This is a genomic window from Streptomyces cyaneofuscatus (genome assembly GCF_000718135.1).
Lineage (GTDB): Bacteria > Actinomycetota > Actinomycetes > Streptomycetales > Streptomycetaceae > Streptomyces > Streptomyces cyaneofuscatus.
Map to the genome: position 1 here is coordinate 227,653 of NZ_JOEM01000006.1, position 44,435 is coordinate 272,087.

The window sequence follows — 44,435 nt, forward strand, 5'->3', positions numbered from 1 at the left end:
GGGTCGAGCAGGTGCGGGCGCCCGTACGGTTCCTGGAGGCCGTGCGCACCCTGGAGGCCGAGGGCGTGCGCACCGTCGTCGAGCTGGGCCCCGACGGGGTGTGCTCGGCGATGGTGGCCGAGAGCGTGCTCGACCGGGACACCGTGCACGCCGAGCCCGCCCTGCGCGCGGGCCGCCCGGAGGACCGTACGGCGGGCGCGGCGCTCGCCCAGGCCTTCGTCCGGGGGGCGGAGGTGGACTGGAACGCGGTGTTCGCGGGCACCGGGGCGCACCGGGTGGAGCTGCCGACGTACGCCTTCCAGCGCGAGCGCTACTGGGTGACGGACCTGCCGGCTCCGGCCGCCGGCTCCTCCCCGGCGGCGGGCGCCACCACGGCCGCTCCGGCGGCCGTGACCGCCCGGCCGACGGGTCCCACGGCCGGCGACCGCTCGGCGGCCGACCTGGTGACGGCGCACGTCGCGGCCGTCCTCGGATACGGCCCCGACCGGTCCGTGGAGTCGGACCTCCCCTTCCGCGACCTCGGCTTCAGCTCCCTGATGACCGTGGAGCTGCGCACCGGCCTCGCCGAGGCCACCGGGCTGCGGCTGCCGTCCGGGCTGCTCTTCGACCACCCGACGCCGGCGGCGCTGGCGGAGTTCATCGGTGCCGAACTCCAGGGCTCCGGCGGCGCCCAGGAGGAGGAACCGCTCCTGGCCACCGGCTCCGACGAGCCGATCGCCATCGTCGGCATGGCCTGCCGCTACCCCGGCGGCGTCGCCTCGCCGGAGGACCTGTGGCGGCTCGTAAACGAGCACGGTGACGCGATCACCTCCTTCCCGACCGACCGGGGCTGGGACGAGGACCTCTACGACCCCGACCACGAGCGCTCCGGCAAGTCCTATCTGGGCGAGGGCGGCTTCCTGCACGACGCGGGCCGCTTCGAGCCCGGCTTCTTCGGTATATCGCCGCGTGAGGCGCAGGCCATGGACCCCCAGCAACGGCTGCTGCTGGAGACCGCGTGGGAGTCCCTGGAACACGCCGGGCTGGTGCCGCGCACGCTGCGCGGGACCCGTACGGGTGTCTTCGTCGGCGCGACGACCGGCGACTACGGGCCCCGGATGCAGGACGCCCCGGAGAGCGCCGAGGGACACCTGCTCACCGGGACCACCCCCAGCGTGATGTCCGGCCGCATCGCCTACCAGTTCGGCTTCACCGGCCCCGCGGTCACCGTGGACACGGCCTGCTCCTCCTCCCTGGTCGCCGTGCACATGGCGGTGCAGTCGCTGCGGCGCGGCGAGTCCGGCCTCGCGCTGGCGGGCGGGGCCACCGTCATGTCCTCCCCCGGGATGTTCGTGGAGTTCTCCCGGCAGCAGGGGCTGTCGCCCGACGGGCGGTGCAAGTCCTTCGCCGCCGGGGCGGACGGCACCGTCTGGTCGGAGGGCGTCGGCCTGCTGGTCCTGGAGCGGCTCTCCGAGGCCCGCCGCAACGGGCACCGGGTCCTGGGCCTGGTCCGCGGGTCCGCCGTCAACCAGGACGGCGCCTCCAACGGGCTCAGCGCCCCCAACGGCCTCTCCCAGCAGCGGGTGATCCGGCAGGCGGTGGCCGACGCCGGTCTGACCGTCGCCGACGTGGACGTGGTGGAGGCGCACGGCACCGGTACGTCGCTGGGCGACCCGATCGAGGCCGAGGCGATCCTCGCCACGTACGGGAGCGACCGGGAGGGCCGGGAACCGGTGCTGCTCGGCTCGCTGAAGTCGAACATCGGGCACGCCCAGGCCGCGGCCGGGGTCGGCGGGCTCATCAAGATGGTCGAGGCCATGCGGCACGGCGTCGTCCCGGCCACCCTTCACGTGGACGAGCCGACCCCGCACGTGGACTGGTCCTCCGGCACCGTCGCGCTGGTGCGCGAGCACCGGCCGTGGCCCCGGACCGGTGCGCCCCGGCGGGCCGGTATCTCCTCCTTCGGCATCAGCGGGACCAACGCGCACGTCGTCGTCGAGCAGCCGGACCGGGCGGACGCACCGCCGCCCGTGAAGACGCGCCCCGTGGAGACGGCCGCTACCGACACGTCCGCCGCCGTCGACGCGGCGCGCGCGCCCTGGCTGCTCTCCGCCCCCGACGCCGACGGCCTGAAGGCCCAGGCCGCGCGGCTGCGTGAGTTCGTGACGGCCCGTCCGGAGCTGCGCCCCGAGGACGTGGGGCTCTCCCTCGCCGCCACCCGTACCCTCTTCGCCCACCGGGCGGTGGTCCTCGGCACGGCCGGTGACACCGGCTCCGGTTCCGGTTCCGGCTCCGGTTCCGGCTCCGGTTCCGGTTCCGGCTCCGGTTCCGGTTCCGGTTCCGGTTCCGAGGGCCGTCTCGCCGCGCTCGACGCGCTCGCCGAGGGCGCCGCCTCGCCGCAGGTGGTGCGCGGCTCGGCCGCCGAGCCCGGCCGTACCGCCTTCCTCTTCACCGGCCAGGGCGCCCAGCGGGCCGGGATGGGACGGGAACTCCACGCGGAGTTCCCGGTGTTCGCCGATGCCTTCGACGCCGTGTGCGCGGCGGTCGACCCGCACCTGGACCGGTCCCTGCGCGAGCTGGTCTTCGCCGGCGAGGACGACCCGGACGCGGCGCTGCTGCACCGGACGCGCTACACCCAGCCGGCCCTGTTCGCCGTGGAGGTGGCGCTGTTCCGGCTGGTCGAGCACCAAGGCCTGGCACCGGACCTGCTGGCCGGCCACTCCATCGGTGAGCTGGCCGCCGCCCATGTGGCCGGGGTGCTCTCCCTCGACGACGCCGCCGCGCTGGTGGCGGCCCGGGGGCGGCTCATGGAGGAGGCGCGCTCGGACGGGGCCATGCTCGCGATCCAGGCCGGGCCCGACGAGGTGGTCGCCACGTTCGGCGCCGACGCCGACGCGGTCTCCCTGGCGGCGGTCAACGGGCCCCGGTCCGTGGTCGTCGCAGGGGACGAGGCCGTGGTGGAGCGGATCGAGACGGAGTGGCGCGAGCGCGGTCACCGCGTCCGCAGGCTCCGGGTGAGCCACGCGTTCCACTCGCCGCACATGGACGGCATCCTGGAGGAGTTCCGTACGGTCGCGCGGTCCCTGACCTTCCACGCGCCCGCCATCCCCGTGGTGTCCACGGTGACCGGAGCGCCCGCCGATCCGGAGCTGCTGCGCTCGCCCGACTACTGGGTGGACCAGATCCGTGCCACGGTGCGGTTCCACGACACCGTACGGTCGCTGTACGACGAGGGGGCGACCCTCTTCGTGGAGCTCGGGCCGGACGCCGTCCTCACCGCCATGGCGCGGGAGTCGCTCACCGACGCGGGCGCCGAGGCCGCCACCACCTGTGTCGCCCTGGCCCGCGCCGGCCGGCCGGAGGCCGACACGTACACCGCCGCCCTCGCCACGGTCCAGGCCGCCGGGGCCGCCTTCGACCTGGCCGCCCGCTACCCCGGCGCCGAGCGCATCGGCCTGCCGACGTACGCCTTCCGCGGGGCGCACTACTGGCTGGCCCCGGGCGCCCGCACCGATGTCCCCGGGCTGGGCCTCGACGCCTCCGGGCACCCGCTGCTCGGCGCCTCGGTCGAGGTGGCGGGCGGCGACGGGGAGACCGTCCTGACGGGCCTGCTCTCCCTGCGCGCCCACCCCTGGCTGGCCGACCACGTCGTGGCGGGCAGCACGCTTCTGCCCGCCACCGCCTTCCTGGAGCTGGCCTTCGCCGCCGGGGAGCCGACGGGGGCCGACACCGTCGACGACCTGACCCTGGAGGCGCCGCTGGCGCTGACCGGGCGGGACTCCGTACGCGTCCAGATCAAGGTCGCCGCCCCGGACGCGGACGGCGCACGCCCGTTCACGATCCACTCCCGCCCGGTGAGCGCCAGCGGTCAGCCGTGGACGCGGCACGCGACCGGGTTCCTCTCCGCCGCGCAGGCCCCGTCACCGGACGCCGATCAGGGCACCTGGCCGCCCGCCGGGGCGGTCGCACTGCCGGCCGAGGACGTGTACCGGGAGCTGGACGGCCTCGGATACGCCTACGGCCCGTCCTTCCAGGGCGTGCGGGCGCTGTGGCGCCTCGGGGACGAGTTGCTCGCCGAGATCGCGCTGCCCGAGGGCCAGCAGGAGCACGCCGGCCGGTACGGCGTGCACCCTGCGCTGTTCGACGCCGCGCTGCACCCGCTGCTGCCGGGTGCGGCGGAGGGCGGGAGCGCGGCGGAGATCCGGCTGCCGTTCGCCTGGGACGGGGTCCGGCTGCACGCCGCCGGGGCCGCCTCCGCCCGGGTACGGATCACCCCGGCCGGCCCGGACACCGTCTCGCTGGCCGTCACCGACCGGGCCGGGGAACCCGTGGTGACCGTCGCCTCGCTCACCCTGCGCCCGGTGGCGCGGGCGGCGTTCGCCGAGGCCGCCGTGGTCCGCGAGCCCCTCTACGTACTCGACTGGCCGGTGGTCGCGGCGGGCGAGGTCCCCGAGTGGACCCGTACGGAGCTGACCGGGCCAGCCGGGCTGACCGGGCTCTCCGCGCAGGACCCGGCGGCCGTCGAACCGGCCGACCTCGTCGTCCTGACCCTCACCGAGATCCCGGACGCCACCCTGACCGAGACCCCGGGCGCCGTCCCCGGCACCGCCCGGACCACGACCGCGGAGGTGGCGGCCTTCCTGCGGGAGTGGCTGGAAGCGGAGCGGTTCGAGCGGTCCCGGCTGGTCCTGGTGACCACCGGTGCCGTGGCGGCCGCCCCCGGCGAGGACGTGACCGACCTGGTCCACGCCCCGCTGTGGGGGCTCGTGCGCTCGGCCCAGACCGAACACCCGGGCCGGATCGTCCTGGTCGACCTCGACGGGCACGGTGACGCGGACGCCCTGGTGGCCGGGGCCGTGGCCACCGGGGAACCGCAGATCGCCGTCCGCGACGGGGAGTTCCGCGCCCCGAGGCTGGCCCGGGCCGCCGCCCGGACCGCACCGCCGGTCCGCTTCGCGGCCGAGGGTACGGTCCTGATCTCCGGCGGCACCGGCGGACTCGGCGCGGTCCTGGCCCGGCACCTGGTCACCGAGCACGGCGTACGACGTCTGCTCCTGCTCAGCCGCCGAGGCCCCGACAGCCCCGGCGCCGACACCCTCCGCACCGAACTCACCGAACTCGGCGCCCACGTCGACCTCGTGGCCGCCGACGCCGCCGACCGCGAGGCCCTCGCCCGGGCCCTCGCCACCATCCCGGAGGAACACCCGCTCACCGCCGTCGTCCACACGGCGGGCGTCATCGACGACGCGACGATCGCCTCCCTCACCCCGGAACAGCTCGACAGCGTGCTCCGGCCCAAGATCGACGGCGCCTGGAACCTCCACGAACTCACCCAAGACCACGACCTCACCGCCTTCGTCCTCTACTCCTCGATCGCCGGAACCCTCGGCACCCCAGGACAGGCCAACTACGCCGCCGCCAACACCTTCCTCGACGCCCTCGCCCACCACCGCCACGCCCACGGCCTCCCCGCCGACTCCCTCGCCTGGGGACTGTGGGACGCCTCCACGGGCATGGGCGCCACCCTCTCCGGGGCGGACGTGGCCCGCTGGACCCGTACCGGTGTGCTCCCGCTCTCCGAGGAGCAGGGCCTGCGCATGTTCGATACGGCGCTGGGCACGGACGCCCCCCTCACCGTCGCCGCCGCGCTGGACCCGGCGCGGATCGCGGGCTCCGGCCTGCCGCCTGCCGTGTGGCGCGGCCTGGTCCGCACCCGCCGCACCGCCCGTACGGCAGCGGCGGCGGACGCCTCGGGGTGGGCGGCCCGCACGGCCGCCCTGCCCGAGGACGAGCGCGGCCCCGCCGTGCTCCAGCTCGTCCGCGACTGCGTCGCCGCGGCGCTGGGCCACACCTCCGGTGAACAGGTCGACGTCACCAAGGCGTTCAAGGAGCAGGGCTTCGACTCCCTCACCGCCGTCGAGCTGCGCAACCAGCTCGGCACCGCCACCGGACTGCGGCTGCCCTCCACCGTGGTCTTCGACCACCCCAACCCCACCGCGCTGACCGCCTACATCCTGGGCCTGGTCCCGGGGCAGGACCAGGCGGGCGCGGCCCCGGGCAAGGCCGCGAAGGCCCGCCGGGGCAAGCGCTCCGGCACGGCCGACGAGCCGCTGGCCATCGTGGGCATGGCCTGCCGCTACCCGGGCGGCGTCCGGTCGCCGGAGGACCTGTGGAACCTGGTCACCTCGGGCACCGACGCGATCAGCGGCTTCCCGACCAACCGGGGCTGGGACCTGGAGCGGCTCTACGACCAGGACCCGGAGCACACCGGCACCTCGTACGTCCGCGAGGGCGGGTTCCTGCACGACGCCGACCTCTTCGACCGTGACTTCTTCGGCATATCGCCGCGCGAGGCCACCGCCATGGACCCCCAGCAGCGGCTGCTGCTGGAGACCGCCTGGGAGACCTTCGAGAGCGCGGCGATCGACGCGACCGCGCTGCGCGGTACCAACACCAGCGTCTTCGTCGGTTCCATGTACGACGACTACGCCTCCCGACTGGCCTCCGTGCCCGCCGAGTTCGAGGGCTTCCTGCTCGTCGGCAACACCTCCAGCGTCATCTCGGGCCGGCTGGCGTACACCTTCGGGCTCGAAGGCCCGGCGGTCACCGTCGACACCGCCTGCTCCTCCTCCCTGGTCGCCCTCCACCTCGCGGCCCAGGCCCTTCGCTCGGGCGAGACCGATCTGGCGCTGGCCGGCGGGGTCACCGTGATGGCGGGCCCGGGCTCGTTCGTCGAGTTCAGCCGCCAGCGCGCTCTGTCGACCGACGGCCGCTGCCGGTCCTTCGCCGCCGACGCCTCCGGCACCGCATGGAGCGAGGGGGTCGGGCTGCTGCTGGTGGAACGGCTCTCCGACGCCCGCCGCAACGGCCACCAGGTCCTCGCGGTGCTGCGCGGCTCGGCCGTCAACCAGGACGGGGCGAGCAACGGCCTCACCGCCCCCAACGGCCCCGCCCAGGAACGCGTCATCCGCCAGGCCCTCGTCGACGCGGGACTCACCCCCGCCGACGTCGACGCCGTCGAGGCCCACGGCACCGGCACCACCCTCGGCGACCCCATCGAGGCGCAGGCGTTGCTGGCCACGTACGGCGCCGAGCGGGAGCCCGGAAACCCTCTGCTGCTCGGTTCGTTGAAGTCCAACATCGGCCACGCCCAGGCGGCGGCCGGTGTCGGCGGGATCATCAAGATGGTCCACGCCCTGAACCACGCCCACCTGCCCCCGACCCTCCACGCCGAGAACCCCACCTCGCACATCGACTGGGACACCGGCACCCTCGAACTCCTCACCCAGGGCCGCGAGTGGCCCGCGACCGACCGCCCCCGCCGGGCCGCCGTCTCCTCCTTCGGGATCAGCGGCACCAACGCCCACGTCATCCTCGAACAGGCACCCGCCGTCGAGGAGACGGCCGGGAAGGACGCCGACGGGCCCCGCCTGGAGACCGAGGCCGGTACGACGGTTCCGTGGCTGCTCTCGGCGAAGTCCCCGGACGCGCTGCGCGCCCAGGCGGACCGGCTGCGGCAGTTCGTGACCGCGAACCCCGAACTCCCCACGTCCGACCTCGGCTTCTCCCTCGCCACCGGCCGGATCCGGCACGAGCACCGGGCCGCCGTCGTCGGAGCGGACCGCGAGGAGCTGCTGCGCGGCCTGGCCGCGCTGGCGGCGGGCGAGGACGCCACAGGCGTCGTACGCGACGAGGGCGGGCGGCGCGGCAGGACCGCCTTCCTCTTCACCGGGCAGGGCAGCCAACGATCCGGTATGGGGAGCGAGTTGTACGCCGCGTTCCCGGTCTTCGCGGCCGCCTTCGACGAGGTGGACGCGCACTTCGAACTGCCCTTGAAGGACGTGGTGTTCGGTGGCGGGGACGAGCTGAACCGGACCGCGCTCGCCCAACCCGCCCTTTTCGCCCTGGAAGTGGCCCTGTTCCGGCTCGTGGAGTCCTGGGGCATCACCCCCGACCTGCTGATGGGCCACTCCATCGGTGAGTTCGCCGCCGCCCATGTCGCGGGCGTGCTGTCGCTCGCCGACGCCTGCGCCCTGGTGGCCGCCCGAGGCCGGCTGATGGACGCGCTGCCGGCGGGCGGGGCGATGCTGGCGGTGGAGGCCGCCGAGGACGAGACCGACCTGCCGGACGGGGTGAGCCTGGCCGCCGTCAACGGCCCCCGGTCGGTGGTGGTCTCCGGCGACGAGGAGGCCGTGGCCGCGCTGGAGGCGCGGTGGCGCTCCGAGGGCCGCAAGGTCAAGCGGCTCACCGTCTCGCACGCCTTCCACTCCCACCTCATGGACGGGATGCTCGACGCGTTCGCGCGGGTGGCGGAAGGGGTGACCTTCCACCCGCCGAAGGTGCCCATCGTCTCCACCGTCACCGGTTCCCTGATCGGCGACGCGGACCTGTGCACGCCCGACTACTGGGTGGCGCAGATCCGGCAGGCCGTCCGTTTCGCCGACGGCGTCCGGGCGCTGGAGGCCGAAGGGGTCACCGAGTACCTGGAGTTGGGCCCCGACGGTGTCCTCTCCGCGCTGGTGGAGCGGTGCCTGACGGCTCCGGCCGGTTCGGTGGCCGCGCTGCTGCGGTCCGGTCGGCCCGAGCCCCGGACCGTCGTATCGGCCCTGGCCCTGTCCGCGCTGCGGGGGGCCCGCACCGACTGGAGCGCCGTCCTCCCCGGCGCCCGCCGCACGCCGCTGCCCTCGTACGCCTTCCAGCGGCAGCGGTACTGGCTCACGGCCGGGGACACGAAAGGCGAGGCCGCGGACTTCGGCCTCGACTCCGCCGGGCACCCGCTGCTCGGCGCGGCGGTCGAGGTGGCGGGCGGCGAGCTCGTCGTCCTCACCGGCCGGGTCTCGCTGCGCACCCACCCGTACCTCGCCGACCACGCCGTCATGGACCGGGTCCTGCTGCCCGGAACGGCCTTCGTGGACCTGGCGCTGACGGCCGCCCGGCGGGTCGGCCTCGCCCTGCTGGACGAACTCACCCTCACCGCCCCTCTGGTGCTCGGTACGGACGACGAGGCGCAGCTCCAGCTCACCGTCGGCGCCCCCGACGACAGCGGCCGCCGCCCGGTCTCCGTCCACTCCCGGCGGACCGGCACCGGCTCCGGCTCCGGCACCGGGGGCGACGAGCCCTGGACCCAGCACGCCGAGGGCGTGCTCGCTCCGGGCGGGCCCGCCTCCCCGGCCGACGGGGACACCCGCGCGCCGGCCGGTGTGCTGGAGATCGACCTCACCGGCGTCTACGACCGGCTCGCCGGGCAGGACTACCGGTACGGCCCCGCCTTCCAGAACCTCCGGCGGCTCTCCCGCCTCGGGGACGACCTGTACGCCGAGGTCGCGTCGGCCGGTGAACACCCGGCGGGCGGGGCGGGCTTCACGCTCCACCCGGCGCTCCTGGACGCGGTTCTGCACGCGCTGCTCCCCGGCGTCGCGGGCGTGGCGGACCGGCCCATGGTGCCCTTCTCCTGGTCCGGGGTCAGCGTGCCGGCGGCTCCCGTCGACGCGCTCCGGGCCCGGCTGACCCTGCGCAAGTCCGACGACACGGCCGTCGCGGTCGGCCTCACCCTGACCGACGGGGCGGGGCTGCCCGTGGCCACGGTCGACGAGCTGCTCCTGCGTCCGCTGTCGCCCGATGACCTGCCGGTGGCGGGCGACCGGGCCGCCGAGGGACTGTTCGGGCTGAGCTGGGAACCCGTACCGCTCGACCGGACGGCGGCGGATGAGGACCGGGTGGTGCTCGGCGGGACGCTCGACCTGCCCGGAGCCCGTACGCACGCCGATCTGCCCGCTCTGCGCCGGGCGGTGGACGACGGGGAGGCCGCGCCCTCGGCCGTACTGCTGCCGCTGGAGGCGCCCGCCGGGACCGGTGATCTCGCGGAACGGGCTCGGGCCGCGCTGGCCGGGGTCCTCGCCACCGTGCGGGAGTGGCTGGCAGACGAACGGTTCGCCGACACCCGGCTGGCCGTGGTGACCCGGGGCGCCGTCGCCCCGGACGGCGAGGACGCCACCGACCTGGTGCTGGCCGGTGTCTGGGGCCTGCTCCGGTCGGCCCAGGCCGAGCAGCCGGGGCGGATCGTGCTGGTCGACACCGACGGGAACCCGCTCAGCCGGGACGCCCTCGCGGCGGCCCTGCGCACCGACGAGACCCAACTGATGCTGCGGGCCGGCGAGGCGTTCGTCCCGCGCCTCACCCCCGCCGAACCCCCCGCCCGGGGCGTGGCCGGACCCGACTGGGGACGCGGTACGGTCCTGATCACCGGCGGCACCGGAGCGCTCGGGGCGATCCTGGCCCGGCACCTGGTGACCGAGCACGGCGTACGACGTCTGCTTCTGCTCAGCCGCCGGGGACCCGACAGCCCCGGCGCCGACACCCTGCGCACCGAACTCACCGAACTCGGCGCCCACGTCGACCTCGTGGCTGCCGACGCCGCCGACCGCGAGGCGCTGAGCCGGGCCCTCGCCACCATCCCGGAGGAGCACCCGCTCAGCGCCGTCGTCCACACGGCCGGTACGACGGATGACGCCACCGTCATGTCGCTCACCCCGGAACAGCTGGCCGGTGTGCTCCGGCCCAAGATCGACGGCGCCTGGAACCTCCACGAACTCACCCAAGACCACGACCTCACCGCCTTCGTCCTCTACTCCTCGATCGCCGGCACCCTCGGCACCCCAGGCCAGGCCAACTACGCCGCCGCCAACACCTTCCTCGACGCCCTCGCCCACCACCGCCACGCCCACGGCCTCCCCGCCCACTCCCTCGCCTGGGGACTGTGGTCCGACACCAGCGCCCTGAGCTCCCACCTGTCGGACGCCGATGTGCAGCGCCTCGCCCGGCTCGGGCTGAAGCCGCTGAGCGCGGCGGAGGGCACCGCGCTGCTGGACGCGGCGCTGCGCCTGGACCGGCCCGTCCACGCCCTCACCCGGATCGACCGGGCGGCGCTGCGCACCGCGCAGCAGCTCCCCGCCGTCCTGCGGCGCCTCGCCCCGGCAGCCGCCGCGCCGGTCCGGAGCCAGGCACCGCTCACCGAGCGGCTGGCCCAACTGCCGCCCGCCGAACAGGAAGCGCTCGTCGCCGACCTGGTGCGGGCCAAGACGGCGGCCGTGCTGGGCCATGCCGACCAGTCGGCGGTCGCCGCCACCCGCGCCTTCAACGAGCTGGGGTTCGACTCGCTCACCGCGATCGAGCTGCGCAACCAACTCGGCACAGCCACCGGGCTGCGGCTCCCCTCCACCGTGGTCTTCGACCACCCCAACCCCACCGCCCTGGCCGCCTACATCCTGGCGGAGCTCGCCCCGGCGGCCGGCCCCGCGACCCCGTCGGCGGCCACGGCGGTCCTCGCCGATCTCGACCGGCTGCTCGGCGCCCTGCCGGGCGCGCTGTCCGACGCCGACGCCCAGGGCCGCATCGCCACCCGGCTCAGGGAACTTCTCGACCTGGCGGACCCGGTGGCCGGCACCGACGAGGACCTGGACGGCGCGACCGACCAGGAACTCTTCGACCTCATCGACGAACTCGACTGAGAAATCGACGAACTCGACCGAGAAGAGGTGGGCCGGGGCCCACTCGCCCGGCCCACCTCGCCGCCGCACGCACCGTCCCCTTCCGCACACGAACCTGGAGCTGAGAGACGTGACCGCCGCCGAGAACCAACTCCGCGACTACCTCAAGCGCGCCACGGCCGACGCGCGCGCCTCACGCAAGCGACTGCGGGAGGTCGAGGAGAGACAGCAGGAGCCGATCGCGATCGTCGGCATGGCCTGCCGCTACCCCGGCGGCGTGCGCAGTCCCGAGGACCTGTGGCGGATCGTCGCCGACGGCGTCGACGCGGTCTCCTCCTTCCCCGAGCACCGCGGCTGGGCGGAGGACCTCTACGACCCCGACCCCGAGGCGGTGGGGCGCTCGTACACCCGCCAGGGCGGATTCCTGCACGACGCCGACCTGTTCGACCCCGAGTTCTTCGGGATGTCGCCCCGGGAGGCGCTGGCCACCGACCCGCAGCAACGGCTGCTGCTGGAGACCGCGTGGGAGGCCTTCGAGCGGGCCCGGATCGTCCCGGACGCGGTACGGGGCAGCCGGACGGGCGTGTTCGTGGGGGCGATGTACAACGACTACGGCTCCCGGCCGCATCTGCCGCCGCAGGAGTTCGAGGGCTACCTGTACAGCGGCAGCGCGGGCAGTGTCGCCTCGGGCCGGCTGGCGTACACCTTCGGGCTCGAAGGCCCGGCGGTCACCGTCGACACCGCCTGCTCCTCCTCCCTGGTCGCCCTCCACCTCGCCGCCCAGGCTTTGCGGCGCGGCGAGTGCGACCTGGCCCTGGCCGGCGGGGTGACGGTGCTGGCCACGCCGATGCCGTTCGTCGAGTTCTCCCGGCTGCGCGGCCTGTCGCCCGACGGCCGCTGCAAGTCCTTCGCCGAGGAGGCCGACGGCACCGGCTGGGCCGAGGGTGTGGGGCTGCTGCTGGTGGCCCGGCTCTCCGACGCGCTGCGCGACGGCCGGCAGATCCTCGCCGTGGTCAAGGGTTCGGCCATCAACCAGGACGGGGCGAGCAACGGCCTCACCGCGCCCAACGGCCCCGCCCAGGAACGGGTGATCCGCCAGGCCCTCGCCGACGCCGGAATCACCCCCGCCGACGTCGACGCCGTCGAGGCCCACGGCACCGGCACCACCCTCGGCGACCCCATCGAAGCCCGCGCCCTCCTCGCGACGTACGGCAAGGAGCGGCCCGAAGGACAGCCGCTGCTGCTCGGGTCGCTGAAGTCCAACATCGGCCACGCCCAGGCGGCGGCCGGTGTCGGCGGGATCATCAAGATGGTCCACGCCCTCCGCCACGCCCATCTCCCCCGTACGCTCCACGCCGAGAACCCCACCTCGCACATCGACTGGGACACCGGCACCCTCGAACTCCTCACCGAGCCCCGCGACTGGCCCGAGAACGACCGCCCCCGCCGTGCCGCCGTGTCCTCGTTCGGGTTCAGCGGCACCAACGCCCACGTCATCCTCGAACAGGCCCCCGCTGTCGAGGAGGAGGCCGTGAGCGCCCCGGACGGGCCGCCGCTCCCCGTGCCGCTGGTGCTCTCCGGCCGGGACGGACAGGCGCTCGCCGACCAGGCCCGGCTGCTGCTCGACCGGCTGGCGGAGGGCACCGACCCGGTGGCCGACATCGCGTACTCCCTGGTCACCACGCGGTCGACGCTGGACCACCGGGCCGTGGTGACGGGCACCGAGCCGGCCGAGCTGAAGGAGGCCCTGACCGCCCTCGCGGAGGGGGGTACGGCCCCGAACCTGGTCCGCGGCGTCCGGCGCACGGAGTCCCGCAGCGCCTTCGTCTTCCCGGGCCAGGGCTCCCAGTGGGAGGGCATGGCCGCCGAACTGCTGGACAACTCAACGGTGTTCGCCGCCAAGCTGGCCGAGTGCGCCGACGCCCTGGCGCCCTTCACCGACTGGGACCTCGTCGAGACCCTGCGGACGGGCGCCCCGCTGGAGCGGGTGGAGGTCGTCCAGCCCGCGCTCTGGGCGGTCATGGTGTCGCTGGCCGAGGTGTGGCGCGCCCACGGGGTGCGGCCCGCCGCCGTCATCGGGCACTCCCAGGGCGAGATCGCCGCCGCCTGCGTGGCCGGGGCGCTCTCCCTGGCGGACGGCGCCCGGATCGTGGCGCTGAGGAGCCGGGCCATCGCGGAGGACCTCTCGGGGCGCGGCGGCGGCATGATGTCGGTGGCCCTGGCGGAGGAGCAGGTGCGCGACCTCATCGCCGGGTACGGCTCCCGGGTGTCGGTGGCCGCCGTCAACGGGGCCGCCTCCGTGGTGCTCTCGGGCGACGGCGACGCGCTGGACGAGGTGCGGGAGACGGTCCGGGCCTCCGGCGGCCGGGCGAAGCGGCTCCCGGTGGACTACGCCTCGCACGGCGCCCATGTCGAGGTGCTCCGCGAGCGGCTGCTCACCGACCTGGCCGGGATCGAGGCCCGGCCCGCCGAGGTGCCGTTCTACTCCACCGTCACCGGCGGCCTGTTCGACACGACGGGGCTCGACGCCACGTACTGGTACACCAACCTGCGCCAGAGCGTGCTGTTCGAGCCGACCACCCGCACCCTGCTCGGTGACGGCCACGGGGTGTTCGTGGAGTGCAGCCCGCACCCCGTGCTGCTGCACAGCATCGAGGAGACCGCCGACGCCTCCGGGGTCACGGTCACCGGCCTCGGCTCGCTGCGCCGCGACGACGGCGGGCCCGGGCGCGTCCTGACCTCCCTGGGCGAGGCGTTCGTCGCGGGCGTCCCGGTCGACTGGACGCCCCGGTTCGCCGGACAGGGCGTACGCCAGGCCGAGCTGCCCACGTACGCCTTCCAGCGGGAGCGGTACTGGCTGGAGCCGTCGGCGAGCGCTCTCCGCGCCGCCGGCACCGGCTCCACCGGCCCGCACCATCCGCTGCTCGGCACCGCGCTGGCCGTGGCGGGCAGCGACGAGTTCCTGTTCGCCACCGCGATATCCCTGGGAACCCACCCCTGGCTGGCCGGGCACACCCTCGCGGGCAGCGCGGTCCTCTCGGCGCCCGCGCTGGTCGAGACCGTGCTCGCGGCGGGCTCCGTGGCCGACGCCCCGTTCCTGCGGGAGCTGACCATACGGGCCCACCTCGCCGTCCCGGAGACCGGCGAGCTGCCCCTCCAGGTGCGGGTCGGCGCCCCGGACGGCGAGGGCCACCGGCCGGTGACCGTGCACGCCCGGGCCGAGGCCGACTCCGCCGCGTGGACGGAGCTGGCCACCGGGACCCTGAGCGGCGCGGAGGACCCGGCGGCCGCCCCGGAGCCGGAGCCCGCCGCAGAGTCCGCCGAGGCCGTGGACGTAACGCTTCTTGAGGAGTACGCGCCGGAGGCCGGCGCCTTCGGCCTGCACCCGGAGCTGCTCCGGGCCGCCCTGGCCGCCGCCCCGGACTCCGCCGCCCCGGACTCCGTGGCCGGAGCGACGCTCGTGGAGGCCGAGTGGCGTGGGGTACGCCTGTACGCGCCCGGCGCCACGGCGGTGCGGGCCCGCTTCGGGGCGGCGGCCGACGGAACCCTCGCCCTGCTGCTGACCGACCAGGACGGGCGGCCCGTCGCCGCCGTGGAATCGGTGCTGCGGCGGGCCCCGCGTCCCGCCGAACTCGTGGGCGGCCCCGGCCCGTTGCGCGCCCTCCACCACGTCACCTGGACGCCGTCCGGGCTGCGCGCTCCCGCCCGACCGGTGGCCTGGGCAGTGCTGGGAACGGGTGGAGACGCGGCGCAGGACGTGGCGCGGTACGAGGATCTGGCCGCCGTCGGGCGGGCCGTCGGTGACGGGACGTCCGTACCGCTCCTGCTCACCCGTCTGCACCCCGCCGAGGAGACCGACACCCTTGCCGCCCTCCACCAGGAGACCGCAGCGGCCCTGTCGCTGCTCCAGGGCTGGCTGGCCGACGAACGCCTCGCGGACACCCGGCTGGTCATCGTCACCCAGCATGCGGCGCGCGCGGCCGAAGGGGACCGGATCCGGCCCGCCGCGGCGGCTGTCCGGGGACTGGTCCACTCGGCGCAGTCGGAGAACCCGGGCCGGATCGTGCTCGTGGACGCCGACACCGAGGAGGTCGCCCCGGAGCTGCTGTCGGCCCTCCTCGCCTCCGACGAACCGCAGGCCGCCGTCCGGGACGGCCGGCTCCTGCTGCCCCGGCTGGCCCGCGTGCCCGCCCCCTCCGGAGACACCGAGGCGGCCCCGTCCTGGCGGCCGGACGGCACCGTCCTGATCACCGGCGGCACCGGCGCCCTCGGTTCGGCGGTCGCCCGCCACCTCGTCACCGAACACGGGGTCGGCCACCTCCTGCTGGCCGGGCGACGCGGTGAGGAGGCCCCCGGGGCCGACGGACTCCGGGCCGAACTGACCGCGCTCGGTGCCTCGGTGCGGGTCGCCGCCTGCGATGTCTCCGACCGGGACGCCCTCGCGGCGCTGCTCGCCGAGGTCCCCGCCGAGCACCCGCTGACCGGTGTGGTGCACACGGCGGGGGTCCTGGACAACGACCTGCTGCCCGCCCTGACCGCTGACGGGCTGGACACGGTCCTGCGGCCCAAGGCGGATGCGGCCTGGCATCTGCACGAGCTGACCCAGGACGCGAATCTCTCGGCCTTCGCGCTGTTCTCCTCGGTCGTCGGCGTGTTCGGCGGCCCCGGACAGGCCAACTACGCAGCGGCCGGGGCGTTCCTGGACGGCCTCGCCCACCACCGCCGAGCGCTCGGCCTGCCCGCCACCTCGCTGGCGTGGGGCCTGTGGGAGGTGGCGGGCGGGATCAACGCCGGCCTGACCTCGGCGGACCGTACCCGTTTCGTCCGTGAGGGGTTCCTCCCGGTCGGTACGGAGGAGGCGCTGGCTCTCCTCGACGCGGCCCTGCCGCTGGAGACGCCCGCCGTGACCGCGACCCCGTTCGACCTGGCGGCGGTGCGGGCCGGTACGCGCGTCCCGCCGCTGCTGCGGGCCCTCGTACCGGCGTCGGGCCGCCGCGCGGCGAGCGCCGACGGCGCCTCCTTCGCCCAGCGGCTCGCGGAGCTGTCCGACACCGACCGGCGCACGTACATCCTCGACCTGGTGCGCGGCGAGGTGGCCGGGGTCCTCGGCTTCCGCGACGCGGACGCGGTCGACGCGGGCCGGGCCTTCCAGGAGCTCGGCTTCGACTCGCTCACCGCGGTCGAGCTGCGCAACCGGCTGGGCGCAGCGGCGGGCGTCCGGCTGCCGGCGACGGTGGTCTTCGACCATCCGACGCCGACGGCGCTCGCCGGGTTCCTGCTGGCGAAGGCCGCGCCCGACAGCGCCACCGAACGGCGTGCGCCCGCCCTGGCCGAGCTGGACCGGCTGGAGGAGATCCTCGCGACCGTGGCGGACGACGAGGGGCGCGCCACGGTCACGGTCCGCCTCCAGACGATCCTGGCGCGCTGGATGGAGGCGTGGGGGACGCCCGCCGGGTCCGAGCCGGTGGCCTCCCTGGAGGAGGCGTCGACCGACGAGCTCCTCGACTTCATCGACAACGAGCTCGGCCGGGCCGGCGGCTGACCCCCGCCGCGTCCCATGATCCCGCGCAGCCGAGGCCTGTGAAGTTCCGCCCTGCCGTCACCGCCCGCCCCGATCTCACGAGGAGATGTGAGCCGTCCCATGCCCGATGAGAAGAAGCTCGCCGAATACCTGAAGTGGGTCACCGCCGACCTGCAGAAGGCCCGCCACCGCATCACGGAGCTGGAGTCCGGGCGGAGCGAGCCCATCGCCATCGTGGGCATGGCGTGCCGCTACCCCGGCGGTGTCGCCTCGGCCGACGACCTGTGGCAGCTGGTCCGGGACGGCCGTGACGGCATCTCGGAGTTCCCCACCGACCGGGGGTGGGACCTGGACGGCCTGTACGACGCCGACCCGGACACGCCCGGCACCTCGTACACCCGGGAAGGCGGCTTCCTGGACGGGGCGGCCGACTTCGACGCCGGCTTCTTCGGCATCTCGCCGCGTGAGGCGGTCGCGATGGACCCGCAGCAGCGGGTGCTGCTGGAGACGGCCTGGGAGACCTTCGAGCAGGCCGGGATCGACCCGACCTCGCTGGAGACCTCCAAGGTCGGGGTGTTCGTGGGCTCGGTGGACCAGACGTACCTCGGTCTGGAGGGGCCCTCGGACCTGGAGGGCTACCTGATGACGGGCAAGCTCAGCAGCGTCGTGTCGGGGCGGGTCTCCTACTCGCTCGGCTTCGAGGGTCCGGCCGTGACCGTGGACACCGCCTGCTCCTCGTCGCTGGTGGCGCTGCACCTCGCCGCCCAGTCGGTGCGCAGCGGTGAGTCGTCGCTGGCCCTGGCCGGCGGGGTGACGATCAGCGGGACGCCGGGCGGGTTCGTCGACTTCTCCCGGCAGCGCGGCCTCGCGGAGGACGGCCGGTGCAAGTCCTTCGCGGGAGCGGCCGACGGGACGAGCTGGTCGGAGGGGGTGGGGCTGCTCCTGGTGGAGCGGCTGTCCGACGCGGTGCGGCGCGGCCACCGGGTGCTGGCGGTCCTCCGGTCGACGGCGGTCAACCAGGACGGCGCGTCCAACGGGCTGACCGCGCCCAGCGGTCCGTCCCAGGAGCGGGTGATCCGGCAGGCGCTCGCGGAGGCCCGGCTGGACTCCTCCGACGTGGACGCGGTCGAGGCGCACGGCACCGGTACCCGGCTCGGCGACCCCATCGAGGCGCAGGCGCTGCTGGCGACCTACGGGGCGGCGCGCCCGGCGGAGCCGCTCTGGCTGGGCTCCCTGAAGTCGAACATCGGGCACTCCGTCGCGGCGGCCGGGGTGGGCGGTGTGATCAAGATGGTGCAGGCCATCCGGCACGGCGTCCTGCCCCGCACGCTCCACGTCGACGAGCCCACCCCGCTGGTCGACTGGTCGGCGGGGGCGGTGGAGCTGCTCACCGAGGAACGCGCCTGGCCGGAGACCGGCAGGCCCCGACGGGCCGCCGTATCCGCGTTCGGCGTGAGCGGCACCAACGCGCACGTGATCCTGGAGCAGGCACCACGGCAGGAGGAGCCGGCCACCGAGGGCACCCCGGGCGGGGACCAACTCCCCGTCGCTGCTTGGGCGTTGTCGGCGAAGGCGGCGGACGGGCTGCGGGCCCAGGCCCGCCGGCTGCTCTCCCACGTCGAGCGGCACCCCGGCCTCTCCGTACCGGACGTCGCCCATTCCCTGGTCACCGCCCGGGCCGCGCTGGAGCACCGGGCCGTGGTGGTGGGCACGGACCGCGACGAGCTGCTGGAGGGGCTGCGCTCGTTCGCCCTGGACGAGGCGGGCTCCACCTCGCCGTCGGATGTGGCGCGGCCGGGGAGGCTGGGCTTCCTCTTCACCGGCCAGGGCAGCCAGCGGCCGGCCATGGGGCTGGAACTGCGGGCGGCCTACCCGGTGTTCGCCGAGGCGTTCGACGCGGTGTGCGCCGAGGCCGACCCGTATCTGGACCGCCCGCTGCGCGAGGTCATCGAGACCGGCGACCGGCTGGACGAGACCGGGTACGCGCAGCCGGCCCTGTTCGCGTTCGAGGTCGCGCTGGCCCGGCTGGCCGAGTCGTGGGGGGTGCGGCCCGACTTCGTCGCCGGGCATTCGGTGGGGGAGCTGGCCGCCGCCCATATCGCGGGCGTCCTGAGCCTCGCCGACGCGACCGCCGTGGTCACCGCCCGGGGCCGGCTGATGCAGGCGCTGCCGGCCGGCGGGGCGATGGTGGCGCTCCAGGCGACGGTCGAGGAGGTGGAGCCGCTGCTCGCCGCCCGTGCGGGGCGGGTGGGCATCGCGGCGGTCAACGGGCCCACCTCCACGGTGGTTTCGGGCGACGAGGACGTGGTCGCCGACATCGCCGCGACCGTACGGGCCTGGGGGCGGGCCACCAAGCGGCTGACGGTCAGCCACGCGTTCCACTCGCCGCGGATGGAGCCGATGCTGGAGGAGTTCGGCACGGTGGTGCGCGGGGTGACCTTCGGCGCCCCGGCCGTTCCGCTGGTCTCCTCGGTGACCGGCCGCATCGCCACCGAGGAGGAGCTGCGCTCCCCCGACTACTGGATCGACCAGGTCCGCCGGCCGGTGATGTTCCTGGAGGTGGTGCGGACTCTGGCGGCACAGCAGGTGAACACGCTGCTGGAGGTGGGCCCGTCCGGGGTCCTGTCGGCGATGGTCGACGACTGCCTGCCCGGCGGTGCGGCGGTCCTGCCGGTGGCCGCCGTACGGTCCGGCCGGCCCGAGCCGCACGCCGTGGTCCACGCGCTGGGCCGGCTGTGGAGCGCGGGGGTGCCGGTGGAGTGGACGGCGCTCTTCGCCCCGGCAACCCCGCACCGGGTGGAACTGCCGACCTACGCGTTCCAGCGGGAGCGGTACTGGGTGGAGGCGTCGGCCCCCGCCGAAGGCCCCCGCTCCGGCGGGCCGGTGGCGGACCATCCGCTGCTGGACGGGGTGGTGGAGGTGGCCGGCCGGGACGAGCTGGTGTTCACCGGCCGGCTGTCGGCGCGGGCCGAGCCCTGGTTCGAGGGGCACCGGCTGTTCGGCTCCCCGGTGGTGCCCTCGTCGGCGCTGCTGGACATGGTGGTGCGGGCGGGCGACGAGGTGGGCTGCCCGGTCGTCGACGAGCTGGTGGTGGACCGGCCGGTGGTCCTTCCCGAGCGCAACCCGCTGCGGGTGCAGATCACGGTGGGCCAGCCGGACGGGGCCGGTGCGCGGCCCTTCACCGTCCACACGGCGGGTGAAGGGGTGCGTCCCGCGTGGACGGCCTGCGCCTCGGGGGTGCTCGGCACGGGCGGCCGCGCCCTGCCCTTCACCATCGGCACGTGGTCGCCTGCCGACGCCGAACCACTCCCCGTACCGGAGAAGGCCCCGGAGGGCGACGGCGTCGGTTCACCGTCCGGGCCCGGGGCCGCCGGCCTGGTCGCGCTCTGGCGCCGGGAAGGCGAGCTGTTCGCCGAGGCCCGGCTGGAGCCGGGCGCCTCCGCCGACGGCTTCGGGCTGCACCCCGCGCTGCTTGACGCGGCGCTACGGGCCGCCGGGCTCGCCTCCGGGCAGCCGGTCGCCGTGGCCGAGTGGCGGGGCGTACGGCTGCACGCGGTGGGCGCCACCTCGGTCCGGGTTCGGATCACGCCGGGCGACGACGGCGCGGTGGCGCTGCTCGTCGCGGACGGGTCGGGCCGGCCCGTCGCCTCCGCCGATGCGGTCCGCGTCCGCCCGGTCACCGAGGACGCGGTCGCCACCGCGCGGACGCGTCCTCAGGACTCCCTGTTCGAGCTCGGCTGGAAGCCGCTCGCGCTGTCCCCGCTCGGCGGCGACGCCGCCTGGGCGGTGCTTGACACCGGCAGCGGCGACCTCGGGCTCTCCCGTGGCCAGCGGTTCGACGACGTGGACGCGGCCCTGGACTCGCCGGGCGCGTTCGGGGCGCTGCTCGCCCCGTTCGTGTTCCCGCAGGACGGTGACGTACCGGCAGGGGTACGGGAGGCCACCGGGCGGGCGCTGGCGCTCGCGCAGCGGTGGCCGACCGACGACCGGGCCGCCGACACCCCGCTGGTGGTGGTGACCCGGGGCGCGGTGTCCGCGGGCGGGTCGGGCGTGAGCGATCTCGTCGCGGCGCCCCTGTGGGGTCTGCTGCGGTCGGCGCAGTCGGAGATGCCGGGCCGGATCGTCCTGGTCGACCTCGACGACGACCCGGCCTCGGTGGCGGCGCTGGCGGCGGTGATCGCCTCCGGGGAGCCGCAGGTCGCGGTCCGGGGCGGGGCGGCGTCCGTCCCGCGCCTGGAGCGGACCACTCCGGCGCGGGGAGGGTACCCGGAGGCGGGACCGTGGAACTCCGGCGGTACGGTCCTGATCACCGGCGGCACCGGCGCCCTCGGGGCCCTGTTCGCCCGCCACCTCACCCGGGTGCACGGCGTCTCCCACCTGCTGCTCGTCAGCCGCAGCGGCCCGGCGGCCCCGGGCGCGGGCGCGCTCGCCGACGACCTGGCCCGGCTCGGCGCGAAGGTGACCATCACCGCCTGCGACACCGCCGACCGGGAGGCGCTCGCCGCCCTGCTGGCCGCCATCCCCGCCGAGCACCCGCTGACCGGGGTGGTGCACACCGCCGGTGTGCTCGACGACGCCCTGATCCCGGCGCTCTCCTCCGAGCAGCTGGCGGGCGTCCTGCGGCCCAAGGTGGACGCGGCGTGGCACCTGCACGAGCTGACGGCCGGTCATGACCTGTCGGCGTTCGTCCTGTTCTCCTCCATCGCCGGGGTCGTGGGCGGCCCCGGCCAGTCCTCGTACGCGGCGGCCAACGTCTTCCTGGACGCCCTGGCCGCGCACCGCGCCGAGCAGGGTTTGGCCGCGACCTCGCTCGCCTGGGGGCTGTGGGACTCCGCGCAGGGCATGGGCGGGCACCTGAGCGCCGCCGACCTCAAGCGGATCGCCCGCACCGGTCTGCTGCCGGTCACCGAGGAGGACGGCCCGCGCCTGCTGGACACCGCCCTCGGCCTGCGCCGCCCGGCGCTGGTGGCCTCGCCCCTGGACGTGGCCGCCCTGCGCGCCCGCCCCGGCGAGACCCCGGCCGTCTTCGGCGCGCTGGCCCCGGCCGCCTCCCGCGCCTCCGTACGGGAGGACGGCGACGGGCCCGGGTCGCTGGTGGAGCGTCTCGGCCTCCTGCCGGAGGGGCGGCGGCAGGAGGCCGTGGCCTCGTTCGTCCGCACCCAGGTCGCCCTGGTGCTGGGCCACGCCGACCCGGAGACCGTCGATGTGGACCGGCTCTTCTCCGAGCTCGGCTTCGACTCCCTCGTCTCGGTGGAGCTGCGCAACCGTCTCAACGCCGCGACAGGACTGCGCCTCTCGCCGTCGGTGGTCTTCGAGCACGCCACGCCCGCGCTGCTGACCAAGCACCTGCACTCCGAGCTGTTCGCCGGGGAGCGGGAAGATGCCTCCCAGGGCCGTACGACGGTGGACTTCGCGGCCGAGGTGCACCTGCCGGAGGACGTGCGGCCGGCCGACGAGGTGGTCCGGGTGGCGGCCGACCCGCGCGAGGTGCTGCTGACCGGGGCCACCGGGTTCCTGGGCGCGTTCCTGCTGCGCGATCTGATGCGGTCGACCACGGCACAGGTGCACTGCCTGGTACGCGGGGAGGACAGGGCCGACGCCGAGCGCCGGCTGCGCGACAGCCTCGCCTGGTACCGGGTGGCGGACGAGATCGACGAGGACCGGATCTCGGTCGTCGTGGGTGACCTCACCGCACCGGGCCTGGGGCTGGCCGAGGACGTCTTCGACGACCTGGCCCGCCGGGTCGACGTCGTCCACCACGCCGGGGCGACGGTGAGCTGGCTGCGGCCGTACACCGAGCTGCGGCAGGCCAACGTGGCAGGGCTGCGGGAGGTGTTGCGGCTGGCCGCCCGGCACCGGACCGTACCGGTGCACTACGTCTCGACGACCGGGGTGTTCCCCGCACCGGAGCCCGGCACCCGGCCGGTGCCCGCCAAGCCCGGCGACCCGACCGGCCCCGCCTCCTCCCTGTGGAACGGCTACCTCCAGAGCAAGTGGGTGGCCGAGCAGGTCATCGAGGTGGCCCGGGACCGGGGGATGCCGGTGTCGGTGTACCGGGTGGACGTGGTCTGCGGCGACCGGCACACCGGCGCCTGCCAGACCCGTGACTTCGTCTGGCTGAGCCTGAAGGGGCTGCTCCAGGCGGGCGCGGTGCCCGACCGGCTGGCCGGGTCGTTCCACATGGTGCCGGTGGACTACGTCAGCGGGACGATCACGACCCTCGCCGCCGACCCGGCCGCCGCCGACGGGACGTACCACCTCTACAACGAACAGACCCAGCCCTTCGCCGAGTTCGTCGGCCACCTGAGGGCGGCCGGGTACGAGCTGCCCGAGGTGAGCTGGGACGCGTGGCGGGAGCTGGTGCGGTCCGACCCCGGGAACGCGCTCACCCCGCTGCTGCACGCCTTCGACGGCGCGATGGCCGGCGACGGGAGCGAGACGTACCCGCCGATGGACGTCTCCGCGACGGAGGCCGCCCTCGCGGGCAGCGGAGTCTCCTGCCCGCCGGTCGACCGCGAACTGTTCGCGAAGTACGTCGACTTCTTCGTGGACGCCGGCTACTTCCCGGCGTCCGGTGCCTGAGCCGTACGCGGCCGAATCCGTCGGCCCGACCTACCCGAGGAGCAGTGACCACCGTGGGCATAGCTGACCACAACCGCGCCGTCGTGCTGGGGGCGAGCATGGCCGGTCTGCTGGCCGCCCGTGTCCTGGCCGACTCCTACACCGAAGTGCTGGTGGTGGAGCGCGACGGCCTGGAGGACCTGACCGGCCCGGACGGATCGGCGGAGACGAGGCGGGGCGTACCGCAGGGCCGCCATGTGCACGCCCTGCTGGCCCGGGGCCGGCACATCCTGGAGGAGCTGTTCCCCGGCTTCACCGATGAGCTGGTCACCGCGGGCGCCATCACCGGCGACGTCACCGGCAACGTCCGGTGGATCATGGACGGCCACCGGATGCCGAAGCCGCATTCGGACATGCTGCTGCTGTCGATGAGCCGCCCCTTCCTGGAGCAGCGCGTCCGGGCCCGGGTGCGGAGCCTGCCGAACGTGCGCTTCCTGGAGCGGCACGACGTCACCGGCCTGCTGACGGCCGAGAGCGGGAAGGGGGACGGCAAGGGGGACGGCAAGGCCGTCGTCGGGGTGAGCGTCACCGAGGACGGCACGGACCGCACCCTCTCCGCCGATCTGGTGGTCGACGCCGGCGGCCGGCGCTCGCGCACCCCGGCCTGGCTCAAGGAGCTGGGCTACGCCGAGGTGCCCGAGGACCAAATGCCCATCTCCGTCGGCTACGCGACGCAGTACTACCGGCTGCCGGACGACGTGATGCCGGACGAGATCTCCATCGACGTGGTGGCCTCCCCTCAGCTGCCGCGCGGCGCGATCTGCGCGAAGATCGACGGGGGCCGTACGGTCGTGACGGCCTACGGCTACCTGGGGGACTACCCGCCCAGCACCTCCGCCGGGTTCCTGGACTTCCTCAAGTCTCTGTCGGGGACGGACATCTACGACGCGGTCCGCGACCACCGGCCGCTGGGCGATCCCGTCGCCTACCGCTTCCCGGCCAACCTGCGCCGGCGGTACGAGCGGCTGCCCGCGCTGCCGGACGGGCTGCTCGTCCTCGGCGACGCGGTGTGCAGCTTCAACCCGGTCTACGGGCAGGGGATGACCGTCGCCGCGCTCGGGGCGACCGTACTGCGCCAACACGTGACGGGCAATCAGGCACCCGACCCGAGCGCGTACTTCGCCGATCTCGCCGCCCGCGCGGTGGACGACGTCTGGGAGATGACGACCGGCGCCGACCTCGCTTTCCCCGGAGTCGAGGGCGAACGTACGGAGGAGTGGCAGGCTGAGCAGGGTTACGTGGCCGATCTCCTCACGGCGGCGACGCGGGACCACTCGCTCCTGACGGCGTACGCACGGGTCGTGTTCCTCGTCGACCCGCCCTCCGCGCTCGCGGCCCCGGAGATCCAGGAAGCCGTACGCGCCGCCCTGGCGTCGCAGACCGACCGATGACCGCACCACTTCACGTCGCACCACTTCACGTTAAGGACAGCTGAGATGAGCGAAGCACCCGTTCTCGTACTGGGCGGCACCGGCAAGACGGGCCGCCGAGTGGCCCGCCAACTCACCGAGAAGGGAGGGACGGTGAAGGTCGCCTCCCGCTCCGGCGGCCAGCGCTTCGACTGGCACGACCGGTCCACCTGGGCGGACGCCGTCGCGGGCGTCGAGGCGGTCTACGTGGTGGACGAGCAGGGCGCCAACGCGGCGGCGCTGCTGGCCGACTTCGTCGCCCTGGCGGTGGGCGCGGGGGTCACGCGCCTGGTCATGCTCTCCGCCCGGACCCTGGAGGAGTCCCCGCAGGAGGACGAGGTGTTTACCGCCGAGCGCGTGGTGCGCGAGTCCGGCGTGGCCTGGACCATCCTGCGTCCGACGTGGTTCGCGCAGAACTTCAGCGAGGACGGCCTCTTCCGCGACGAGGTCGCGCGCGGCGAGCTGCTGCTGCCGGACTGGAAGGGGCTTGAGCCCTTCGTGGACGCCGAGGACATCGCGGCCGTCGCGGTGGCGGCCCTGACCGAGGAGGGCCACGACGGGGAAATCTACGCGCTCTCCGGCCCCCGGCTGATGACCTTCGAGGAGTGCGCCGAGGAGATCTCGAAAGCGGCCGGACGCGAGATCCGCCGGGTGGCGGTGACCCGCGAGGAGTACGCGCTCCACCTCGTCGAGCGCGGCTACCCGCGGGGCTTCGCGGACTTCCTCAACACGCTCCTCGACGTCGTCCGGGACGGCGGGGCGGCCCACCTCTCCGACGGGGTGCAGCGGGCGCTCGGCCGCGAGCCGCGCGACTTCTCCCAGTACGCCGCCGAGACCGAGTGGACCCCGGCGGCGGGCGCCACCAGCTGACCGTCCGCAACCGGCCGGGCCGCCGGCCACCGTGCGGTCTCCGCGCGGTAACCGGCGGCTCTCCGCCGCAGGTCACCGGGGCCGCCGAGCGCGGAGATCCGGCGGTTGCCGGGCCGTGTCGGGCAGCCCGTAGCGTCAATCCGGCCGCCGCGTTCTGCGGGCTGCGGCACACGGCGAAGTCCATCCGAACGAATCCGAACGAAGAGAAACGGAGCGGTTCACCATGGCCAGCGCATCCCAGAACACCAGCTTCCTGACCGACGACATCGAGCAGCACCAGGAGTTGTTCGGCCAGGCCTTCAACGCCGGTGACGCGGACGCCATCAACTCCATGTACGCCGATGACGCGGTCGGCGTGTGGGAGCCGGGCTTCCCGCTGACCGGGCAGGCCCGCCGCGACTACGTCACCGACTTCATGTCCCGGAAGCCCTCCGTCGAGGCGACGGTGCTCCAGACCCTGGTGACCGGTGACACCGCCATGCTGATCGTCCAGTGGTCCATGGAGACCACCACCAAGGAGGGCGAGCCCGAGCACCTGGAGGGCACCGCCGTGGACGTGCTCCAGCGGGACGAGAACGGCCACTGGCGCTACGTGGTGGACAACCCGTACGGCGCCAGCGGCCCGCACACCGCCGAAGAGGCGGCCGCGCAGGCCTGACCCGGCCCCGGGCGCCCGGATCCCGCCCCGGCCTCAGGCGCCGCGGCGGGCCGGGGGGATCGCCCCGAAGGACTGCCGGTAGTCGGTGGGGGTGACCCCGACGTGGAGGGTGAAGTGCCGCCGCATGTTGGCCGCGGTGCCGAGGCCGCTGTGCTCGCTGATCCGCTCGATCGGCAGGTCGGTGGTCTCCAGCAGGGCCTGGGCCCGGGAGAGGCGCTGGTTGAGGAGCCACTTCAACGGCGTCATCCCGGTGGCGGCCTGGAGCCGGCGGAAGAACGTCCGGGTGCTCATCCCGGCCCGCTGCGCCATGCCGTCCACGGTGAGGGCCTGGTCGAGGTGGTGCGCGGCCCAGTCCATCACCGGGCCGAGGCTGTCGTCCTCGGTGGCGGGCACGGACAGGTCCACGAACTGCGCCTGGCCGCCCGGCCGGTGACCGGACACCACCAGCCGTCGGGCCAGCTGGTTGGCCACATGGGCGCCCAGGTCGCGGCGGACGAGGTGCAGGCACAGGTCGAGTCCGGCGCTCATGCCGGCGCTGGTCAGCACCTGGCCCTCGTCGACGTAGAGCACCGAGCCGTCGACCTCGGCCTTGGGGTAACGCTTGGCCAGGTCAGCGGTGTTGGTCCAGTGCGCGGTGGCCCGGCGGCCGTCGAGGAGTCCTGCCTCGGCGAGCGCGAAGGCCCCGGTGCACAGGGAGACCACCCGCGCCCCGCGGGCGGCCGCCGTACGGAGGGCTTCGATGAACGCGGCCGGGAGCGGCTCGCCGTGGGAGACCACGGCGTCGGGGACCGAGGGCACGATCACCGTGTCGGCGGCGACGAGTTCGTCCAGGCCGTAGGGGGTGCGTACGGAGAATCCCTTCGCATCGGCGCCGGGGTTCTCGTTCACCGCGCATAACCGCAGGTCGTACCAGGGGTCGTGGAGATCCAGATGTCCATCGCCGAACACCGCGTAGGCGATGGCCGTCTCATAGACCTCGCATGCCTGCATATTCGTGTCGTTGATCAAGGCCAGCGCAACAGAGCCAGGATTCATGCCGCGAGTGTACGGCAGGAATTTTGCGACATCAGTCAGTTCTGCCACTGTCCGCCTCGCCGAGGCAATGCGATGGTGCAGGAGCAACAGGTCGGACATCGTCGCGATGCAGACCAGGAAATTGACGGGAGCACACAATGTCGAACACCAATGCAGCCCAATCACCGGTGTCGGTCATCGGACTGGGCCTGATGGGCCAGGCATTGGCCGCCGCATTCATCAAGGGGGGTCACCCCACCACGGTGTGGAACCGCACGGCCTCCAAGGCCGATGAGCTCGTCGCCTCCGGCGCCACGCTCGCCGACTCGGTCGAGAGCGCCGTCAAGGCGAGCCCGCTGGTGATCGTCTGCGTCTCGGACTACGCCGCCGTGCACGAGCTGCTCGACCCGCTGGAGGAGTCCCTGAAGGGCCGGGTCCTGGTGAACCTCACCACGGGCACCTCCTCGCAGGCCCGTGAGACGGCCGAGTGGGCGGCGCGACGTGACGGCCTGTACCTCGACGGCGCGATCATGGCCATCCCGCCGGACATCGCCACCGACGCGGCCGTCCTCCTCTACAGCGGCCCGAAGGCGCTCTACGAGCAGCACGAGGAGACGCTGAAGAAGCTGGGCCCGGTGGGCACCATCTACCTCGACGAGGACCACGGCCTGTCGGCGCTGTACGACCTGTCGCTGCTCGGCATCATGTGGGGCATCCTCAACGGCTTCCTGCACGGCGCCGCCCTGCTCGGCACCGCCAAGGTGAAGGCCACCACCTTCGCCCCGCTGGCCAACACGATGATCAACGTGGTCACCGAGTACGTGACCGCCTACGCGCCCCAGATCGACGACGGCTCCTACCCGGCCGGCGACGCCACCGTGACCGTCCACCAGGAGGCCATGGAGCACCTCGCCGAGGAGAGCGAGACCCTCGGCGTCAACGCCGAGCTGCCCCGCTTCTTCAAGGCGCTGGCCGACCGCGCGGCGGCCGAGGGTCACGCCGGCAGCAGCTACGCCGCACTGATCGAGCAGTTCCGCAAGCCCTCCGCCTGAGCCTTCTGGCGAGATCTCATTCCGGGGCACGGCCGATTCTCGGCCGTGCCCCGTTCTGCGTTCCCGCGAAAAACGACAGGGCCAGCAGTGACAGCAGTGACAGGAACAGGAGCGGCGGGAACAGGAATCTCACATTTCCCTCCCCACGGGGCTTCGTCCGGTCACCGTTCCGGTGACCAAACCTGGACCACGGGAATTACCCACATGTGACTGAAAATCGATGCCCCTCGGCTACGTTGAGCCCGCGCTTTCCGGACACGGCATTGCCTTGCGCGAGCCCGGCGAAACACCGAGGAGAAACGTGAGAACACCCACGGACCGCGGTCCGATATCCACCACCGTCAACGCGGCCGAAACCGGTCGTGGCACCACGCGCCCGACCCGGCGCACCCTGCTGAAGGTGGCCGGAGCCGCCACACTCGCCTCCGCGGCGAGCGTCTCCGTGGCACATGCGACGCCGAGCGCCATCCGGCGCGATTTCGACGTCATCATCGTGGGAGCCGGCCTGGCCGGCGTCACCGCCGCCCGTGAACTACGGAAGAAGGGCAAGCGCGTCCTCCTGCTGGAGGCGCGCGACCGCATCGGCGGCCGGACCTGGACCGACACCTGGCGCGGCAGCCAGATCGAGCGCGGCGGCACCTGGGTCGACCAGCTCCAGCCGCACATCTGGCGGGAACTGGTCCGCTACCGAATACCGATCGTCGCCGACTCCGGCGTGGAGCGGGCCATCCTCCCCACCCTCACCGGCTTCCAGGAGTACGACCCGGTCGAGGCGTACACCCGCCAGAACGAGCTGTTCACCCCCTTCTTCGACGGGTCCCGGGACCACTTCCCCCGCCCGTACGAGCCCTTCGCCCGCGAGGACCTGGTGAAGCCGCTCGACCGCTTCTCCCTGCGGGACCGGCTCGACCAGCTCGACTACGCGCCGGAGGACGAGATCCGGCTCACCAGCACCACCTCGCTCTACGGCGGCTCCTCCACCCGCGGGGCGTTCACCCACCTCACCCAGTGGTGGGCCCTCTCCGGCTGGAACTTCGACGGCTTCCACGGGGTGAACACCTACCGCCCGAAGGACGGCACGATCGCCCTGCTCAAGGCCATCCTCAAGGACGCGGCGCCCACGCTGCGCCTCAACTCCCCCGTCAAGTCGGTCGTCCAGAGCAACGGCCGCGTCCAGGTCACCACCCGCGCCGGCGAGCAGTTCACCGCTCCCGAGGTCATCATGGCCGTCCCGGTCAACGTGTGGAAGACGATCCAGTTCAGCCCCCCGCTGCCGAAGGCCCACAAGGCGGCCTCCACGGCGGGCATCGGCGTCCCGCACGAGAAGAAGCTCTGGCTGGAGCTGAAGCGCCCCGCGGACACCTTCGTCGCGGAGGCACCGGAGGGCTACCCGATCTGCATCATGGGCCGCCTCAACGAGGGCGACCACGCGGTCGCGTTCAGCGTGAAGGACACCTTCGACGTCAACCAGCGCCGGCAGGTCGAGAACGCCGTCCGCGAGATCATCCCCGACGCCCAGCTGCTCAACTACACCGCGACCGACTGGCACGCCGACGAGTTCGCCCTCGGCGTCGGCGCGTTCCGCCAGCCCTTCCAGCTGACCCGGCTCCACCGCCAGATCCAGCAGCCGCACGGCAAGGTGAAGTTCGCCGGCGCCGACATCGCCGACGGCTGGAGCGGCTACATGGACGGCGCGATCGAGTCCGGCCTGCGCATCGCCGGCTCCCCCACCCTGACCGGACCGCTGCCCGCAGCGGTCCGCAACTCCCTCGGCGCACCCCCGGTCGACCGCCGGGCCTACCGCCCTCTCCGGGGGCTCTGACCCGGCCCCGGGGCCGTCCGCGAGGGCGGCCCCGGGTGCCAGGGGGTGTCCGACCGTCCCTCGCGGCCCCGTCCGCCCATTCCGTACGACGAAGGTGAAGACGCAGGATCATGACCATCATCTCGGACGCCACAGCGCAGGACCCGACCGAGGAGCTGTTCTCCTGGTTCCGCACGAAGCTCGACACCACCCCGGTCTACCGGGACGAGGAGAAGGGCTGGCAGGTCTTCGGTTACGACGACATCGCCCGGATCCTGGCGGACACCACCACCTTCTCCTCCGACACCGCCCGCGCCTTCAACCCCCCGCAGCCCGACCTCGACTTCTTCGACATGGGCAACCTGGTCACCACCGACCCGCCCCGCCACCGCCAGCTGCGCTCGCTGATCAACTCGGGGTTCACGCCCCGCGCCGTGGCCGGGCTGACCCCGATGATCGAGCGGATCACCCACACGCTGCTCGACGCCGTCGACGGCAAGGACCGGTTCGACCTGATCGACTCGGTCGCGTACGCGCTGCCGATCACCGTCATCTGCGAGCTGCTCGGGCTGCCGATGGAGGACGAGCCGCTCTTCCGCGTCTGGGGCGAGGCGCTCGGCACGGTGGACGCCGCCACCGTGCCGCCGGACCAGCTGCGAGACGAAGTCGCCCCCGCCGTACGGGACATGAACGCCTACCTGATGGACCAGGTACGGCGCCGGCGCAAGCAGCCCACCGACGACGTGATCAGCAAGCTCGCCAACGCGGAGGTCGACGGCAAGCAGCTGGAGGACGGCGAGATCGTCGGCATCACCGGCCTGACCATGTTCGCCGGCCACGCCACCACCATGGCCCTGATCGCCAACGCGGTGCTGCTCTTCGACCGCCACCCGGAGTCGGGCGCGGCCGTGCGCGCCGACCGCTCCCTGCTGCGCAACGCCGCCGAGGAGGTGCTGCGCCTGCGCCCGCCGTTCCCCCGGCTGGCCCGGGTCGTCACGGCCGACACCGAGATCGGCGGCCACGCGATCGCCGCCGGTGAGCTGGTGACGCCGTGGATCGGCGCGGGGAACCGGGACGCCTCCCGCTTCCCCGACCCCGACCGGTTCGACATCCACCGGCACACCGGCAGCAGCCTGGTCTTCGGCCAGGGCATCCACTTCTGCCTCGGTGCCCCGCTGGCCCGCCTGGAGGGGCGGATCGCGCTGGACATCCTGATGGACCGCTACGCGGACATCGCGGTGGACGCCAGTGAACCGGTGGAGTTCGAGAACCCGTGGCAGCTGATCACCCCGAAGCGGCTACCCGTACGCGTGTCCTGACAGCCGGGGGGTGCACTCCGGGGCGGCGGCCGGCAGGCCGCCGCCGCCGGAGCACCGCTCGTACCGCAGGGACGCCGACCCGGACGCCAGGATCCGGCGTAACTGGTGGCGCCGGGCGTCCGGCTCCCGGCCCCCGCTCTCCAGCAGGGCCTCCAGGAGCCCGCCGACGGAGTTCTTCGCCCCGCCCTCGGTCGTGGACATCAGGAACTCCAGCAGCCGGTCGATGGCGGCGTCGGAGATCGGCTCCAGGGTGATGGTGAGCCGGTTCAGACTGCCCTCCCCCCACTCCGGCCGTCTCTTGAGCAGCTCCGGCCCGGCGGTGACGATCACGAAGATCGGCAGCCCGGCCTGGGAGGCCGTCAGGTTCTCGACGAAGTCCACCAGCGCCTGATCGGCCCAGTGCAGGTCCTCGAAGACCAGCACGAGCGGTGTGCCCGCCGCCACCGACCCCAGGAACTCCCTTGAGGCGGTGAGCATTTCGTCCGGCGGAGCCTGGGACGCGGCCGGGTCGACGAGCGGGGCCAGGCAGGACAGCATCCAGCGGCAGTCCTCCTCTGACGCCTTCAACCGCCTTACGGTGGCGGCTAGTTTGGCCGTCATCGTCTCGACCCTGTCCCCCTGGAGGATGCCGCAGCAGGCCAGCAGGAGGTCGTGCAGGGCCTCCAGGGGATGCGCGCCGCCGCCGGGCCGGACCCGCCCCACCACCAGCCGTACCGCGTCCGCGTTGGCCGCGACCCGCCGCTCGAACTCCATGACGAACCGCGTCTTGCCGACGCCCGGCTCGCCCAGCACGGTCACCAGGTGCGGCGTCGCCTGGTGGCGGCTGCGCTGGAGCAGCCCGCGCAGCACATCGAGGTCGTACTCGCGGTCGATCACCGGTACGGCGTGCAGGGCCGTGTACTCCTGGCGGAACCCGCCGACCGTCCACCCGGAGGACGGGGAGCCGTGCTGGTAGGTGACGGCGAACCCGGTCGACCGGCGCGTGTTGTCGCAGACCCGGATTTCACCGGCCCGGGTGTCGGAGAGCAGGGTGTGGCACTCGTCCAGCAACGCCCCGTTGACCGTGGGCGGTACGCCGCTGCGGTCCGGCTGGTAGCGCACGAGCGCCTCGCCCGTGGCCACCGCGACCTGCACCGACACCCCTCGGGTGCAGCCGCCGTCCGGCTCCCCGGGGTCGGCGATCCGGGTGAGCTGGTCCCGGATGGTCAGCGCCGCGGCCACCGCCCGCTCGGCGTCGTCGTCGGCGGCCTCGGGGACACCGAACAGCACCAGGGAGATCGGCCCGATGGACGCCGCGACCGTACCGCCGAGGCATTCGACCTCGCCCCGGATGGTCGCGGCCACCTGCTCCACCGCCTCGTCCATCCGCTGGGGATCGACGCCCGCCGCGTCGGGCATCAGCTGGACCCGGGCGATCAGGACGCTGACCTCCTTGCGCTCGGCGACCATGGTCCGCGGCACCGGCCGGGCGGCCGCCTCGTCCGCCACCCGCTCGGGCCGCGTCTCCGGCCGCACGCGGCGCTCCGCCTCCGGCGGCGGACCGGCGGGAATCTCGGCGGGCGGCGGCGGCGCGACGGGCCGGGCCGAATCCGCAGCCGCAGCCGCAGCCGCCCGCGCGGGTTCCCGGGGGGCGCCTGTCATCCGTACCTCTATCTGCTCCCGTATGCCGACGGGTATCAGCGCCGGATCGTGCGTCAGGACCGCCTGCTGCAAAGCCTGGAGGGCGTGCCCGGGTTCGAGGCCGAGCCGGTCGGCCATCGCGGCGCGCGCACCGGAGTAGACGTCGAGCGCGTCCGTCTGCCGCCCGGACCGGTAGAGCGCGAGCATGAGCTGGCCCAGCAGCCGCTCCCGCAGCACCTCGGTGGCGACGGTCTTCTCCAGCTCGGCCAGGACCCGGTGGTGGTGGCCGCACGCCAGCTCCGCCTCGAAGAAGTCCTCCAGGGCGTCGAGCCGCGCGTTCTGCACGGAGGCCAGCTCGGGCCAGTCGATACCGGTCTCGACCAGGTCGGCCAGGACCGGCCCCCGCCACAGGGCCAGCGCCTCACGCAGCAGGACGGCGGCGGCCCGGGGCGCCCCCGCCGCCAGCTCCGCGTGACCGCACTGCGCCAGCCGCCGGAAGTGGTAGAGGTCGATCTGCTCGGGCTCGGCACAGAGCATGTAGCCGGGCGCCTGGCTCTGGAGCCGCACCCCCGTGAACTCCCCATCGCCCAGCGGCAGGGCTCTGCGCAGCCGCCAGACGGAATTCTGGAGGATCTTGCGCGCCGACTGCGGCGCCCGGCCTGCCGGCCACAGCGCGTCGATCAGCTGACTGCTGGCCACCACCCTGTTGGCGTGCATCATCAGGAACCCCAGGGTGGCGCGCTGCCGCGTCCCTCCCAGTCCCACGGGCACGCCCCCTCCATCCACTTCCAGCGGGCCCAGCATCCGGAACAGCATGTATATCCCCCGTAATTCGACATTCGACGTCGGTCTGCGGATCGTCGGGAACCGCAGAATTCGACCAGCGGGCTCGCCGAGAACAAGCCCGTATTACGAACACAAGACGTTCACTCGGCGGATTCGTGACATCCGGGTGGTGTTTGTATTCCGTTACCCCCGGATACAGCGACGGTGAACTCCGGGCGCGGTGCTCAGCCGCTGGTGGCCGTGACGCTGCCGCGGATCAGGTCGGCGAGTTCCTCGACCCGGCTGCCCAGGTAGAAGTGGCCGCCTTCGAACACCCGCAGGCGGAAGTCGCCCGAGGTGTGGCCCTGCCACGCCTCGACCTCCCGGACGGGTGCCTCCGGGTCGGCGTCGGCCGCGAGGGCCAGCACCGGACAGGACAGCGGCCTTCCCGGCGTGCCCCGGTAGGAGGCCAGGGCCCCGTAGTCGCCGCGCAGCGCGGGCAGGACCAGCTCCCGCAGCTCGGGGTCGTCGAGGAAGACGGCATCGGTTCCGCCGAGCGCCCGCACCCTCCTGAGGAGGGCCGTGTCGTCCCCCACCCAGCCCCAGCCCGGTTCGGGCGCGCTCGGGGCCCGCCGGGCGGAGACGATGAGCAGGTCGGGGCCGCCGCCCGGGGTACGGGAGAGCCGGGCGGCCACCTCGTACGCCAGGGACGCGCCCATGCTGTGCCCGAGCAGCACCCGGGGCCGGCCGCCGGAGCCGCCCAGCACCCCGGCGATCAGGTCGGCCAGCCGGTGCAGGTCCGCCACGGCGGGCTCCCGGTAGCGGTCCTGCCGGCCCGGGTACTGGACGGCCAGGACGTCCGCGTCCTGGGCGAGCTCCACGGCCAGCCCCCGCCAGTACGAGGCGGCGCCCCCGGCGTGCGGAAAACAGATCAGTTCGAACGGCGCACCGGCGCGCGCGGCCTCCCTTGTATCGGTGCCGAATTTCCGGAACCAGAGATTCCGTTCGCTACTTGCCACTTTCGGACCGCCCTGACGAATCGTCATGCTTCGATGCCCCGCATGCAGACTTGGAAAGCAACCGTGCACCTCTCGCATCACTGTCGAGTGGGCGCGCGGATCCACGCAACCAGGAAAGGGTTCAGGCTCAGCCAATGGCCGGTATTGACCAGCATCACGGCCAAAAACGCATGCTTGCCATCGCATTGTTAACCAGTATGTTTCAGCCGCCGTGCACGTGCGGCCGGACATCGGTCACCTCGGCCGACCGGGAGCGACAGCGGTGAACAGCGGCCCGTCGCGGGGCGTCCGTCGGCCGATGAAGAATTCCGGCCAACTCCTGTCGGCCGCGGGGACAACGCCTGCCGCCGAGCGGTGAACACGCCGATGTCCGATACGTGTCACGAGCCACGCCTTCTCGGCCAGGCGCCGGGCCCGTCCACGGCCGCACCGCACGACGCAGCCGGCCCCACGGCTGCACTCACCGTGGGACCGGCTGCGAAAGCGAACGGACGTCTTGGTTCCGGGCGGCTACTTCACCGGACGCAGCCCCAGCGGTCCCGCGATCTCCTGGAGCATCACGCGCCCCGCCTCCTCGGCGAGGTCGTCCTCACCCGGGTCCTGGTCGGTGTCCAGCCCGTCCAGTTCCTCCAGGGGCTGGCCGAGGCGGATGTGGGCGACGAGGGACTGGAGGGCGCGCAGGGTGGCGGAGGCGGTGGAGCCCCAGTTGGAGAAGTACGAGAACTGCCACCACCACAGCGCCTCGGCCGTGCGCTCCGCCTCGTAGTGCGCGAGCCCGTGGCCGAGGTCGGTGACCAGGTCGGCGAGGTCGTCGGAGATGCGGTGCGGGACCGGGGCCTTGCGGGGCTCGTACGGGTCGAAGACCTCGGAGTAGACGTCGATCGGCTCCAGGAGGGCCGCGAACCGCTCCCGCAGGCCGTCCGCGTCCGGCTCGGGCCCGAGGTCCGGCTCGTACCGCTCGTCGGGGAGGACGTCCTCGTACGCGCCGAGGCGGCCGCCCGCGAGCAGGAGCTGCGAGACCTGGAGGAGCAGGACCGGGACGGCCTCTTCCGGCTCGTCGACCTTGGAGACCTCGGTGACCGCGACGATGAACGTCTTGATCTGGTCCGCGATCTGGACGGCGAAGTCGCCCGGGTCCTGCGTGACGGAGTTCAGCGTGGCGTCAGACATCGAGGGGACCTCCCGTGGGCACGGTCACAGACGGTGAAGCAGACGGCGGTACGGGGGAGGGCCGGGGGCTCGTGGCCGTGGTGTCAGACATCCAGCAGCCGCCTCCCCTCGAACGCGCGGCCCAGCGTGACCTCGTCGGCGTACTCCAGGTCGCCGCCGACCGGCAGGCCGCTGGCCAGCCGGGTCACCCTGAGGCCCATCGGCTTGACCATCCGCGCCAGGTACGTCGCGGTGGCCTCGCCCTCCAGGTTGGGATCGGTCGCGAGGATCAGCTCCGTGATGGAGCCGTCCGCGAGCCGGGCGAGCAGCTCACGGATGCGCAGATCGTCCGGGCCGACGCCCTCGATGGGGCTGATCGCCCCGCCCAGGACGTGGTACCGGCCCCGGAACTCGCGCGTCCGCTCGATCGCCACGACATCCTTGGGCTCCTCGACCACGCAGATGACGCTCCGGTCGCGGCGCGGATCGCGGCAGATCCCGCACTCCTCCTGCTGGGCGACATTGCCGCACACGGCGCAGAACCGGACCTTGTCCTTGACCTCCAGGAGGGCATGGGCGAGACGGCGCACGTCGGTGGGCTCGGCCTGCAGGATGTGGAAGGCGATCCGCTGCGCGCTCTTGGGACCGACGCCGGGCAGCCTGCCCAGTTCGTCGATGAGGTCCTGAACAACGCCTTCGTACAACGGAACGCCTTTCTTCGCTTCCTGCTCCGTACCGTAGTGGGTACGGGTCGGTACCAGTAGGCCCCCGGGACCAGGAGGCCCCCCGGGCCCGATCGGACGGGCCCGATCGGACGGGCAGGATCAGAACGGCAGGCCCGGGATCGAGCCGCCGCCGCCCAAGCCCTGCGCCAGCGGGCCGAGCTTCTGCTGCTGGAGCGCCTGCGCGTTCTCGTTGGCCGCCTGGACGGCCGCCACCACGAGGTCGGCGAGCGTCTCGGTGTCCTCCGGGTCCACGGCCTTCGGGTCGATCACCAGGGCCCGCAGCTCGCCGGAGCCGGTGACGGTGGCCTTCACGAGGCCTCCGCCCGCCTGTCCGTCGACCTCGGCCCTCGCCAGCTCCTCCTGGGCCGCGGCGAGGTCCTGCTGCATCTTCTGGGCCTGCTGGAGCAACTGCTGCATATCGGGCTGGCCACCACCGGGAATCACGGTCACTCCTGGCATTTCGACGACAAATGTTTCGGTAAGCCGAGCCTACGTGCTCCCCGGTCACCGCGCTTCACCCGCCGGGGACCAACTCTTTCGGGTGAGATTCGTCAACCGCCGTGAAGGCTCCTATACCTGACCAGCGGCCCTGCGCAGGCGGGAATCCCGCGATTTCGACTCCGCAGCCCACCATTCGGCGGTAGGAAGGGCATGCACATCGGTACGCCTGCGCGCATGTGCGGTGACGCAGAGTTACCCACGTCATCCGCGAGGAAGCCCCGAGCGTCCGTTCCGTCCGTCAGAGTGCGAAGGAGTGCCCCGGTGAGTCAGCCGGAGATGCAGCCCGAGGGGCCGCCCCGCAAGGAGTCCGACGCGGGTTCCGGTGAGATCGGAGTGGAGGCTTCCGCTTCTGGCACCCGCGCCGGCGGAGCCGGGGGGAGCGGCGGAGGCCGTGGGATGGGCGGCGGCGGAGGCGGCGGTGGAGCCGGTGGCACCGGCGCGCGGGACGGGTCGGGCGGCGGCGGGGCCGGGAGCGGCGGCGGAGCCCGTGCCGGTGGGTCCTGGGGCGGCGGCTCCGGGGCCGGCGGGCGCGATCTGACCGGGCGGCCCTTCCCCCTCGGGGACTGGGGCGAGCCCGCCGAGCGGCTCGACGAGCTCTACCGCTGGGTCGAGTCGGGCGCCCTCGCGACGGCGGAGTGGTATCTCACCGACCGCGTGTGGAAGCGCCGGACGGCCAGGGCCCTGCGGCTGGGCACCGCCTTCGGGGTCGTCGCGGGGGCCGCGCTGCCGCTGCTGGACCTGACGGGGACGCTGAGCGGGTCGGCCGGCTGGGGGTACCTCTCGCTGCTGCTGGGCGCCGCCTGCATGGGCTGCGACCGGTATTTCGGGCTCACCTCCGGCTGGATAAGGAACCTCGCCACCGCGCAGGCCGTGCAGCGGCGGCTCCAGGTGCTCCAGTTCGACTGGGCGTCGGAGTGCGTACGGGAGACGCTCGGCCCGTCCGAGGGGACGGCCAGCGAGGCGGCGGAGCGGTGCCTGGGGGTGCTGCGGCGGTTCTCCGAGGACGTCACGGAGCTGGTGCGGTCGGAGACGGCGGACTGGATGGTGGAGTTCCGGGCGGGGCCCGCGCCCATGGGGACGCAGGCGCTCGTGTCGGGCAGTGCGGGCGGCCGGGCCGAGCCCGGCGGGCTGCCGGGACGGTTCTCCATGCCGTCCGTCGCCGCCCGCCCGAACATGCCCCGGCAACGGCCACCGGAGGCGCCGCGCTAGCACGCCAGGCGGCTCAGCTGAAGATGATCATCGAGCCCTGCGCCAGCGACCGGGTGGCCGCCGCGTGCAGCCCCAGCCAGACGTGGCGCTCCCGGGCGAAGGGACTGTCGTCGTACGGGACGGGGGTCGCCGGTTCCTCCAGGGCCGTGGGGCCCGGCGGCGGCTGCGGGGCGGCCGGGGGGTTGGCCGGGTCGATGCCGATGGCCGGGGCCACGTACTCCAGCTCCCGCAGCAGGCCGTGCGCGGAGCCGAGCGGGCCGCCGCCCTCCAGCAGCGCGTCGTTGGAGAGCGGGTGCGGGAAGTCGACCGGGACGTACGCCCCGGCGTGGTCGTAGTGCCAGACCAGGTGCGACTGCTGGGCGGTCTGCTCGAACATCTCCAGCAGTTGCTCGTAGTCGCCGCCGAGCCCCTCGACCGGGGTGACGGCCAGACCGCTCAGCTGGAGCAGATAGGCGCGGCGCAGGAAGTGCAGGGCGTCGTAGTCGAAGCCCGCGACCGGGGCCACGTCCCCGTTGAGGCCCGGCATGTAGGCGAAGACGGGGACGGGCGGCAGCCCCGCGTCGTTCAGCGCCCGGTCGTAGACGGCGATCTCTTCGGCGAACGGATTGTCGGGGCTGTGGCACAGCACATCGACGAGGGGGACGAGCCACAGGTCACAGGCCACGAAGTCTCGCTCTCCATAGGGTTCGGCGATCGTCGGACCAGCGTAATGCGAGGTGAACCCCACGCACAGTGCCCCGGCACCCGCCAAGGGCCCTACTGCTCCGGGCGCTCCCGGCTCTCCTGCGCCTCGCGGGCCTCCCGGGCCTCCAAGTGGTCGGCCCAGGCCAGCGCGTGGGCGTAGTACCCCTGCATCACCGCCAGCACCTCGCCGCGGTCGCCGCCTGCGATGGCCTCGACCAGCTCCTCGTGCCCGAACCACAGCACATGCTCGTCCGCGTGCTCGCCGCGCAGCCGGTGGACGGCGAACACCCAGGCCTGGACGCGGAGTTTGGCGAGGAAGGCGGTGATGTACGGGTTGAGGACGAAGGCCCCGAGCTCCCGCCAGAAGCGGAGGTCGTACCCGATCAGTACGTCGAGATCGCCGCCCTTCGCCGCGCGGACGGCCTCCGCGGCCCGGCGCCGGATCGGGGCGAGCGCCTCGGGCCGGACGGCCACCTGGTCGGCGGGGCGGCGGAAGATGCCCTCGACGACGAGGGAGCGGGCCTCCACCATCGCCCGGTAGTCCGCAATCGTGAACTCGTGGACCTGGAAGCCGCGGTGCTGGTCGGAGCAGAGCAGCCCTTGCGCGGAGAGGTCGAAGAGCGCCTCGCGCACGGGGGTCGCGGAGACGCCGTACTGTTCCGCGATCTGCTTGACGGTGAACTCCCGGCCCGGGCGCAGTCGCCCGGCCAGCACTTCGTCGCGCAGCGCGTCGGCGATCTGCTGGCGAAGCGTACTGCGGGTCACACCTCCGCTCGGCCCCATGGGCGACCCTTCCCGTTCGTCAGCCGTGGTTCGTCAGCCGCGTTCAGCCGCGTTTCAGCCGTCTTTCGGCTCGGGACACCTTAAGCCAGCCGCCCGCCGTGCCCGATTTCGGGCAGGACGGGCGGCGATGAGGTGCTTGAGCGTGCTCGGACGCTTACACCGTGTGCTCGTCGGCCACCGCGAGCGCGATGTCCAGCGCCGCGAGCCCCTCCTTGGCCTCGGCCTCGGTGACGTTGCACGCGGGGACGGCGTGGGTCCGGTTCATGTTGATGAACGGCCACAGCCCTTGCTTCTTGGCCGCAGCCCCGAAGGCCGCCATCGGCGCGGCGGCCTCACCCGACGCGTTGTACGGGACGAGCGGCTCGCGGGTCTCCCGGTCGCGTACGAGCTCCAGCGCCCAGAACGCGCCGAGGCCGCGCACCTCGCCGACCGAGGGGTGGCGCTCGGCGAGCTCGCGCAGGCCGGGGCCGAGGACGGTCTCCCCGATCCGGGCGGCGTTCCCGACGACCTTCTCGTCCTCCATCACCCCGATGGTGGCGACGGCGGCCGCACAGGCCAGCGGGTGGCCGGAGTAGGTGAGGCCGCCGGGGTAGGGGCGGGTCTCGAAGGTGGCGGCGATCTCGGCGCTGATGGCGACGCCGCCGAGCGGTACGTAACCGGAGTTGACGCCCTTGGCGAAGGTCAGCAGGTCCGGCACGACGTCGAAGTGGTCGGCGGCGAACCAGGCGCCGGTGCGGCCGAAGCCCGCCATGACCTCGTCGAGCACGAACACGATCCCGTACCGGTCACAGATCTCGCGAACGCCCGCCAGGTATCCCGGCGGCGGGGTCATGATGCCGGCCGTGCCCGGAATCGTCTCCAGGATGATCGCGGCGATGGTGGACGGCCCCTCGAAGGCGAGCGTGTCCTGAAGGTGCTGGAGCGCCCGGGCGCACTCCTCGGCCTCGGTCTCGGCGTAGAACGGCGAGCGGTAGAGGAAGGGCGCCCAGAACCGTACGACCCCCGCGGAGCCGTTGTCGGAGGGCCAGCGGCGCGGGTCACCGGTGAGGTTGATCGCGGTGGAGGTGGCGCCGTGGTACGAGCGGTAGGCGGAGAGCACCTTCGTACGGCCGGTGTGCAGCCGGGCCATCCGGATGGCGTTCTCGACGGCCTCGGCCCCGCCGTTGGTGAAGAAGATCTTGTCCAGGTCGCCCGGGGTGCGCTCGGCGATGAGGCGTGCGGCCTCGGAGCGCGCCTCGATCGCGAACGCGGGCGCGAACGTGGCGAGCTTGCCCGCCTGCTCCTGGATGGCCGCGATCACGGTGGGGTGCTGGTAGCCGATGTTGGTGTAGACGAGCCCGCTGGTGAAGTCGAGGTAGCGGTTGCCGTCGTAGTCCCAGAAGTAGGACCCCTCGGCGCCGGCGACGGCGAGCGGGTCGATGAGGCCCTGGGCGGACCAGGAGTGGAACACGTGCGCGCGGTCCGCGGCCTTCACGGCCGCACCGGCCGCGGGGTCGGCGTACGGGGCATGAGGGGCATGAGGGGTCATGCGGGGAGCGTAGGTGCTGGCGGGGGCCGGTCTCCATGGCCATGTTGTACGGCGTGGGGCGCGGGGTTCGGCAGGGTGTCGGGTCAGGGACGCACTCCCCATTGACAGCAAGCTGTCATGATGACAGAATCCTGTCATCTACTTCAGGAGGCTGCCATGACCGGCACCAGCACCGGCCCTGTGGTTCATCTCGCCGTGTACGACACCCTCGCCGACTGGGAGACCGGGTACACGACCGCCTTCCTCGCGCAGAACGGCTACACCGTGCGGACGGTGGGGCCGGAGCGGGAGCCCGTCACCACCATGGGCGGGCTGCGCATCCAGCCCGATCTGGCCCTGGCCGAGCTGCGCCCCGAGGACAGCGCGCTGCTCGTCCTCCCCGGGGCCGGGCTCTGGGACGCGGGCGACGACCTGGCCCCGTTCGCCCGTACGGCACGCGCCTTCCTCGACGCGGAGGTGCCGGTCGCGGCGATCTGCGGGGCGACGGCCGGGCTGGCCCGCGAGGGGCTCCTCGACGACCGGGCGCACACGAGCGCGGTCTCGTTCTACCTGGCGGCGACGGGGTACGGCGGTGGCGCGCGGTACGTGGACGCCGACGCGGTGACGGACCGCGGGCTGATCACGGCCGGGCCCACGGAGCCGGTGGCGCTGGCACGGGAGGTGTTCGGGCTGCTGGGGGTGTACGGGGAGGAGAAGCTCGGGGCCTGGTACCGGCTGTTCCACGACTCGGACGCGAGCGCGTACGAGGTGCTGGAGGGTGCGTGAGCGCGCGGGGCGCGTCCCGTCCGAGCAGGAGCTGTTGAGCCGGGCGGCGCTGACGGTGTTCCGGCTGAACGGCCAGTTCCTGGGCGTGGCCAAGGAGTTGGCCAAGCCGGGCGGGCTGACGGCGGCGTGGTGGCAGGTGCTGGGGGCGGTGCTGAGGGAGCCGTTGCCGGTGGCGGGGATCGCGCGGACGATGGGGATCACCCGGCAGAGCGTGCAGCGGATCGCGGACCTGCTGGTGGGGCGGGGCCTCGCGGAGTACGTGGAGAACCCGGCCCACCGCCGAGCGAAGCTGCTCCGCCCGACGGCTGCGGGCCGGGAGGCGGTCTCACGGATCACCCCGTCCCACGCGGATTTCGCCGCCCGCCTGGCGGCAGAGCTGGGGGCGGAGGGGTTCGCGGAGGCGGTGGGGGTGCTGGAACGCCTGGCGGGGGCGATGGATTCAGTAACGGGTGCCCATTCCAGCCCGTCCGGCGTTTGAGGACGGAACCCTTGGGCCGGGGAGCCCGCCACTCCAGCCCGTCGGGTACCCCTCCCAGCCCGTCCGGCGTTTGAGGACGGAACCCTTGGGCCGGGGAGCCCGCGCTCAACGCATCCGCTCCCCGGAGCACCGCCCATGCCCGCGCACCGACCCCCCGCTCCCCGGTTCCGTCCTCAAACGCCGGACAGGCTGAGGGCGCACGCCGGACGGGCCGGGGGTGCGCGCCGGACGGGCTGAAGGAGGCTCACCGCACCAGGCTTGGTGTGGCGCGGGCGGAACCAAGGGCGCGGCAGGCGTGTCGTAGACGGCGGGGACAGCGGCGGCGGCGCCCCCACCCCACCGGGGCTATCCTCGTGCGGGCCGCACGGGAGGAACCGCACATGGACAAGCTCGGCCCCGACGACCCGCACCGCATAGGCGCGTACCGCATCCTCGCCCGCCTGGGAGAAGGCGGCATGGGCCAGGTCTTCCTCGCCCGCTCCGACAGAGGCCGCACCGTAGCCCTCAAGCTCGTCCGCCGCGAACTCGCCGAACAGCCCGAGTTCCGCGCCCGCTTCCGCCAGGAAGTCCGCGCCGCACACCAGGTCGACGGCGCCTGGACCGCCCCGGTCCTGGACTCCGACACCGAGGCCCCGGTCCCCTGGGTCGCCACCGGCTACGTCGCCGGCCCCTCCCTCCACCGCATCGTCTCCGGCCGCCCCGGCGCCCCCCTCACCGACGCGGGCGCGTACGGCCCCCTGCCGACCCGCTCCGTCCAGCTCCTCGGCTCCGGCCTCGCCCACGCCCTCCAGCACATCCACCGCGCCGGGCTCATCCACCGCGACCTGAAGCCCTCCAACGTGCTGCTCACCATCGACGGCCCCCGGGTCATCGACTTCGGCATCGCCCGCGCCCTGGAGTCCCTGGCCGACGGCGATCTGACCCGCACGGGCGCGATGATCGGCTCGCCGGGGTTCATGGCCCCGGAGCAGGTGCGCGGCGAGCGCGTGACGACGGCGTGCGATGTGTTCTGCCTGGGCTCCGTGCTCGCGTACGCGGCGACCGGCCGGCTCCCCTTCGGCGCGGCCGAGAGCGGCGGGGTGCACGCCCTGATGTTCCGGATCGCCCAGGAGGACCCGGACCTGGCCGGCGTCCCGGCGGAGCTGGCCGGGGTCGTCCGGGACTGCCTGGCCAAGGACCCGGCCGCCCGGCCCTCCACCGACGAGATCCTGGCCCGGCTGGGCGAGGCGGAGGCGGACGAGCCCTGGCTCCCCGCCACCCTCATCGCCCAACTGGGCCGCCACGCGGTGGGGTTGCTCGACGCGGAGGACCCGGAGGACCCGGAGGCCCCGGCGGACCCACAGGGCCCCCACACACCCCCCGCAGCCGTCCACGCGCTGCCCACGCAGGCGGCGACACCCCAGCCGACCCCGACGCCACCCCCGTACACCCACCAGCCCCAGCCGTACGGCCACCCCCACCCCCAGAGCTACCACCCCC

20 protein-coding genes and 2 pseudogenes (1 of these 22 running past the window's edge) are annotated in these 44,435 nt (G+C 73.8%); 13 read left to right on the forward strand and 9 right to left on the reverse strand.

Features of this window, described 5'->3' with window-relative positions; translation table 11 throughout:
• The 6 genes and pseudogenes from IF17_RS0112385 to IF17_RS0112410 all read left to right on the forward strand — a co-directional run.
• Positions 1 to 11,486, forward strand: partial view of a type I polyketide synthase gene (locus IF17_RS0112385; protein WP_051883969.1) — the 3' portion only. 2,371 nt of this gene lie to the left of the window's left edge; the window shows 11,486 of its 13,857 coding nt (coding positions 2,372–13,857); its start codon lies off the left edge, out of view; it ends in the stop codon at positions 11,484 to 11,486.
• 157 nt (positions 11,487 to 11,643) lie between these two features.
• Positions 11,644 to 17,007: pseudogene (locus IF17_RS0112390) on the forward strand (type I polyketide synthase); the annotation flags it as partial.
• A gap of 123 nt (positions 17,008 to 17,130) precedes the next feature.
• A pseudogene (locus IF17_RS0112395) lies at positions 17,131 to 23,568 on the forward strand (thioester reductase domain-containing protein); the annotation flags it as partial.
• 53 nt (positions 23,569 to 23,621) lie between these two features.
• Positions 23,622 to 24,998 carry an FAD-dependent oxidoreductase gene (locus tag IF17_RS0112400; RefSeq protein ID WP_030565118.1) on the forward strand — a complete coding sequence of 459 codons (1,377 nt, stop codon included), beginning with the start codon at positions 23,622 to 23,624 and terminating at the stop codon, positions 24,996 to 24,998.
• Positions 24,999 to 25,043: 45 nt separating this feature from the next.
• Complete coding sequence (locus tag IF17_RS0112405) at positions 25,044 to 25,886, forward strand: NmrA family NAD(P)-binding protein (RefSeq protein ID WP_030565120.1); 843 nt, start codon at positions 25,044 to 25,046, stop codon at positions 25,884 to 25,886.
• A gap of 223 nt (positions 25,887 to 26,109) precedes the next feature.
• Positions 26,110 to 26,544 (forward strand): YybH family protein, encoded by a 435-nt coding sequence (locus tag IF17_RS0112410; RefSeq protein WP_030565122.1) that lies wholly within the window; start codon positions 26,110 to 26,112, stop codon positions 26,542 to 26,544.
• Between the two features lie 33 nt (positions 26,545 to 26,577).
• Here IF17_RS0112410 and IF17_RS0112415 read toward each other — a convergent pair whose 3' ends face one another.
• Positions 26,578 to 27,579, reverse strand: coding sequence for a helix-turn-helix domain-containing protein (locus IF17_RS0112415; protein WP_030565124.1), 1,002 nt, complete (start codon positions 27,577 to 27,579; stop codon positions 26,578 to 26,580).
• 137 nt (positions 27,580 to 27,716) lie between these two features.
• On the opposite strand from IF17_RS0112415, the gene IF17_RS0112420 reads away from it, so the two are divergent.
• The 3 genes from IF17_RS0112420 to IF17_RS0112430 all read left to right on the forward strand — a co-directional run bounded on the left by IF17_RS0112420 (position 27,717) and on the right by IF17_RS0112430 (position 31,730).
• Positions 27,717 to 28,610 carry an NAD(P)-dependent oxidoreductase gene (locus tag IF17_RS0112420; protein ID WP_030565126.1) on the forward strand — a complete coding sequence of 298 codons (894 nt, stop codon included), beginning with the start codon at positions 27,717 to 27,719 and terminating at the stop codon, positions 28,608 to 28,610.
• Positions 28,611 to 28,911: 301 nt separating this feature from the next.
• Entirely contained in the window at positions 28,912 to 30,432 is a 1,521-nt protein-coding gene (locus IF17_RS01000000136325) for a flavin monoamine oxidase family protein (RefSeq protein ID WP_030565128.1), read from the forward strand.
• A gap of 110 nt (positions 30,433 to 30,542) precedes the next feature.
• Entirely contained in the window at positions 30,543 to 31,730 is a 1,188-nt protein-coding gene (locus IF17_RS0112430) for a cytochrome P450 (protein WP_030565130.1), read from the forward strand.
• On the opposite strand, the gene IF17_RS0112435 is transcribed toward IF17_RS0112430, so the two are convergent.
• The 5 genes from IF17_RS0112435 to IF17_RS0112455 form a co-directional block, all read right to left on the reverse strand.
• Positions 31,710 to 34,121: an ATP-binding protein gene (locus IF17_RS0112435; RefSeq protein ID WP_244890460.1), complete on the reverse strand. Its 2,412-nt coding sequence runs from the start codon at positions 34,119 to 34,121 to the stop codon at positions 31,710 to 31,712. The two genes, IF17_RS0112430 and IF17_RS0112435, sit on opposite strands and share 21 nt — an antisense overlap.
• 239 nt (positions 34,122 to 34,360) lie before the next feature.
• A complete protein-coding gene (locus IF17_RS0112440) occupies positions 34,361 to 35,134 on the reverse strand; it encodes a thioesterase II family protein (protein WP_030565134.1) in 774 nt (257 codons plus the stop codon).
• A gap of 510 nt (positions 35,135 to 35,644) precedes the next feature.
• Complete coding sequence (locus IF17_RS0112445) at positions 35,645 to 36,304, reverse strand: DUF5063 domain-containing protein (RefSeq protein WP_030565136.1); 660 nt, start codon at positions 36,302 to 36,304, stop codon at positions 35,645 to 35,647.
• Positions 36,305 to 36,387: 83 nt separating this feature from the next.
• Entirely contained in the window at positions 36,388 to 36,987 is a 600-nt protein-coding gene (gene recR, locus IF17_RS0112450) for a recombination mediator RecR (protein WP_030565138.1), read from the reverse strand.
• Positions 36,988 to 37,107: 120 nt separating this feature from the next.
• On the reverse strand, positions 37,108 to 37,452 hold the full coding sequence (locus tag IF17_RS0112455) for a YbaB/EbfC family nucleoid-associated protein (protein ID WP_026241856.1): 345 nt from the start codon (positions 37,450 to 37,452) through the stop codon (positions 37,108 to 37,110).
• Between the two features lie 318 nt (positions 37,453 to 37,770).
• Here IF17_RS0112455 and IF17_RS0112460 point away from each other — a divergent pair, with 318 nt between their 5' ends.
• A complete protein-coding gene (locus IF17_RS0112460) occupies positions 37,771 to 38,718 on the forward strand; it encodes an SLATT domain-containing protein (protein ID WP_106980169.1) in 948 nt (315 codons plus the stop codon).
• A 13-nt stretch (positions 38,719 to 38,731) separates the two neighbouring features.
• Here the strand turns inward: IF17_RS0112460 and IF17_RS0112465 are convergent, their stop codons facing one another.
• The 3 genes from IF17_RS0112465 to IF17_RS0112475 form a co-directional block, all read right to left on the reverse strand.
• A complete protein-coding gene (locus IF17_RS0112465) occupies positions 38,732 to 39,382 on the reverse strand; it encodes a hypothetical protein (RefSeq protein ID WP_030565142.1) in 651 nt (216 codons plus the stop codon).
• 92 nt (positions 39,383 to 39,474) lie between these two features.
• Positions 39,475 to 40,185 carry a GntR family transcriptional regulator gene (locus IF17_RS0112470; RefSeq protein WP_030565144.1) on the reverse strand — a complete coding sequence of 237 codons (711 nt, stop codon included), beginning with the start codon at positions 40,183 to 40,185 and terminating at the stop codon, positions 39,475 to 39,477.
• A gap of 154 nt (positions 40,186 to 40,339) precedes the next feature.
• The gene (locus IF17_RS0112475; protein WP_030565146.1) at positions 40,340 to 41,713 is read right to left on the reverse strand and encodes an aspartate aminotransferase family protein; all 1,374 of its coding nucleotides are present in this window, start codon (positions 41,711 to 41,713) and stop codon (positions 40,340 to 40,342) included.
• 156 nt (positions 41,714 to 41,869) lie between these two features.
• Between IF17_RS0112475 and IF17_RS0112480 the strand changes: the two genes are divergently transcribed.
• From IF17_RS0112480 to IF17_RS0112490, 3 genes are all read left to right on the forward strand, one after another.
• Positions 41,870 to 42,478: a DJ-1/PfpI family protein gene (locus IF17_RS0112480; RefSeq protein ID WP_030565148.1), complete on the forward strand. Its 609-nt coding sequence runs from the start codon at positions 41,870 to 41,872 to the stop codon at positions 42,476 to 42,478.
• On the forward strand, positions 42,471 to 42,956 hold the full coding sequence (locus IF17_RS0112485; protein ID WP_030565150.1) for a MarR family winged helix-turn-helix transcriptional regulator: 486 nt from the start codon (positions 42,471 to 42,473) through the stop codon (positions 42,954 to 42,956). The genes IF17_RS0112480 and IF17_RS0112485 overlap by 8 nt, the downstream gene beginning before the upstream one ends.
• 380 nt (positions 42,957 to 43,336) lie before the next feature.
• A partial coding sequence (locus IF17_RS0112490) for a serine/threonine-protein kinase (RefSeq protein ID WP_030565152.1) occupies positions 43,337 to 44,435 on the forward strand: 1,099 nt, incomplete at its 3' end.

Excerpts from the sequence above, each read along its gene's own strand:
- IF17_RS0112420 (WP_030565126.1), top strand. The coding sequence starts at position 27,717 with ATGTCGAACACCAATGCAGCCCAATCACCGGTGTCGGTCATCGGACTG.
- IF17_RS0112430 (WP_030565130.1), top strand. The coding sequence starts at position 30,543 with ATGACCATCATCTCGGACGCCACAGCGCAGGACCCGACCGAGGAGCTG.
- IF17_RS0112475 (WP_030565146.1), bottom strand. The coding sequence starts at position 41,713 with ATGACCCCTCATGCCCCTCATGCCCCGTACGCCGACCCCGCGGCCGGT.
- IF17_RS0112480 (WP_030565148.1), top strand. The coding sequence starts at position 41,870 with ATGACCGGCACCAGCACCGGCCCTGTGGTTCATCTCGCCGTGTACGAC.
- IF17_RS0112470 (WP_030565144.1), bottom strand. The coding sequence starts at position 40,185 with ATGGGGCCGAGCGGAGGTGTGACCCGCAGTACGCTTCGCCAGCAGATC.
- IF17_RS0112405 (WP_030565120.1), top strand. The coding sequence starts at position 25,044 with ATGAGCGAAGCACCCGTTCTCGTACTGGGCGGCACCGGCAAGACGGGC.
- IF17_RS0112415 (WP_030565124.1), bottom strand. The coding sequence starts at position 27,579 with ATGAATCCTGGCTCTGTTGCGCTGGCCTTGATCAACGACACGAATATG.
- IF17_RS0112410 (WP_030565122.1), top strand. The coding sequence starts at position 26,110 with ATGGCCAGCGCATCCCAGAACACCAGCTTCCTGACCGACGACATCGAG.
- IF17_RS0112445 (WP_030565136.1), bottom strand. The coding sequence starts at position 36,304 with ATGTCTGACGCCACGCTGAACTCCGTCACGCAGGACCCGGGCGACTTC.